The sequence below is a fragment of the Leadbetterella sp. DM7 genome, from assembly GCF_040829825.2.
Taxonomy (GTDB): Bacteria; Bacteroidota; Bacteroidia; order Cytophagales; family Spirosomataceae; genus Leadbetterella.
Genome location: NZ_JBFOLH020000010.1, coordinates 115,344 through 158,995, shown reverse-complemented (window position 1 = coordinate 158,995; position 43,652 = coordinate 115,344). Strand labels below are relative to the sequence as shown.

Here is a 43,652-nt window from a genome sequence, read left to right as displayed (position 1 = left end):
TGTAACGCTGAACAATGTAACAGTGACTGACCCACTACCAGGCTTAGGAACAATAACTCCAGCCTCAGTAGCGAGCCTTGAACCGGGAGCAGAGACAACGTTTACGGCAACCTATACGGTAACGCAGGCAGACGTGAACAACGGCAAAGTACACAATACGGCCACGGCTAAAGGTACACCGCCTACAGGAGACGATGTTAAGGATGACGACGAAGAAGATGTACCGTTTACACCGGCTCCCGGAATCAGGCTCATCAAGAGTGGTGCCTATGTGGATGCCGACGGAAACGGTAAGGTTAATCCGGGCGACGAGATTCACTATACCTTTACGGTAACCAATACGGGTAATGTGACCCTGACCGATGTCAAGATTGCTGACCCTAAGGTGACAGTGGTGGGCGGACCTATCGCAAGCTTAGCTCCGGGAGCGGTTGATAGCACAACGTTTACGGCAACGTATACAATAACGCAATCCGACATCAATGCGGGCCAGGTAGACAATACGGCAAAAGCAACAGGTAAAGATCCGAATGGAAACGAGGTACCTGGTGAGGATGAGGAAACGGTTACCCTTGGACAGATATTTGACCTGGCATTACGGAAAACAGTGAAACCGGGTCAGAAAACGGTCTTCAAACCGGGAGACAGCGTGACGTTTGACATCACCGTGTTCAACCAGGGCAATGTGGATGCTACAGATATAGACCTGGTAGACTATATTCCTACCGGACTGACGCTGAACGATGCAAACTGGACTTTGGATGGCAGCAAAGCGAGGTGGAATGGGGCGATAGCAAACCTGGCGACAGGAGCGCAGGCGACGGTATCCATCACTTTCAAACTCAATAACGATGCGGTGGGTCCGGTGATTACAAACATCGCGGAAATCAGCGGAGCGAAGAATCAGAAAGGACTGAAGGATATCGACTCTACGCCGGATGATAACAAGGACAATGACGGGATACCGAAGAACGATGAGATCAATGAGAATGGTAAGCAGGGAGGTGACGAAGACGATCACGACATCGAACCGATCACGGTGTGTCCGGACCAAAAATGTCTGAGCGCAAAAGTAAAAGTGAACAGAGCCAATAAATAAACAGTTCACTGCAAAATGGCCCCGGAATTCCGGGGCCATTTTTTTGCATGGTAGTGATCTCTTTACATTCCTAATAATTAACCGTTAATAATTCATCGTTAGCCATTGCCTCCCGGCTTTCCCCGAAATACTTCACTTGTGGCACGTAATTTGCCCTGAAACTTTATGCCCAAATCATTATCCAGATCCATTTAGAGGCTCATGCGGCTATCAAAAAGTAAAAATTGGAAAGTTGGGATTAGTTATATATTTATAAAAGAACAGGTTATTGTAAAAACGTACGCTATAATGCTTACCTTCCAGAAATCATTCCAATGGTTAAGTAAAGTTTTGTGCTTTATTTTCTTCCCGCTAGTCTTTGTTAACGCCCAGTTTAACCCTACCGATGCCGCCAAAGGGTTCAATGTAATCACCAGCGGTAATTTCAAGGCCAACCGGGATGTGGAAGGAGGGGTAGCCGTTGGAGGCAGGCTGACCATTTATGATAACCTCCAGGTAAACATGCACAGTTCGGGCACCGAAACATTTAAAGATGTGGTAAACGGTACCGAAGATGCACAATACGTAGGCCTCATAGTAGGTGACGGTGTGACTTACACCTCGGGAAAAGTGGATGTGCAGAATAGCCGGTATGTAAAAATCAAAGATCTTAAGGATTCGAAAAGATACCTGGAAAACAATGTTTACCAGGGAATTATAGTACATAAGGATGCTACCAGTAAAAACGTATACATCCAGGGAAACCAGAACCAGAGTGAGGCTTCGCTCAAAAGAGACGTCAGCGATGTATTTAATTTCACGGCTATTTTTAACGAATTCCAAACCTATTCTGATGCACTGAAAAATTCACCGGCCAATGCGGTGATAGAATCGTACGATAGCGGGAATAAGTACAGGTTTAAGCTGACCTCCAACCAGACGAATATTATTAACATCACCAAAACCCAACTGTATACCTATAGTTCCAAAGGAGAGCTGGGCTGGACCGTGGTTCCTTCGGCCAGTACTCCCGTAGTGATCAATGTAGATATGCAGGGAGGAGACTTTGACTGGAACAATAAGCCCAATATGATGATAAACGGTGTTTCTACCGGCCAGGGCGAATTCGTGTTGTGGAATTTTTATAACGGAACCGGGAAAACCCTTAAGCTGAACAATTCATCTTACCTCATCGGTTCGGTATATGCGTTAGGTATTTCCGTGGAAAAATACGAAGGGTATGTAGAGGGCCAGATCGTAGCCAAAGATTTTTACCAGAACGGGGGCGAAGTACACTACAAAAGATTTAAAACTACCGTGACCCCTCCGGGTCCTACCGTATGTACGGGTTGTACATCAGAAAACATGATTTATAACCCCGATTTTGAAATTAACCCTACAAGCCCTGACGGCTGGAATCCGGAAGTTGCATCGGGAGTTAACTGGGGCACCTTCTACCATAACGGTACTTTAAAATATGTAGGTTACCTGAACTGGAATGATGCACGTTCCAACAACTACATAAGACAGAATATAACCAATGGAGTGGTAGGAGGGAAAACCTTCACATATACCGCTACAGCATCAACACATAACCCTAACGGGTCCGGAGCTGTTGCCCAGCTATGGCTTGAATTTTATAATTCATCCGGTACAAAAATAAGCGAAACGGCAAAACAGAGTGTTACGGCCATATATTCCAACTTTCAAAATATCTCTATTACCGGAACCATACCCGCTAACACAGTCAAAATTGTTATTGTAGGGTATTCTTATGGCAGGGCTTTAAAATTTGACAATAACTTGCTGGTTATTGATTGCTACGATAAGATAGCCGTTACTACCACCAAAGCAGATGCTTCCTGTACGGCCAATGACGGTTCAATTATTATAAATACTACCGGTGGTAGCGGACAGTTTACCTATACGCTTAAAAACGGAAGCACTACAGTGGCTACTTCGCCTGCTTTAGCGGCAGGAGCAACCAATTATCAATACACATTTTCGGGATTGGCCTCAGGTACCTATACCGTTACGGTGACAGATAACAATACAAGCTCAGGTAATTGCAAGTGGACCTCCGGAAATATTGTAATTGCCAAAGACCCCGTGCCGACAACACCCACAGGCATCTCCGATAAATCCATTTGTGCAGGAGAAAGTGTGACTTTGCCCGGTAGCTGTACCACAGGAACGCTGAAATGGTATGACAGCAATAAAACCACGGTCATTACCGGAGCTTCTGTTACGCCGGGTAATACCACCACGTATTATGCCCGTTGCGAAAGTACATGTAACAGCGACTGGGCTTCCATGAAGGTGACTGTTAATGCAAAACCAACGGTCAATGTGAATTCAGGAACCGTATGTTCAGGAGAAAAGATGACCTTAACAGCTACTGTAACCAACTGTACAGGTACAATTACCTGGACGGCAGGCGGGTACTCGCAGGGAACCGGCACCAGTATAGAAGTGCAACCTGCTTCTACTACTGTCTACCGGGCTACCTGTAAGAATGCGACCAACTGCGAAGCCTATGGGGAAGGAACGGTGTCTGTTAAGCCGAAGCCAACGATAAGTGTAGCGGATGTAGCCATCTGTTTGGGGGAAACTGCCGTTCTCGAAGCAAAGAATTGTACAGGAACGGTAACGTGGAGTCCTGCTAACGGGGCATCAGGCAATAAGGTAACGATAACTCCTGCCGCAGCCGGGGAAATTACGTATACGGCAACATGTACGAATGACGGATGTACAGCGAGTGCTACAGCCAAAATAACCGTGAATGCCAGGCCGGTGATCACAAATGTAACGGGCGGTGAGCTGACCTGTGCTATCACCCGTGTAACGGTGCAGGCTACAGCATCACCCGGCACAGGTGTAACCTACACGTGGACGGTACCATCGGGCGTAGCCAACCCGGGTAACGTAGCCAGCTTCAGCGCTACGGTAGCCGGAACATATAAAGTAAAAGTAAAGAACAATACTACGGGCTGTGAATCGGATGAAGCGAGCACTACAGTGACCGAAGATAAAAACGTGGAAACCATCACAGCCACCGGCGGTACTTTAACCTGCTCAATCAACAGTGTAACGCTGAAAGCAAGCGGTAACGGCACGAAATACGAATGGAGCCTGGGCGGCACGAAAGTGGGCGAAGGCAAAGAGTTGGCGGTAACTACAAAAGGTACTTACACCGTAACGGTCACTTATACCAACGGCTGTACTACCACTGCACAAGCCGTAGTAGATGAAAACAAAGATGTGGAGACCATCACGGCCACCGGCGGTACTTTAACCTGTTCAATCAACAGTGTAACGCTGAAAGCAAGCGGTAACGGTACGAAATACGAATGGAGCCTGGGCGGTACGAAAGTGGGCGAAGGCAAAGAATTGGCAGTAACGGCAGCAGGTATGTACACCGTGACAGTAACTTATGCCAACGGTTGTACTACTACTGCTCAGGCAGAAGTAACTATTGATAATGATAAACCAACGGTAATCCTGGAAACAGGTAAGCTCACCTGTCTGGTAAACAAAGTAACTGTAGCTGCAGCAGCTACCGGAAACGGCATTACCTACAAATGGACTGTACCTGCGGGTGCAACGGATCCGGGTAACGTAGCAGGCTTTGAAACATCTGTACCGGGTGTATATAGTGTGGAAGTAACTTCGTCTAACGGCTGTATGGCTACTGACCAGGTAGAAGTGCAGCAGGATACCTCATTACCTACAGTAGTTGTAGAAGACAAGGTGATGTCATGCGGAGAGACGGAGGTGACATTAATGGCAACGGGGACAGCGGGGGTAACGTATAGCTGGACGGGTCCGGACGGTTTTACGGCCACTACGAAAGAGATCACGGTAAGCAAGACGGGTACCTATAAAGTAGTGGTGACGTCTCTCAACGGCTGTAGTGCAACAGATGAAGCAAAAGTAACGAAGAAAGATAAGCCGGAATCTCCTGTTTCGGGGCCTCACAAAGTATGTTACGGCGAGGAGATCACGCTGAGCGCGACGTGTTCAAGCGGGACGGTGAAATGGTACAGCGATGCTGCTTTGACGCAGGAGCTGAGCCAGCTGACCTTTTCGGCGCAGCAGAGCAAAACCTACTATGCGGTGTGTACAACGCCGGATTGTGTGAGTGCGGCAACGGAATCGGTAGTAACGGTAACACCAGACTTCCCGGCACCGGTATTGACGGCGACTCCGGAAGAAGTGGTCAAAGGCGGAAGCAGCACCTTAAGCGGAAGTTGTGAGACGGGTACGCTGGTATGGTACAAAGATGCGGGCCTGACCCAGGTTCTGGGCACAGGAGCTACACTGGAAGTAACACCGGATACGACAACGACCTACTATGCAGCCTGTGAGCTGGAGACTTGTAAGAAGCCGTCGGAAGTAACAGTGAAAGTGAAAGACCAGATCTTTGACCTGGCACTTCGGAAGACGATCAAAGGCGGTGGCAAGAACCCTGTAGTATACCCGGGAAGCAGTATTACGTTTGAGATAGAAGTATTTAACCAGGGAAATGTGACGGCCAGCAATATCCAGGTAACGGATTATATACCTGCGGGTTTGACGCTGAACGATGGGAACTGGACGGCGGGGGGCGGTAAAGCCACGCTGAATACGAAGATAGGCACGCTGGCTGCCGGAGCGAGCACGAAAGTGGAGATCACGTTTACGGTGAATGCAGACTTTAAAGGCAAAGCAGTGAATGCGGCCGAGATCAGCAGTGCAGACGGAGGAGACGACATAGACTCTACCCCTGACGATAACCCGGGTAATGACGGCACGCCGAAAGACAATGAGATCGGTGAAGACGGAAAGCACGGGGGGGATGAAGACGACCATGACATTGAAGAGATCACGGTAGTAGAGACGCCGGTGTTTGACCTGGCATTAAGGAAGACGCTGAAAGCAGGTCAGAAGTCGATTTTCAAACCGGGAGACAGTGTAACGTTTGAGATCACGGTGTTTAACCAGGGGAATGTAGATGCAACGGATATAGATCTGGTAGATTACATTCCGGAAGGCCTGATGTTGAATGACGGTAACTGGACGCTTGACGGCAGCAAGGCGAGGTGGGCGAAAGCGATTGCATCGTTACCGGCAGGCGGCGAGGCGACGGTATCGATCAGCTTCAAGCTGAAGAGCGATGTAACAGGTGGAGTGATCATCAACACGGCGGAGATCAGCGGGGCGAAGAACGATAAGGGTCTGGAAGACATAGACTCCACGCCGGATGATATCAAGGACAACGACGGTGTGGTGAAGAACGATGAGATTCATGAGAACGGGAAGCAGGGAGGAGATGAGGATGATCATGACATAGAGCCGATCACGGTTTGTCCGGATCAGAAATGTCTGACCGCAAAAACAAAAGTGAAAAAGTAAATTCATCTGATCATAGCTGAAAAAGCCGGCCGGGAAGTATCCGGGCCGGCTTTTTTCCTTATCAGGCCCCAACTTTTCACGGATAAATGCCTGCTATTCACTATTTACAGCTACCGGGGATAATTTTGATTTTCCCGTAAAAGCATTTTTATGGCACGTAATTTGCGCTAAAATTTTGTATCCAGACTATTACCCGTGCCAATTTATAAGCTCACGCAGCCACCCTGAACTGGAGATTGGAGACCTGGAATTAGTTAATTATCTATAAAAGAACTGGTTATTGATAAAAACGTATACTATAATGCTAAATTTCCCCAAATTATTAAAATGGTTAAGTAGAGTTATTTGCTTTATTTCTCTTCCGGCAATGTATGCCAACGCACAGACTTGCTCAGGCTGTGAATCCGGCAACCTCGTAACGTCGGGTAGCCAGTTGCAGGTAGCCAGTGATATTAATGCCTGGACAGCAGAACCGGTTAACTATTCGGGAGGGTCTTATTCCGGACAGGCGGCCTGGCGCCATTCCACTCAATCGCCTGTAAATGATAACGGGTCGATTAAGTACGGCGTTTTGAACTATAGAGACCATAATGCCGACTACTATGTGAAACAGGAAATTCCTATTGAGTCGGTTGTTCAGGGCAGACCCTATACGTTTACAGTTCAGATGACCTCGCATGCAACCGGGGGAACAGCCGAAATGTATATCCAGTTCTTAAACAGCTCAGGAGGGGTAATCAGCACTTCCAGTAAAGTTTCTACCAATAATAACTATCCGAATTTCCAGACCTACACCATTGGTGGAAGTGGTCAGACCATACCCAGCGGAACTACTAAAATCCGCATAGTAGGACACTCCAAAGGAAACGCCTTAAAATTTAAGGTGGTAAATCTTATCGTATGTTACAATACCATTAATTTAGCATTAACTCCTACCAACACTTCCTGTACAGGAAGTACAGGGACAGTAAAAGCAACAGTAACCGGAGGTAGCGGAGAATTCCAGTTCCGGATAAAGAAAGGAAGCGGTTCGTTTGGAAGCTGGGTAACGGCTGCCAGCCCGTATACTTTTACCGGTCTTTCCAATGACGGCTACACCGTGGAAGTAGAAGATAAAAATACTTCTTCATCAAGCTGTAAAGCATCAAAAACCGCAACGGTAGGGAAAGACGAATGCTATACATACTCCTGCTCCAACTGCGGATCCCAAAACCTGATCGGAAATGAAACGTTTGCTAACCTGAACGGGTGGACCGCTACGAAAGTAAATAGCTCAGGTAACAGGGTAGCTACATCGGGAACCGATGAATGGGGCCTGTTTAGCGGCTGGACCTGGGGCTCTTACGGTATATTGAACAATGGAGATGCACCCAGCAGCTCAAGCGGATCACCTAAGCAGTTCAGAGCAGAATATGCAATTGATAACAATGGATCGGGTGGATTTAAAGGAATTATTCCCGGCAGACCATTTCAATATACGGCCAATGCGGCTACCCATAGTACAAGCGACAGCTGGAGAGTAGCTCAGCTGTATCTTGAGTTTTATAACGGAAACACCTTGCTGGCTACTTCCAAAAAAGCTACTATTACCGCCATATTCAGCAACAGCGAGGCTGTGACCATTAACCAGTTGGAAGACGGGGGAACAACCATACCGGCCAATACCAACAAAATAGTGTTAGTGGCTTACGCACATGGACGTGCGCTGAAATTTGACAACAATAAGCTGGTGATATGCTATCCGAATGTAGGCCTGAGCTTAGCGAAACAAGAACCGGATTGCCAGAATCAAAATGGTAAGATAACGGTTACGGCTTCCGGCGGTAGCGGTTATTACGAATACAGCAAAGACAATACGAACTGGCAGTCCTCATCTGAATTTACAGGTCTTACTGCAGGCAATTATACCCTATATGTAAGAGATAAGTTTTACAGCAGTGATGCCAATTGTAAAAAGTCGGCATCCATAACGTTGACGAAAGAGGCTACACCAACGGTAACGGTAGCCAATAACGGCCAGATCACCTGTACAACAGGATCGGTAATTACAGCCACAGCTACGCCTTCATCCGGTATTACCTATACCTGGACCGTACCTTCCGGAGCAACGAACCCGGGCAGTGTGGCTTCATTTACAGCAACTGTGGCCGGTACCTACAAAGTGAAAGTAAAAAGTGCTGCCGGTTGTGAGTCGTCGGAGGCTAGCACCACGGTAACAGAAAATAAAACCAAGCCAACGGTAACTGTAACGGGCGGCGAGCTGACCTGTGCTACCACCAGTGTAACGGTGCAGGCTACAGCATCACCTAGCACAGGTGTAACCTACACGTGGACCGTACCATCGGGCGTAACGAATCCGGGTAACGTAGCGAGCTTCAGTGCTACGGTAGCCGGCACCTACAGCGTTAAAGTGAAAAACAATACTACGGGTTGTGAATCAGATTCGAAGAGTGCGACAGTCACTTCAAGCACGACTAAACCAACGGTAACGGTAACGGGCGGTGAGCTGACCTGTGCTACCACCAGTGTAACGGTGCAGGCTACAGCATCACCCGGCACAGGTGTAACCTACACGTGGACCGTACCATCGGGAGTAACGAATCCGGGTAACGTAGCCAGCTTCAGTGCTACGGTAGCCGGTACCTACAGTGTTAAAGTAAAAAACAACACTACAGGTTGTGAATCAGATTCGAAGAGTGCGACAGTCACTTCAAGCACTACTAAACCAACGGTAACGGTAACGGGTGGCGAGCTGACCTGTGCTACCACCAGTGTAACGGTGCAGGCTACAGCATCACCTAGCACAGGTGTAACCTACACGTGGACGGTGCCATCAGGCGTAACGAATCCGGGTAACGTAGCGAGCTTTAGTGCTTCGGTAGCCGGCACCTACAGCGTTAAAGTGAAAAACAACACTACGGGTTGTGAATCAGATTCGAAGAGCGCCACAGTCACTTCAAGCACTACTAAACCAACGGTAACGGTAACGGGCGGTGAGCTGACCTGTGCTACCACCAGTGTAACGGTGCAGGCTACAGCATCACCCGGCACAGGTGTAACCTACACGTGGACGGTACCATCGGGCGTAACGAATCCGGGTAACGTAGCGAGCTTCAGTGCTACGGTAGCCGGCACCTACAGCGTTAAAGTGAAAAACAACACTACGGGTTGTGAATCAGATTCGAAGAGCGCGACAGTGACTTCAAATACGAGCATACCGACCGTTACCGTAAATAACGGCCAGCTGACCTGTACAACTACTACCGTTAAGCTGACAGCAAATGGCTCTCCGGCAGGTGTAACCTACAGCTGGACCGGCCCTGGCGGATTTACAGCTACTACTAAAGAAATAAACGTAACTGTAGCAGGTAGCTACGAAGTAACCGTAACTGCACCAAACGGCTGTAAAGAGAAAGCAACCGCTACCGTGACTTCAGATGTACAGAAACCAACAGTAACTGTAAATAACGGCCAGCTGACCTGTGCTACCACCAGTGTAACGGTGCAGGCTACAGCATCACCTAGCACAGGTGTAACCTACACGTGGACGGTGCCATCAGGCGTAACGAATCCGGGTAACGTAGCGAGCTTTAGTGCTTCGGTAGCCGGCACCTACAGCGTTAAAGTGAAAAACAACACTACGGGTTGTGAATCAGATTCGAAGAGCGCCACAGTCACTTCAAGCACTACTAAACCAACGGTAACGGTAACGGGCGGTGAGCTGACCTGTGCTACCACCAGTGTAACGGTGCAGGCTACAGCATCACCCGGCACAGGTGTAACCTACACGTGGACGGTACCATCGGGCGTAACGAATCCGGGTAACGTAGCGAGCTTCAGTGCTACGGTAGCCGGTACCTACAGTGTTAAAGTGAAAAACAACACTACGGGTTGTGAATCAGATTCGAAGAGCGCGACAGTGACTTCAAATACGAGCATACCGACCGTTACCGTAAATAACGGCCAGCTGACCTGTACAACTACTACCGTTAAGCTGACAGCAAATGGCTCTCCGGCAGGTGTAACCTACAGCTGGACCGGCCCTGGCGGATTTACAGCTACTACTAAAGAAATAAACGTAACTGTAGCAGGTAGCTACGAAGTAACCGTAACTGCACCAAACGGCTGTAAAGAGAAAGCAACCGCTACCGTGACTTCAGATGTACAGAAACCAACAGTAACTGTAAATAACGGCCAGCTGACCTGTACAACTACTACCGTTAAGCTGACAGCGAACGGATCGCCAGCAGGCGTAACCTATAGCTGGACCGGCCCTGGCGGATTTACAGCTACTACTAAAGAAATAAACGTAACTGTAGCAGGTAGCTACGAAGTAACCGTGACTGCGCCAAATGGTTGTACCGAAAAAGCTACCGCTACCGTGACTTCAGATGTACAGAAACCAACAGTAACTGTAAATAATGGGCAATTAACCTGTACCACTACTACCGTTAAGCTGACAGCGAACGGATCGCCAGCAGGCGTAACCTACAGCTGGACCGGCCCTGGCGGATTTACAGCTACTACTAAAGAAATAAACGTAACTGTAGCAGGTAGCTACGAAGTAACCGTAACTGCACCAAACGGCTGTAAAGAGAAAGCAACCGCTACCGTGACTTCAGATGTACAGAAACCAACAGTAACTGTAAATAACGGCCAGCTGACCTGTACAACTACTACCGTTAAGCTGACAGCGAACGGATCGCCAGCAGGCGTAACTTACAGCTGGACCGGCCCAGGCGGTTTCACAGCTACTACAAAAGAAGTGAACGTAACCACAGCGGGCAGTTACGAGGTAACGGTAACGGCACCTAACGGCTGTACCGAGAAGGCCACGGCCACAGTAACATCAGATATTCAGAAACCAACGGTAACGGTAAATAACGCGGCGCTGAGCTGTACCACTACTTCGGTTAAGCTGACCGCCAACGGTTCAGCAGGAGTAACGTATAAATGGACAGGCCCGGGAAGTTTCACAGCTACCACCCAGGAAATTACAGTAACCACAGCGGGCAGCTACGAGGTAACCGTAACGGCAGCCAACGGTTGTACCGAGAAAGCCACTGCCACAGTGACCTCGGATACCAATATGCCGACCGTAAGTGTGAACAACGGTACGCTGACCTGTACCACTACTTCGGTTAAGCTGATGGCCAACGGTTCGGCAGGGGTGACTTACAGCTGGACAGGCCCGGGCAGCTTCACGGCTACCACCCAGGAAATCACGGTAACCACGGCGGGCAGCTACGAAGTAACGGTAACAGCACCTAACGGCTGTACTGCAAAGGCTACGGCCACGGTGACTAGCAATACCCAGAAACCAACAGTAACGGTAAATAACGGCAAGCTGACTTGTACTGAAACAAGTGTTAAGCTTACCGCCAACGGTTCGTCAGGAGTAACGTATAAATGGACAGGCCCAGGCAGCTTCACAGCTACCACCCAGGAAATCACGGTGAGCACAGCGGGCAGTTACGAGGTAACGGTAACGGCACCTAACGGTTGTACCGAGAAAGCCACGGCCACGGTAACATCAGATATTCAGAAACCAACAGTAACGGTAAATAACGCGGCGCTGAGCTGTACCACTACTTCGGTTAAGCTGACGGCCAACGGTTCAGCAGGCGTAACGTATAAATGGACAGGCCCGGGAAGTTTCACAGCTACCACCCAGGAAATTACGGTAACCACAGCGGGCAGTTACGAGGTAACCGTAACGGCAGCCAACGGTTGTACCGAGAAAGCCACTGCCACAGTGACCTCGGATACCAATATGCCGACCGTAAGTGTGAACAACGGTACTTTGACCTGTACTACCACCTCGGTTAAGCTGACGGCCAACGGTTCAGCAGGAGTGACTTACAGCTGGACAGGCCCGGGCGGCTTTACAGCTACCACCCAGGAGATCACGGTAAGCACGGCGGGCAGCTACGAAGTAACGGTAACAGCACCTAATGGCTGTACTGCAAAAGCTACCGCAACAGTTAGCCAGGATACCTCATTACCTACAGTAGTTGTAGAAGACAAGGTAATGTCATGCGGAGAGACGGAGGTGACATTAACGGCAACGGGGACCGCCGGGGTAACGTATAGTTGGACGGGTCCGGACGGTTTTACGGCCACTACGAAAGAGATCACGGTAAGCAATCCGGGCACCTATAAGGTAGTGGTAACGTCTCCCAACGGCTGTAGTGCAACAGATGAAGCAAAAGTAACGAAGAAAGATAAGCCGGAATCTCCTGTTTCGGGGCCTCACAAAGTATGTTACGGCGAGGAGATCACGCTGAGCGCGACGTGTTCAAGCGGGACGGTGAAATGGTACAGCGATGCTGCTTTGACGCAGGAGCTGAGCCAGCTGACCTTTTCGGCGCAGCAGAGCAAAACCTACTATGCGGTGTGTACAACGCCGGATTGTGTGAGTGCGGCAACGGAATCGGTAGTAACGGTAACACCAGACTTCCCGGCACCGGTATTGACGGCGACTCCGGAAGAGGTGATCAAAGGCGGAAGCAGCACCTTAAGCGGAAGTTGTGAGACGGGTACGCTGGTATGGTACAAAGATGCGGGCCTGACCCAGGTTCTGGGCACAGGAGCTACGCTGGAAGTAACACCGGATACGACAACGACCTACTATGCAGCCTGTGAGCTGGAGACTTGTAAGAAGCCGTCGGAAGTAACAGTGAAAGTGAAAGACCAGATCTTTGACCTGGCACTTCGGAAGACGATCAAAGGCGGCGGCAAGAACCCTGTAGTATACCCGGGAAGCAGCATTACGTTTGAGATAGAAGTATTTAACCAGGGAAATGTGACGGCCAGCAATATCCAGGTAACGGATTATATACCTGCGGGTTTGACGCTGAACGATGGGAACTGGACGGCGGGGGGCGGTAAAGCCACGCTGAATACGAAGATAGGCACGCTGGCTGCCGGAGCGAGCACGAAAGTGGAGATCACGTTTACGGTGAATGCAGACTTTAAAGGCAAAGCAGTGAATGCGGCCGAGATCAGCAGTGCAGACGGAGGAGACGACATAGACTCTACCCCTGACGATAACCCGGGTAATGACGGCACGCCGAAAGACGATGAGATCGGTGAAGACGGAAAGCACGGGGGGGATGAAGACGACCATGACATTGAAGAGATCACGGTAGTAGAGACGCCGGTGTTTGACCTGGCATTAAGGAAGACGCTGAAAGCAGGTCAGAAGTCGATTTTCAAACCGGGAGACAGTGTAACGTTTGAGATCACGGTGTTTAACCAGGGGAATGTAGATGCAACGGATATAGATCTGGTAGATTACATTCCGGAAGGCCTGATGTTGAATGACGGTAACTGGACGCTTGACGGCAGCAAGGCGAGGTGGGCGAAAGCGATCGCATCGTTACCGGCAGGCGGCGAGACGACGGTATCGATCAGCTTCAAGCTGAAGAGCGATGTAAAGGGTGGAGTGATTATCAACACGGCGGAGATCAGCGGGGCGAAGAACGATAAGGGCCTGGAAGACATAGACTCTACGCCGGATGATATCAAGGACAACGACGGTGTGGTGAAGAACGATGAGATTCATGAGAACGGGAAGCAGGGAGGAGATGAGGATGATCATGACATAGAGCCGATCACGGTTTGTCCGGATCAGAAATGTCTGACCGCAAAAATAAAAGTGAAAAAGTAATTCCTATCTTTCAAAAATATATGTACTAACGCAGGAAACGCCGGAGATAAAATCTCCGGCGTTTTTTTTCATAGCAGGTTTTCTTTTTTCATAGCAGGTTCTTCGGCATTTCCCGGTTTGAAGCAGAAAACGGGCGGTTTGTCCCATCAATCCTGCGGACATTAAAAACTATCCAAATGGAGTATTGACTCTGGAATACAGGAGTAGGAACTTTGGTATACAATTAAGCTGGAGATGACTATGAAAAAAAACCTGTACTTTTCACTGCTGGTATTCTTTAGCTTGTTTTACAGCCTCAGGGCAGAGGGCCAGTGTTCTGTAGGCAATGTTTACCTGACCACCCAGGCGCAGGTAGATTCATTTCACCTGGCCCATCCCCAATGCAGTGTACTGCCCTATAGTTTAGAAATACACGGAGATAATATTACTAACCTCGACAGCCTCGCTTTTTTAACCGCGATCGGGGAGGATTTGCTGATAGACGCTTCAAAACTCCGGAATATTGATGGCCTGTCGGGTCTTCAGTCGGTGGGCCGGCGGTTAACGATTTACGATACTGAACTTCATGACCTGAACGGACTCTCGGGGCTCAAAGAGATAAAAAGCCACCTGACGCTGTCTTATATGAATTATTTACAGAATGTAGACGGACTTGCCAACCTGAAAAGCGTAGGCTTTCGCGAGCCGAGCTGGTTTGATGAGCCGCCTTCGGGTTATCTCCTGATTTACGACATGTCCGTGTTGCAAAACCTCAATGGCCTGGCCGGCGTGGAAAAAATAGACGGGGCTCTCCAAATATTCAATAACCCGCAGTTAACCTCTATAGAAGGGCTAAAGAATATTAACCAGGGTACGATCACAAATGGTTTACGGATTGAAAATAACGGTGCCTTGTCTGTCTGTAACCTGTCCAATATCTGTACCTACCTGTCACAGGGCAAGCCCAGAACCATCTCCGGTAACCTGGGAGCATGTGCTTCGGCATTGGCTGTGTCCCAGGCCTGTTCCGGTACGGGGTGTCCCGCCACGGTCAACTTCTTCAGCCAGGCCGAAGTAGATGCCTTTGGCGCTACCTATGCCCACTGTACTACCATTTCCGGTAGTGTGGGTGTGTTTGGCGCCGATATTGTTAACCTGAACGGGCTGGCCGGGATACAGTACATCGGTGGAGGCCTTCAGATTGGTGCCGATGGCTACCCTAATCCGCTTCTTCAGAACATCAGCGGGCTGTCTAATGTAAAAACCGTGGGAGGGGGACTATTGGTTTACGATAACGCACTTTTGGAAAACATAGATGCCCTGAGCGGCATCCAGAATGCTGCCATGGTGACCGTCATCAAAAACCCTAAATTAAAAAATATAAACGGCTTGTCCGGCCTGTCCGGAACTTTACCCGGGGGAGTCAGCCTGCGCCTGAACCCCGTATTGGAAAACATAAACGGTTTATCCGGCTTGCAGCGCATAGCCAGTATAGAAATTGATTCTAACGTAGTGCTGCAAAATCTAGACGGGTTATCCCACCTGCACACCTTAGACAATAACCTGTATATCCGTAAAAATAATGCGCTGCAGAACCTCAACGGCCTATCTGCCCTTCGATCCATAGCCAGCCACCTGGAAATATCGCATAACCCGCAGCTGCAAAACCTTTCGGGCCTGAGCTCCCTGAACAGTATAGGGGGAGACCTGCTGATCGAGAAAAACCCTTTGATTCAAAACCTCGATGGCCTTTCGGCTTTACAGAGCCTTGGCGGATACCTGAATGTTTCTTCCAATGATCAGCTGCAAAACCTGAACGGCCTGCAGGGGCTTCCGGCCATTGGGGGGTACCTGTATATTGCAGATAACCCGCTTTTAAACTCCATACAGGGCCTGGAGAATATTAACCCGGCCAGCATTACCTCTTCTTCTTTCAAATCAGGTCTGTATATTCAGAATAACGGCACTCTTTCCCTTTGTAACCTTTCGAATATCTGTACCTACCTTTCCGGTACCGGGCCGCGCGCTATCAGCGGAAATACCGGTGACTGTATCAATGCCCAGGTAGTTTCGGCGATCTGCTTTCCGGGTTGCCCTCCCAATGTGACCCTCAATAGCCAGCAGGAAGTAATTGATTTTGCCGCCGCCTATCCGGGCTGTGGTACCGTTTCCGGGAACCTGAGAATTTCAGGTGCTACCGACCTGAGTGCCCTCTCTTTTTTACAGCATATAGGCGGTGATCTGTATATTTCCGTGAATAACCCCGGCTTGTTGAACCTGGACGGTCTGAGCGGAATCCTGGATGTGGGCCGGGACCTGACCGTATCCGGCACCGGCGGGGTGAGCGCTTTGACCAATATTAACGGCCTGTCGGGTGTAAAGAGCGTAGGTGGTAAGCTTTACATCGGCGGAAACCCGTCACTGCAGAGCCTGGGCGGTCTCTCTGCCCTGCAAACAGTGGGAGGGAGCCTCACCGTTCAGGCCAACGGATTCAATGATCTCACCGGCTTATCGGCTTTACAAAGCGTGGGCGAAGATCTTGTTGTTTCTTTTGAACGCCTGGAACGCCTGAACGGCTTACCGGCGCTGAAGAGTGTGGGGAGAAACCTGAGTATCAATTATAACAATAACCTGAAAAACCTCGATGGTCTGTTGGCCATAGAGCATGTAGGCGGTCAGCTGCTTATCTACAATAACACCACTTTGCAGGACATCAGCGGAATCAGCAATGTGGACCTGTCTGCCATTTCCCTCCTGGCCATCAAAGATAACGCCAGCCTATCTTCCTGCTCAGTAGCGCATATCTGTGACTACCTGGTTTCAGATAAGCCGAGAAGCATAGAGGGGAATAACGGCGACTGTACCGATGAACCGGCGGCATTGAACGATTGCTCGGGCACCTGCCCCAAAGGGCCCATGCTCACCATTACCTCACAGGCACAAATCAATAGTTTCAAAAGTAATTACCCGGGATGCTCAACTCTGCCGGGCAGCCTGATGATCAGCGGGCCGGATATTACTAACCTGGCCGGACTCTCAGACCTGAAAACGGTCAATGGTGCGCTGGTAATCTCTTCTAACCCACTGCTGGAAGGCCTGGAGGGCCTGGCCGGAATTGAGAAAATAAAAGGCCAGCTGGGGGTAGCAGATAATGCCCGGCTGACCTCCATAGACGGCCTCAAAAATATAGACCCCTTAACCATAGCTTTCCTGAAAGTTACAGGTAACGGTACCCTTTCGGTATGTGGCCTGGCCAACCTGTGCGCCTACCTGGCCGCAGGGCGTCAGCGGGACATTTCCGGTAACCTGGCGGGCTGCAGCACGGCTGCTGATTTTGGATGCTCCTATGAATCATGCCCTACCGGTGATATCACTTTCAATACGCAGAGCCAGATTGCAAGCTTTGAACAGAAATACTCGCATTGTTCCATCCTGCAGGGAAGCGTTTATATCCAGGGGTCAGGTATAACTGACCTCAGCCTTCTTTCATTTGTTCAGAAAATTGAAGGTAACCTGGTCATAGGTGGTCCCGGGTCACTGGCTACCAGTAACATGACCAGTTTGCAGGGGCTGCATAACGTCCGCGATATTGGGGGCTTAGTAAGCATTCACCTGAATGTAAAGCTGCAGAGCCTGGACGGCCTGAATGGCCTGAGGCATGTGGGAGGGTCTTTCTCCGTCAGCAATAATGACGCTTTGCAAAGTCTCAATTCCCTCCCGGCACTGGAAACCGTAGGAGGTAGCTTTAATGTTTCTAATAATAAGGGGTTGCTTCATATCAACGGCCTGGGCGGCCTGCAGGAAATAGGAGGGAACCTTATGATTGGCAGTAATGCATTGCTGCAGGACATCAGCGGATTTTCCTCCCTGAAAAAAACAGGTGCACAGGATTCCTACGGGCTGGGAATAAGCAATAACCCCGAACTCGTACATATCAATGGGTTATCCAGCGTGGAGGTTATCGGGAACAATACGGACAGCTACGGAGCCAATGTGTTGATAAGTAATAATCCTAAGCTTCAAAACCTCGATGGCCTGTCTTCTTTACATACTATTAACGACGGAGCCTTGTCTGTCATCAGTAATCCGCTGCTGCAAAATCTTGACGGATTGTCTAATCTCCGGGGGACGGTTCGGAGGAGCCATTACGGTGACGCGCTGTTTATTAACGGTAATGCCGGCTTAAAAAACATAGATGCACTGAAACAGGCAAAATTTGCAGGAGGCATATATATCACAAATAACGCCTCACTGGAAAACGTTGACGGGTTGGCGTCTGTGGAAAACATTGCAGGAGATCTTAACGGAGGCCTGAGTATCGTGGGTAATGCTTCTTTGAAGAACCTGGACGGCCTGTCGGGCCTGCGTGGCGTACAGTTAAGCTTAATACTACAGGATAATACGGCCCTTCAGAACCTGAACGGTCTTGGCTCCTTACAAAGCGTGGGCGGCCGGTTCGACATCAGGAACAGCCCCTTGCTGCAAAACCTGAACGGCCTCTCTTCCCTGGGCAGGATAGGGCAGGGTTTAACGATCAGTGACAATACAGGCCTGCAAAACCTGGATGGTTTAGCCGGTCTCAGTGACTTCTCCGGGGCACTTTCCATAGAGAGGAACCCCTCATTAAGCTCCATCCAGGGTATTGCCAATATCCCTCCCGAATCTATCACCTATACGTATTATCTTGATTTTGACGCATCCGAGAATTTTGTCTTTTTCTTCGGTTTAAGTCTTAAAGATAACGGTGTTTTATCTATCTGTAACCTGCCCAACATCTGCGCCTACCTGGCACTGCCGGGAGCCACTTACCCGCGCAGTATCTCGGGCAACCTGGGCGCGTGCGCTACCGAATCGGCGGTAGTTGCTGCCTGTACCACGGCCCAGGTAACGCTTACGCCGGGTACGGGGATAAATCCTACGGTATGCAGGGGCAAAGACGGCAGCATTGGCTTTAGCTCTACTTTACCGGCCGGCATCTATACGCTGAGCTTCAGAATAGACAGCAAAGACACTACGGCAACGGTAAACATTAATGCCAACGGGGCCTTTAGCCTTACGGGTCTCAGGAAAGGAATATACAGTAATTTTTCTATAGCTACCGAAGAGGGTACGGTGAGCGCTATAGGCAGCCGCACGCTGACCGACCCGGTTTCAGATGCCTTTACGGTAGGCACGAAAACAGACCCCACCGGTTGTGCGGGCCATGACGGCAGCATTGCATTCACAACGACCCTTGCAGCCGACAGCTACCTGATAAGCTTTAAGAAAGGCAGGAAAGATACAACAGCAACTATAACGGTAAGCACCGGCGCTTTTGCCCTCACCGGCCTTTCCGCATCTGTATACTCGGGTTTCAGTATAACCAGCGGCGGGTGTGATCACACGCTTTCTACGGTTGTAACGCTTCAGGGCCCGGTGACGGCCGGTGGAGCCATCCTGGCCGACGGCCCCACGGAGTTCTGTTCAGGAAGCGGGGTGAAGCTGACGGCACCCGAAGGCATGGCCTACGAGTGGAGTACCGAAGCCCAAACGCGGAGCATCCAGGCCACAGAAGGCGGCATCTACAAAGTAAAGGTGACCTCCTCGCAGGGGTGCGTGAGCGAGTCACAGATAACGCTCACCCAAAAAGACTGTAACGTGCCCCCGATGGCCGTGTGCAAGCCTGTGGTAGTGCTGGTGGTCAAAGACGACTGCTATGCAATACTAAGGACGGAAGACCTGGATGCAGGCTCGTACGATAATGACGGCGACTGGTTTAACCGGAGCATAGACATTAACCCGGCATTGCGGGTGGGAAGCTATACGGCCCGGATGACGGTGGTAGACACCCACGGGGCCTCAACTACCTGTGCCAGCCAGGTGTACGTGGTAGACCACAGCGCGCCCGTGGTACGTGCCAGGGGCCTGACGCTGGAGCTGGATGAACAGGGACGGGCCAACATCACTGTAGCCGACGTAGACGCCGGCTCCTACGACAACTGCGGCCCGCTGCAGCTGAGCCTGAACCGGACCGAATTCGACTGCCGCGATTTGGGCCACCTGCAGGTGATCCTGACGGGTACTGACGGCTCAGGGAATGTTTCAACGGCGCTGGCCGACATCCACGTGGTCGATAACCGCCCGCCGGTAGTGATCACAAAAACGTTAGAGATCGTGCTGGATGAAAACGGGAAGGCCGTGCTCAAAGCCGAAGACCTGGCCCAGCGTATACAGGACAACTGCGGAATCTGGAGCATCCGGGCCTCAAAAACGGAATTCAGCTGTGCAGAACTGGGAGAAAATAAGGTTATACTCACCGTAGAAGACGTACAGGGCGGGATTACGGAAGCAGAAGCAACGGTGATCGTAAAAGACACCATTGCCCCCTTGCTGAAAGCAGCTCCCGTAACGCTGCAGCTGGACAACAGCGGAAAAGCGGTACTGAATGCCGGAGATGTGGATGCCGGAAGCACAGACAACTGCGGTCTGCCGGTACTGAGCCTGAGCCGCAGCGAATTCAGCTGCCGGGACCTCGGCGTGCAGGAGATCAGGCTGAAAGGGACCGATGGCAGTGGCAACGAAAGTGAAATAACAGTACAGGTAACCGTAAAAGATACTGTGGCCCCGGTGGTGCAGGTCATTGACGGCATCATAGAACTGGATGGAGAAGGCAAAGCCACCCTAGAGGCATCAGTGATCAATGACGGCAGCTACGACAACTGCGGGATAACGGAGCTCAGCCTGTCTGAAAGCAGCTTCACGTGTGCAGACCTGGGCAAACGCCTGGTTACACTCACGGCCCGCGACGGGAGCGGCAACGAGGGCAGCGCACGCGCAGAAGTGCTGATCCGGGATCCGGAAGGTGTATGCCCGTGCTCGTACGGGGTGCTGGCCGAAGAGAAGATCGTGCTGAGGCACAATGAAATATATGCAGGGGGGATCGGGGCAAGCGGGAAGAAAGGAATGGTGAAGCTGAGAAACACGGTAGTCAACCGGGAGGGGACGTTTGTGAAGTCGGAGCAGACCCGTTTTGACAACGAGAGCGAGTCGTCGGTATACATGCGGGGCAAAGCACCTCAGCCGGAGGGCTTCCGGCGCAATGAACGCAAGGATAAGAAAGCCGAAAAAATAAAGAAAGGAGAAAGCAGGACATTTGCGGCCGGTAACTACGGCAGGATCAAAGGGAAGAAAGACGCGAAGCTCGTCTTCAGCGGGGGCGATGTGAAGATCAGGAGCCTGAAAGTGAAGAAGGGCGGGCAGGTGAATTTCACGGCGGCTACGGTGCTGCTGGTCAGGAACGGGGTGAAGCTAAAGAAAGGCGTGGAGTTCAATAGAGAGAAGGAGAATGTGAGACTTTACGCCGGAGACGGGGTGAAGATAGGCGGAGGAACCGGGATAAAAGCCTATGTGCACAGCCGGGGGCAGCTGAAAACCACTGGCCGCAAAGAGAAAGTGCTGGAGGGCTTCTTTGCAGCACAAAAGATCAAAGGCGGCCGGAATACGGAGTGGTCGGGTGGCGGACTGCTGTGCACAGCCGGAGATGACCGGGCGCTCCTGGCCACCGAAAAAAGCAGGAAAACCCAAGCGGCTTCAGCAGAGGCCGTGCCCGATACCGTGGTAGCACAGGGCGGGAAGCTGAGGGTGAAGCTCTGGCCTAACCCGGTGAGCACGCGTTTGCATGCAGAAATAGGAGGGGAGACATCAGGCGGCCGGGTAGTGCTGGTAGACCTGCGGGGGAATGTGCTTTGGCAGGCAAGCTACAAAGGCAGGGAGCAGGCAGTGGAGCTGGAAACAGAGCAGCTGCAACCGGGGCTGTATGTGCTGCGGGTAGAATCGGGCAGTGAGGCGGTCACCCTGAGAGTAGTGAAGAAGAAACCGTAGAGGGTTTTATACCAGCCCTTTGGCATAGGCAATCTTAACCGCCTGGGTGCGGTTGCTTACGTGCAGCTTCTGGTAAATGCTGATGCAATGCTTCTTGACGGTATTGGGGCTGATAAACAGCTTGTCTGCAATCTCCTTGTATTCAAAGCCCCCGGCCAGCAGCTCCAGGATCTCCTTTTCCCGCTGGCTGAGCCGGAAAATATCGGGTTGCTCCGTTTTTTGGGCCGGGTCCTTGGTCTGGAGCATCTGCAATATCTTGTAGGCAATGCTGGGAGAAATGGGCCCCGCACCGCTCTCCCACAGGCTGAGCAGCATTTCTGCCAGTACCTCACCGCTTTCTTCCTTCAGAAGATAGCCGCTGGCTCCTGCCTTGATGGCCTGGAAGATTTTCTCTTCGTCATCAAAAACAGTAAGCACCACAAACCGGATGCCCGGGTACAGCGATGACGCCGTAGCAATGGCCGCCACGCCGTTGATATGGGGCATTTCAAGGTCCATGAGCACAATATGCGGCAGGTCGTCCGGGTGAATGGCCTGTATTTTGTCGAGGAAAGCGCTCCCGTCTTCCGCTTCGAGAACAACCGAGAAAAAAGGATTTACCGCCAGTTTCTCCATAACCATCCGCCGGTTTCTCAGTTTGTCGTCTACAATTGCTATACGTATCATGGCTTTGGGTTTTCAATACTAAAATTGACGTATTCCAACAGGTTTGTCAATACTCCTTTTGGATAATTTTTGAACTCATTCCAGCGGGATTTCCACCATTACCTGCGTACCTTCTCCGCTAATCAGGCCAAAACGGAACCCCGAGGTCTCCGACCGCTGCCGCATATGGGTCAGCCCGTAGCTTTCTCCTTCCATCTGTTCCGGTGAAAATCCCGTTCCGTTGTCGGTCACGTACAGGCGCCAGCACGAAACGTCCGGCTCCGATACAATCCTGATAACGGTTCCCCGGCTATGCCGTGCGGCATTGTTCACGGCTTCCTGCACGATCATCAGGATATTCAGGGCTTTGGCAGAAGGCAGGAGCAGCCCGGTCGGGGGAGTTCCGCTGATTTCAAACCGGATGTCGGTATACGTTCTTTTCATCCGGGTAATAAAATTCAGGATCCTCAGCCAGACATTCTCGGCCGAAACATCCGCAGACTTCAGTGCCCATAACGTTTCCCTCAAAAAGAAGAGCATATCTTTGGCCGAATCGTTCAGGTGGCTGATCAGCCCGGCATCGGCATCAGCCCGGAGCTGCTCGGCCGTATGGAGGATCACGTTGGCCTGCACACCCAGGTGGTCGTGCAGGTCGGCGGCCAGGCGTTTCCTTTCGTTTTCTTCTGCCTCTTTCACGGCCAGCTCGGCCTTCCGCTTTTCTTCTTCCTGCACGTAACGCAGCTCCAGCTTCCGGTTTTTCTTATAACCGTTGAACCAGATTCCCGCTGATATGGCCAGGAAGGCCGCCGTAATCAGTATGCTGTAAAACTGGAAGTTCTTCTTATGCAGCGAAGCCTCTTTCCGGGCCAGCTCGATCTCCTGCTTCTGCAGGTTGTATACGGCATCCAGCTTTTCAATTTCCCCGTCGAGGTTTTGCAGGTAAAGCGAGTCTTTCACTTTCAGCAGCTGCCTGAGCGTGGCGGCCAGTGCCTGCTGGTCACCGGCCGCCTCATAATTCTGGCAGAGCGCCTTGTAGGCCAGCGTGGAAACCGAAAATCCCAGCTTTCGCTCCCGGCATACCGCCAGGGCTTCCCGGCAAACCTCAATGCCTTTGCCGGGCTGGCCGGTAGTGGCATAAAAGGTGCCCAGAACGGTCAGGTCAGACACAATGAAAATGGGCTCATTGCTGATTTTCCTTATCTCCACTCCCTTTTTCAGATAATACTCCGCTTTTTCGGGGTCGTTCAGGTAGCTGTAATAATACCCCATAAGAATGAGCGACTGGCAGTAAAACAGGAGGATATCGTTCTCACGGGCCATGTCCAGCGCCCGGGTGGCACACTGTATGCAGGAGTCGGCATAGGCTTTGTCGTGTGCCCGTTCATACAGGTGAATATACGCAATAGCCTTATTCGACAGCGACCTGACGTAGGCGCTTTTCTCTTCTATGCTTTGCGGGTTCCGGTTCAGGGCCAGTGAGCGGTCGGCCCATTCGATCTCCTTTTCAAAATGCTCCATGCCCCCGTAAGCTACCGCAATCTCGTTCAGGATATCCATTCTTGAAGAAGCATCTTTCACCTCCTGGAGCAGTTCATACATGCTTTTCAGGCTGAGATTGGGCCGGGTTTTCTTATACAGGTTATTGGCATACGTGATTCTCAATCGGATATACTGGGGGCGGTACCGGCTGTTTTCCTTCAGGAGGTCAAGGAAAGGCTGGATAAACTTCTCGCAGCTGTCGAGCTGCCCGCGAGCCATCAGGCCCCATGCATAAAAATTGCAGGCCTCATAGTAAGCCGGACGGTTGTTGATTTTCCCGGCCAGTTCCATGGCTTGAGCAGAATAAGTGCAGAGGGTATCACCGCTGAGCGAATACTTTTCCCGGCATAGCCCCAGTAAAGCTTCCAGGCGTTCTTTCTGCGAAGCAGGCGGCAAAGCATGCAGGCGTGCTTTGTAACGATCTATCCGTGCCGTCTGTGAAAACAGCGGCCCACAGGCAGAAAGAAGCAGGAGCAGAAAAGCAGCTCTGGCCATGGCAGGTTTCTTAATACACCTGCTAAGATAAACATATACCCCGTATAAATGAGGGGTTTAGCTGTAAATTAATATCCCTTGTCCCTCAAAACTATCCATATGGAGTATTGCCCGCGATTTCAATAAACATGACTTTTGAAGGCAAATAAGAAGAATCAGCTTTTAAACCGGTATAGTCATGCATAAACAAGTACTCCTGTTTTTTTTCTGTTTACTGTCAGGCATTACAGGCCATGCGCAGGAGCTCCACCCCGATTGGATCCGGCAGTTCGGCAGCAGCGGTACCAGCCAGTCGCGCCAGCAGATCGTGGTCAGCGGAAACTACCTGTACTCGGTAGTTTTGTTTTACAATACCGTAGACTTTGGCGGGCAAAGCTTTACCAGCAACGGCAAAGCCGATATGGCCATCTCCAAATTTGACCTTTCCGGAAACCCGGTCTGGACAAAGACCATCGGCGGGGAAGAAGAAGATTACGTGGAAGGTATAACGGTTGATGCCTCGGGCAATGTATATGTGACCGGGTCTTTCCGGAGAACGGTAGATTTTGATCCCGGACCCGCCGTCAATAACCTCACGGCAACAGGTGCGCTCAGCTACCCCCAGAGTACAGATGAAGATATCTTTGTGCTGAAGCTCTCGCCTGACGGCGATTTCCGCTGGGTAAAGTCAATGGGCTCCGTTCTGGCCGATAACGGGTACTTTATTAAGGCGCAGGGAAATTTTGTATATGTGACCGGGTCTTTCCGCGGAGAAGTAAATTTTGGTACAGGGAGCCCGGACGGCATCCTGACCGCTGATGGCGGCACACCCCCCAATACTTCCTCCGATATTTTTGTGGCTAAATTTGACCTGGCGGGCAATTGCATCTGGGCCCGGCGCATGGGCGGCCCCGGCAGTGATCAGCCCTACTCGCTGGATGTGGATGAGCAGGGAAACACATACACCACAGGCACCTTCACCCAAACGGCCAGCTTTGGCAGCGATCAGCTGACCAGCCTGGCCAGCACCGATATCTTTATTACCCGGCTGGATGCAACCGGAAATTTTGTCTGGACCCGGGGTATACACGGCAGCTCGTTCAATGACTTCGGCACATCTGTGGTGCTTGACGGCGCCGGTAACCTGGTCGTGACCGGTTATTTTGAAGGAGATGTAGATTTTGATCCTTCACCGGGAGGTGTTTTTATGATCGAAGGGAAAGGATATTGGGATGTATTTGTACTAAAATTAACCACAGACGGTAGCTTTGTCTGGGCCCGGTCAATGGCCGGGACAGGCAATACCGACGAAGAAGCCACCTGCGCTGCAATTGACGGCTCAGGCAACATCTATATTACCGGGCGGTTTGAAAATGCCATTGACCTCGATCCCGGTCCGGCACAAGCCCTGTTTACCACCCGTGGCGGCAGAGATATCTTTATGGTAAAGCTAAGCCCGGATGGCGACTACCAATGGGGGAAAACCATAGGCGGCCCGGGCAGTGATTATGCTTCCTCTATAGCGGTTAATAACGATAAAGTATACCTCACCGGTGGTTTTACCCAAACAGCTGACTTTGACCCCGAGGCTACCGAGCTGAGCCGCCAGGCTACAGGTACGGTCGATACTTACATTGTAGCCTATTCCCAGCAGGGTACCCCCCAACCGACGCAATGCCCCGCAGATGTTACTTTTAACAATCCGGGAGAGGTGGCGGCATTTGTAAGCACCTACAGCCACTGTACCGGCATCACCGGGAATGTGACCGTTCAGGGAACGGTGGAAAACCTTAGCGGCCTCACCTTCCTGGAAAGCATTGGCGGAGACCTCCGGTTCAACAATGCAGCCGGCTTGCAGGATATCAGCGGTTTGTCAGGGCTGAAAACAATAGGAAAAGAGCTTTATATAGGAAACAATCCCTTATTGCAGAATCTTGACGCGCTTTCAGCGGTAACCAGTATAGGAGAAGAAATTAATATGGTGAATAATACGGGTCTGACCTCGATAGAAGGCCTTAAAAATGCCGATCTGAGCGGGGTAAGCTACCTGTACATCCAGGATAACGGAGCGCTGTCTGTCTGTAATCTTGCCAATATATGCGCCTACCTGGCTACGAACAGGCAACGCAGCATCTCCGGCAACCTGGGCAACTGTGCTACAGAAGCAGCAGTGCAGGCAGCATGCAACCCCGGCGGCTTTACCCTCACGCTGGCTGAAGCGACCGGGCCTCAGACCTGTGACGGGACCACCGGGGCGATCACCTTTATAACGACCCTGCCCGACCAAAATTATACACTTAGCTTTAAAAGGAACTCCACCGATACCTCTGCTACCGTTACGGCGTCAAACGGTACGTTTATCCTGGGAGGATTGAGAACCGGCACCTACAGCAATTTTTCCATAACCTATGCCAATACGGCTATAGTGGCTGCCGGCCAGCGGGTACTGACCGGCCCTGTTACTCCGGGTAATCCTGTTGTGGCCGACGGTCCGCTGGAATTCTGCGAAGGGGAATCCGTGAAGCTCACAGCGCCCGAAGGCGAAAGCTATGACTGGAGCACCGGTGCGCAGACACGCAGCATCCAGGCTACCGCAGGCGGGATATACAACGTAAAAGTACGCTCTGCGCAGGGCTGTGTGAGCGAATCACAGATCACGCTGACTACCAAAGAATGCAACGTGCCACCCATGGCGGTATGTAAGCCCGTGGTGGTGCTGGTAGCCAAAGACGACTGCTATGCCATTTTAAGAACAGAAGACCTGGATGCGGGCTCCTACGATACCAATAACGACTGGTTTAACCGCAGCATCGACATCAACCCGGCCCTGCGGGTAGGTACCTACACGGCCATCATGACGGTAGTGGATACCCACGGGGCCTCTGCCTCCTGCACCAGCCAGGTACACGTGGTAGACCACAGCATACCGGTAGTGAAAGCCAGGGGGCTCACCCTGGAGCTCAATGAGCAGGGGCGGGCCGTCATCGCGGTGGCCGACGTAGACGCGGGCTCCTACGACAACTGCGGCCCGCTACAGCTGAGCCTCAACCGTACGGAATTTGACTGCCGTGACCTGGGCCACCTGCAGGTGATCCTGACCGGAACAGACGCCTCGGGGAATACCTCTACAGCACTGGCAGACATCCACGTAGTTGACAACCGTCCGCCGGCCATAACTACCGGCCTGGTACAGCTGGTGCTCGACGGGCAGGGAAAAGCCGTGCTGAAAACCGGGGACCTGGTGCAGGACAACTGCGGTATCTGGGACATTACCGCTTCAAAGACCGGATTTGACTGCGGCGATATCGGTGAAAACACGATAAAAGTGCGCGTGGAAGACGTTCAGGGAGCCGTTACAGAAGCAGAAGTGCGGGTGATCGTGGCCGATACCACCGCCCCTGTATTAAAAGCCGCACCGTTTACCGTATACCTTGATAAAAACGGTCGCGCAACGGCCAAAGCCGCAGAAGCCGGTGCGGGCAGCAGCGATAACTGCGGCCTGGATAGCCTGACCCTGAGCCGTTCAGAATTCGGTTGTGACGATACGGGAGAGCAGGAGGTTATCCTGAAAGGCCGGGACAAGAGTGGCAACGAAACCGAAAAAATCATCATCATTACCGTGGCCGATACTACCGCACCGGTAATAGAAACCGCTGCCATAACCATCTACCTGACCGCAGAGGGGAAGGCCACGCTCAAGGAAGAAGCGCTGGGCGGCAGCGACAACTGCGGCATAGCCGGCAGCGAGTTGGAGCGTAGCCAATTCAGCTGTACGGAAACAGGAGAGCATACGGTACGCTATACCCTCCGGGATAAAGCGGGGAACACTACCACGCGGGCGATCCGGGTGACCGTCAAAGATACCATAGCCCCGGTGATCCGGGCACAGGACCTGATCGTGGAGCTGGACGGCAGCGGCAAAGCCAGCCTTGAGGCCGATAGGGTCAACGACGGCAGCACAGACAACTGCGGGATAACCGGACTGAGCCTGTCGCAGACCACTTTCAGCTGCAGCGATCTGGGCAGGCGACTGGTCACGCTGACAGCCAGAGACGGCAGCGGGAATACAGGCACGGCAAGGGCAGAAATACTGGTCCATGACCCGGAAGGCGTGTGTCCGTGCTCGTACGGGGTGCTGGCCGAAGAAAAGGTGGTGCTGCGGCACAATGAAGTGAATGCAGGAGGAGTTGGCGTGAGCGGCAGGAAAGGAATGGTGAGGCTTAGAAAAACGGTGGTGGAATCGTTTGTAAAATCAGAAAGAACGCGCTTTGACAACGGGAGCGAATCGGCCGCTTACATGCGGGGGAAGGCTCCCCAGGCCGAAGGCTTCAGGAGTAACGACCGCAAGGACAGGAAAAAAGAAAAAATAAAAAAAGGGGAAACGCGCAGGTTCGCAGCCGGCAGCTACGGCAGGATCAGGGGCGGAAAAGATGCAAAGCTGGTATTTAGCGGGGGTGATGTATATATACGAAGCATCAGGCTTAAGAAAGGGGCCGAAGTGAGCTTTGAAGCACCCGCAGCACTGATGATCCGGGATAAGGTGAAGCTGGGCGGAACGTTCAACCGGGAGAAAGAGACCGTAAGGCTCTACAGCCGGGGCAATATACGGATCAGGGGAGAAGAAGTGAAAGGATACATGCACAGCAGGGGAACCCTGAGAACCACTGGAGGCAAGGAGAAATACATGGAAGGTTTCTTTGCCGCCGAAAGTATTCGCGGAGGCCGGCATACGTACTGGTCGGGCGGAGGGCTGCTGTGCCGGGATAGCGAAAACCGTGAGTTGCTGGCAAAAGAGAAGAGTGAACGTAAAAAAACAGCCAATGAAGAAGCCGGAGCAGAAGAGATGAAAGCCGACACGCTGGTGCAGGCAGGGGCGCTGCAGGTGCGGCTCTGGCCCAACCCGGCCACGGCATGGCTGCAGGTGGAAATAAGCAGTGAGGCCGATGGCGGGGAAGTGACACTGGTAGATTTGCCGGGAAATGTGCTCCGGCAGGCCGGCTTCAGCGGCAGCCGGGAAACCGTGAAGCTGCAGACAGGCGAGCTGGCTCCCGGTTTGTATATTCTCCGGGTGAAATCCGGGAACGGGGTAGTGACCCTGAGGGTGGTGAAGGAGAACTAACCATTTTTTCACTAACTTGTGCCCTGTTTACAACAGCAATAATGAAGAAAATTATTCTATGGATAACGGGCATGTGCCTTGCAATAAGCGGTGTTGCCCAGAAGGATTACTCGGGAAACCCCGTTTTTGAAGGCTGGTACGCCGACCCGGAGGGTGTCATTTTTAACCGGCAATACTGGATTTACCCCACCTATTCTGCTCCTTATGAGCAGCAGGTATATTTTGATGCGTTTTCGTCGGAAGACCTGACCCGTTGGACCCGCCACTCCCGCATACTGGATACCGCTGCCGTTCGCTGGGCGAAAAAAGCGCTGTGGGCTCCCGCCATCGTTGAGAAAGGTGGTAAATACTACCTGTTTTTCGGGGCAAATGATATCCAGAGCGACCAGGAAACCGGCGGGATCGGTGTGGCCGTAGCCGACAGCCCCCAGGGACCGTTCCGGGACCACATCGGCAAACCGTTGGTGGACCGCTTTTATAACGGTGCTCAGCCCATTGATCAGTTTGTATACAAAGACGGCAACGAATATTACCTCATTTACGGGGGATGGCGGCACTGCAATATAGCCCGCCTGAACGATGACTTTACCGGGTTTATCCCCTTTGCCGACGGTACCGTGTTTAAAGAGATCACCCCTGAGAAATACGTGGAAGGCCCGTTCATGTTTAAAAAAGACGGGAAATATTATTTTATGTGGTCAGAAGGGGGGTGGACCGGGCCCAATTACTCCGTGGCCTATGCTGTAGCTGACAGCCCGCTGGGGCCATTTGAAAGAAAAGGAACTATCCTGCAGCCGGATCCGGCCATTGCCTACGGTGCCGGGCACCACTCCGTGATCCATAACGCCGGGAAAGACGAGTGGTATATTATTTATCACCGCCGCCCGCTGGGAGAAACCGACCGGAACGCCCGCGTAACCTGTATAGACCGCATGTATTTTGATAAAGCAGGAAATATCCTGCCGGTGAAAATGACATTCCGGGGAGTGAAACGCTCAAAAGTGAAGCCTTAATGCAAAAGTGAGGCTTTACTCAATAGTGGTACCGGCATTGAAGAACAATCAGTGTATTTTCTTCTACCCGGTAAACCAGCCGCTGCTCCAGGTTGATCCTTCTTGACCACCAGTCCGTTAACTGGTATTTTAAAGGTTCCGGCTTACCGCTGCCTTCATACGGAATTCTTTCAATCTCCCTGAGCAGCGCATTTATTTTCTTCAGTGTGGATTTATCGGTGGCCTGCCAGTAGAGATAATCCTCCCAGGCGCCCACCAGAAAAAGTTTTTTCATTCGTCAATAAGCTCTTTTTCTATGAACCTGCCTTGTTTATAATCTTCTATGCCTTTGAGGAGCCGGGTTGCATTGGCCGGACTTTTCATTAAATAATACGTTTCCTCCAGGCTGTCATAATCAGACTTTGACATGACGACCACATCCTCGCCCTTGGAACGGGTAACAATCATAGGGCTATGACTTAGACTTACCTTATCCAGGAAAGTTTTTAATTCCTGGCGGAAAACCGAATAATTGACAGTCAGCATTTTTCTCTTCTATCTTTTGTGCAAAGATAAAATGTAAATCTTAAATATACAAGATATTGTACAATATCACCTCCGGCTCTTATTCATGAACCGGAGGTGGTCAACTTCTCCGGGTTATTTTGCTATATATCTTTGGAAGAACTCATGAATCCGCAGGATACGGTCGATCCGCTGCCGCACGTTACCGGTTCGCGAAAGCTCATGCGTGGCTCCCTGGTAACGTACATATTCCACTTCACGGTTCAGGTATTTCAGGCTTTTGTACATCATTTCCGACTGAACCACGCCCGTACGAAGGTCGTTATCGCCGTGCTTGATCAGGAACGGCGTGGTGATTTTATCTACATACGTGTAGGGAGAATTTTCGCGGATCTTCGTAACCGCCTCGTCCTCCCAGGGCAATCCGAAATAATTGGGCGTCAGCCGCCAGGCATTTCCTTCACCCATAAAAGTGGTCAGGTCATACACCCCGCGCTGGGCAAATGCAGCCTTGAAACGGTGATCATGCCCGATGATCCAGGCGGTCAGGTAACCGGCGTATGAGCCCCCGGTAATGACCAGGCGGGAGGTATCTACCCAGCTTTCTTTCGAAACCATATCTACAGCGCCCAGGGCATCTTCCTGCGGGCCTTTGCCCCAGTCGCGGTAATTGGAAAACTGGAAATCTTTCCCGTATCCTCCCGAACCGCGCTGGTTAGGATATACCACCCCATAACCCTGAGCCGTAAAATACTGGAACTCATGCCACATAGAGGCTTCGCCCGGTCCCCACATGGCCGTGGGGCCGCCGTGAAGCTGCAGAACCAGCGGGTATTTTTTCCCGGCTTCCATATTCACAGGCTTCATCACCCAGAACTCAATATCCTGCCCGGCAGAGTTCCTGTAGATTTTTTTCTCAGGATAGCTCAGCTTCTTGTTTTTGACCCAGGAAGCATTCAGGTCGGTGATACGGGTATTTTTGCTGAAATCAGCGTTCGAGATATACAATTCATTCGGGTTGCTCACTTCGGTTTTGGCATACACCCATTCACCGTTGCCCAGCAGGTTCAGTTGCGTTATTCCCGATTCAAAATCGGTGATTCGGGTGACCTTTCCGCTGGCTATATCCAGCTTGTATACCGGGCTGCCGCCGTTTGATTGCGCAACAAACCAGAGGGTTTTCTCATCCGGGCTCCAGTTAAAATTAGAAGGTACCCGGTCAAAATCAATCAGCTTCAGCCCCGTGCCGTCACTGTTGAGCAGGGCGGCCTGTCCGTAGCTAAGTCCTCCGGTAGTCGTCACCACGGTAATTGCCTTTTTCCCGGAGGGCGAGACGCTGAATCCCCGGAAGGCCGTTCCGGCCTGCTCCAGGAGGGTCTTTTGCGAAAGATCGGCCCGCCGGATCTGCACGATCCGGTTTTCATTCTCGCGGTCAGGATGCTCGTCGCTGTCTTTGGCTGTGCTGGCGTAAATGCTTTGGCCGTCAGGGGCGTAGCTTGCCCCGTTGTATGAAGCAAACCCCGATGTCAGGGCACGTGCTACCGCATTTTCCCGCACTTCGATCTCGTACAGGTGATTAAAGGAAATATCCCCGTTCAGGTTGGCCTCACCCTGGAAATTCAGGCGCGTAAATACCCGCGTCTTTTTATCTTCGGCACTTTTGTTCAGGTAAGCCCTGATCTCTTCCAGGCTCCCGTCAGGATTGGGCTTTACCTGCTTGTTTTTCAGCAGGTAATCATCCGAAGCAAAACCGGGCTTCTCCATGGAAAAAGGCGGTAAGGCCTTTGCCGGGTTCAGCAGGGAATCATTGACCAGCTCATCCAGTTTGATGTTGACATTGTACAGGAGGCGGCTGCCGTCAGGACTGAACCGGGGCGAAGAAGCGCCGTACTTTGAATTCGTCAGCTGCCAGGGTTCTCCACCGTTCAGCGGAAGAATAAAGATCTGCGACTTCTCTTTTACACGCCTCACAAACGCCACCTGCTTTCCGTCGGGCGAAAGCTCGGCCTGCGAGACCCCTTCGCGGCCGCGGGTAAGCGCCGTAACGCTTTTCCGGTCATCGGATACCAGGAACAAATTATTCACATAATCGTATTCCAGGGGTCTGTCTTCGTTTTTTTCAATAGAATTGACCGTAAAAACAATCTTGTTTTTGGCGGTTGAAATCTCGGAGACCTGTTTGATCCGCGTTAAATCAGTAACCTGTATCTGCTCAGACTGGGCAAATACAAAAACGGGTAAAACAGCAAAAAGAAAAAAAATGCGTTTCATATCAATAGACAAAAATTACAGGTATTATGCAGTTTCCAGTTCCCCTTCCCATTTGGCTACAATGGCCGTGGCTACGGCGTTTCCGGCCACAGAAGTAGCCGAGCGACCCATATCCAGGAGCCAGTCTACGGCAAAAAGGAGGATCAGCCCTTCGGCCGGCAGGTCAAACATGGCCATGGTTCCGGCAATAACCACCAGTGAGGCCCGCGGCACACCGGCAATGCCCTTGCTGGTGATCAGCAAAGTCAGCAGCATGGTGATCTGTTCTCCCAGGCTGAGATCTATACCGTAAGCCTGGGCAATAAACCCGGTGGCAAAGGTCATATACATCATTGAGCCGTCAAGGTTAAAAGAATATCCCAACGGCAGAACAAAGCTTACAATTCTTTCAGGCACACCGTATTCTTTCAGTTTTTCAATCTGCATAGGCATGGAAGCCTCTGAGCTGGCGGTTCCGAATGAAAGGAAAATAGCACTCTTCACATACGAAAGGAGCTTCCAGTACGGTACTTTGGCAAAAAGACAAATGGCCGGCAGCACGGCGAATATAAAAAAGAGCAGGGTTGCGAAGAAACAGATGATCAGGTACAGGTAATCTCCCAAAATGCCGAGTCCTTTTTGAGCCACTACGCGGGCTACTGCGCCGAAAACCGCATACGGGGCAAATTCCATCACGTAACCTACCACCTTGAACATCACCTCCGCCACTGAATCCAGGCCTTTGATGATCACTTTTCCCTTGTCGCCTATAGCCGCGGTAGCAATGCCGAAGAAAATGGCAAACACCACGATCTGCAGGATCTCATTGGTGGCCAGGGCATCGAAAATACTTTCCGGGATCAGGTGCTCAAAGAAATTATCAAGGCTCATTTTCTTCGTCTCCACACCGGTAGCCGCTCCGGCTGCCGGGAGTTTCCCCTGCATGCCCGAACCCGGCTTCAGAACATTCACGGCAATTAAGCCGGTGATCAGCGAAAGTATGGTGGCAAAATAGAAATAGCCCAGGGTTTTCAGGCCGATACGCCCCACCAGCTTAAAGTCGCCCAGCTTGGCAATACCCACGGTCAGGATGGAAAAGACCAGCGGACCAATGATCATTTTGATCATCCGGAGGAATATGACACTCAGGAGGTTAAGATAATCGCTCCATTTCTCAATAGGTTCTGGTGAAAGAGTTTTGTTGAGGATATACCCTACGATAATACCCAGGGCCATTCCGATAAAAATCTTGGCAGTAACGTTTAATTTCATAATCAGTTTTAAGGTGTAACAAAATAGACAGACCCAACCCGTTTCTTCTCCAACCCGGTCTGTGATCTGGTCCGCTTTCTGAAGTAAATCGGGTAAAAGTAAGAAAAAAATGGATTGATCCGGTAAAGTTCCTGAAAAACACCCCCTAAATTTATCGGTAAAAAATACCGTTTATCGGTAATTCTGAAAGGCTCATCGAAAACTCCTTCAGTGAAAAGTCTCCTGCGGGTAATTTTGAAGCAGAAAGTGGGTCAGGCTGTTTTTCGTAAAGTCGTTTTTTCGCCGGAAGGATAACCCGGCCCGCCGGAAAAACAAAAAAGCAGCCTCCCGGCCAATCTCCATCAAAAAATGAAAAAGCTATTACTACTATTACTATTCCCTTTCCTGACCCAGGCCCAGATAAAAATCAGGGGAAAAATAACGGATACCAAAGGCGAGGCCCTGGCCTTTGCCAATGTATCTCTCCTGGACACCTATGACGGCGCCACCTCCGCTGAAGACGGCACCTTTAGTTTTGAAACCACTGAAAAAGGAAGCTTTAAGCTGCAGGCCTCTATCATCGGCTACCATACCCTGGTTAAAGCAATAGAGCTGGGTGCCAGCGACATTGCCGTTGATTTTGCCCTGAAAGAAACCATCAACCAGCTGAACGCTGTGGTGGTGTCTGCCGGGGTTTTTGAAGCTTCTGACAGCAAACGGATGGTTATGCTGAAACCGCTGGACATTGTCACCACGGCCGGAGGCAATGCCGATATCACCTCGGTCATGCAGCTTTTACCCGGTTCAAGCCGGGTGGGCGAGCAGGAGGGGCTCTTTGTTCGCGGCGGTTCAGCCCAGGAGACCAAGACGGTCATTGACGGCATGATTGTTCAGAACCCGTTTTTCAGCAGCACGCCCGATGTTCCCCAGCGCGGGCGCTTTGAACCCTTTATGTTTAAAGGTACGGCCTTCAGCACCGGCGGCTATTCGGCCCAGTACGGGCAGGCGCTGTCTTCGGTGCTGCTGCTCTCCACGCAGGATCAGCTGGGCACCAATACCTCTACCACCGCCAGCCTGAACCTGGCAGGCGCCGGGGTTTCGCATACCCACAAAGGCTGGATCACCGGTTCGGTATATTACACCAATATTGCCCCCCTGCTGGCATTGGTCAAAAACCGTTTCGACTTTGAAACCGTGCCGCAGGGCATTGGCACCAGCCTGACCATCAATAAAAACCTGCAGCGAAACAGCACGTTTAAGTTGTACGGCACCTGGTCAGACAATACCTCGGCCATGAACCTGCCCTCATACGACCCGCAGGAAGGAACTTACCGCTTTGCCAATCGCAACAAGAACCTGTTTACCAATGCATCGTATAAATATGTTTTTAAAGACGAGACCTGGGTCATGAACAGCGGCCTCTCTTATTCAAACAACCGCGATAACCTGGACATCCGTGATTACAACGCCGACCGTACCGATGAACGTACCCAGGCCCGGGTGGTGTTTACCAAATTGTTCGGCGATTCCAATGCCAATTCGTTTAACTTCGGCGGGGAAAGCCACTATATTTCCGTTGGAAACCGGTATAACGAATACAATTTCGGTTTTAACGACAGCTATTCGGCGCTGTTTGCAGAAACAGAAATGTATTTCACGCCGAAGCTGGCCGTACGGCCCGGCCTGCGGTACGAATATACCTCTGTGCTGGGAGAAAGCAACCTGGCACCAAGGCTGTCGCTGGCCTATAAGGCAGGGCAATTCTCCCAGTTCTCTTTTGCGGGGGGGCGGTTTTACCAGAACCCTGAAAAAGAATACCTTTATACCAATCGTAACCTCACGTTTGAGCAGGCCGATCACCTCATCCTGAATTACCAGGTGATCAAAAATAAAAGAACTTTCCGTACCGAAGCGTTTTATAAGAAATACGACCGGCTGGTAAAAGAAGAAACCGGCTCGTTCGATCCCGATCCGTACCGTTTTCCTACCGGGAAAACCTCCAATACCGGAAACGGCTACGCCCGCGGATTTGATGTGTTTTTCCGGGATGAAAAAGCCATTAAGAACGGCGATCTGTGGATTACGTACTCTTTCCTGGATACCCGCAGGGACTTCAAAAATTACCCGAAGCAGCTCATGCCTTCTTTTGCGGCCCGCCACAACATGAGCTTGGTCACCAAGAAATTTTTTACGGAGATCGGCACCAACGTGGGAGTGACCTATTCTTTTGCCTCGGGCAGACCCGTATACGCTCCGGCAGACGATTTCAGTACCCGCGAAATGACCAAACCCTATCAAACGGTAAGCATAATGGCCAGCAAGATCAAGCAGACCCGGAACAGCTTCCTGGTTTTCTACTTCCTGGTTGACAACCTGTTGGGCAGGGACAATATCTTCGGTTACCGCTATTCACCTGACGGCAGTGAGCGGTATGCGGTGAAATCACCGATGAAAACTTCCGTCTTTTTTGGGATGTCCTGGACGTTCGGTAAGCTGAACGGCCGGTCAAAAGAAGCAGATCTTAACTTTTAATAATTTAAACAAACACGAAAATGAAAAAGATGATTTTGATGGTGCTCCTGGCGGGCTGTTCGCTGGCGGCCAGCGCGCAGAAAGAAAAGTACGAAGCCACCATGACCGAATTGACCGGGCAGCTTCAGAACGAATACCAGAAATCGGTTATGCCCCTGATCAATAAAATGGAGCGGGTGGCCAATGCCGAAACCCGGGAATGGCTGCCGCAATACTGGGTGGCTTACGGGCTGATCAAAGAATCGTATACCGCCACCGGAACGGCAGAAAAAGATGTGATGCTGGATAAAGCGGAACAGTATTTAAACAAAGCTGACGCCCTGTCGCCTAAAAATGCCGAAATAGAAGTGCTGAAAGCCAACCTGAGCTCGGCCCGTCTGACGGTAGACCCCATGGCCCGCTGGCAGAAATACGGCGCCCTGTTTGAGCAACACCTGACTGAAGCCGCCAGGCTTGATCCGCAGAACCCGAGGATCGATTACCTGAAGGCCTCCAATATTTTCTTTACACCCGAGAACTTCGGTGGGGGAAAAGAGAAGGCAAAGCCTTACTTTGAAAGTGCGTTGAAAAAATTTGAAGTCTTTAAATCGCCGAACAGCTATTCGCCTGCCTGGGGGAAAATGGAATCGGAGTATTTCCTGGGTCAGTAAGAAATGCGCTTTCGTGAAGTTGTTGTTTTGTAAAGTTGTTTTTCTGACGGGCCGGATCATGCTTCACAAAACAACAACTTCACAAAAACCACTCCCCGGGCAGAATCCCTGTCACTTGCAGTGCTTCTCATACAGCGGCTCGGCTTTCTTTTGCTCCAGCAGCAGCAGGTACGACAGGCTCTCGCAGCCCTCGTCCTTTCTTCTCAGCGCAAAAGATACTTCCGCATGTTTGAAGTAGGCCTCCACGTTCAGGGGGTTAAAATCAATGGCCTTTTTGAGATAGGTAGCGGCATTCCTGTAGGCGCCGGTAGAGATAAACTGTAAGCCGTAATCAAGATACATCTTGCTGTATGACACAGAATCTACCTCCGAGGTAAGATTGCGGTCGTTGTACCCCAGGTTGTAATCGTACTCTACTTCCGTAGCTACTTTTTCCCCTTTAAATTCGGCCGGCTTCCACATGCCTTTGGTTTTAAGTACGGCATTCACCAGCTTGTCGTTGAAGCGGTCGTTAGACGAGGCCACTACCCGTATTCCGGTAAGCTCTCCTTTGGCGGTCACCACAAAACGCACCACAAACCCGCCCTTCCGGTACTCGGGAAAGCCAAACTGTTCGAAAATATAATCTACAGGACTCATGGTCTTATGCACAAACTGGGGCTCCAGTTTTCCGTGGATAGCCGTGAATACCACCTCTCCGTTTTTGGCCCGGTAGGCTTCCGGGGTATAGGTCAGATCAAAAAGAGGCTTGGGGGTATAGGTCATTTTAAAATCAAACCCTTCACTTTCCAGCGATTCTACCACCAGCCTGATGTCGGAAATCTCCCTGATCTTCAGCCGTAAGCCCGAAAGCACCAGCAGGCTGTCGGCGGTAAGGCGGTAGCGTAAAGGCGTCAGGCGGCTGTTGTTGAAGAGGTAAACAGAGTCAGACGAGAAGAAATTGAGGTCGAAGTCCAGGTTGGCCGTTTCGTCATCGTAATAAGGACTGCCGTCAATAGCGGAAATATCTGTTTTCTTCCAGTTTTTGATCAGCTGTTGCCTGAGATTGCCCTGACCAAAGCTTGAAAAAGTTATCAGGAAAGGAAATATCGCAAAAAGAACAGTACGCATTTCTTAAGGTTTATGTAATCATTACAAATGTAATAACGGCCGGCCGTTATAAAAGGTTTTAATTTAGATGATTTTCAAAGGCAAAGGTTGGGGCTGTACTCAAAAAAATGTTTTAGTTTTGTGTACTATTACTTAAAAATATGAATACAAAATTTAACGCCATTATTGTGGGTTTAGTACTTTCAGCGCCTGGATATGCGCAAATTCATTATCCGGAAACCCGGAAATCGGATCATAAAGACATATATCACGGGGTTACCGTAGCCGATCCGTACCGCTGGCTCGAAGATGACCGTTCAGAAGAAACAGGGCAATGGGTAAAGCAGCAGAACGAGGTAACCAACGCCTACCTGGCGCAGATTCCGTACCGTGAGCAGCTGCAGAACAGGCTGGAGCAGGTGTACAACTACCCCAAGTACTCGGCCCCTTTCGAGAACGGAGGCTGGTATTATTTCTATAAAAACAACGGCCTTCAGAACCAGTCGGTGCTGTACCGCCAGAAACAGATTAACGGTGAAGCCGAAGTGGTGCTGGATCCTAACGGGCTTTCTGCCGACGGAACCACCGGTCTCAAACAATTCAGCTTGTCGAAAGACGGGAAATTTGGTGCGTACGCCCTTTCCAAAGGAGGATCTGACTGGATGGACATTTTTGTGATGGACATGAACACCAAAAAAACACTCAGCGACAAGCTGGAGTGGGTGAAAGTGTCGGGTATAGCCTGGCAGGGCGATGGATTTTATTACAGCCGCTACCCGAAACCGGAAGGAAGCGCGCTGGCTGCCGTGAATGAAAACCACCAGGTCTGGTATCATAAGGTGGGCACGCCCCAGTCAGAAGACCGCCTGGTGTACGAAGACAGGGCCCATCCGCAGCGCTTCAATACGGTATATACGCTGGAAGATGAAGAATATGTATTCCTGACCATCAGCGACAGGGGAAAAGGACTGGACGGCAACGCCGTTTACTACCAGAAAAGAGGAGAAACGCAGTTCATACCCGTAGTGGCGGAGATCAGCAACTCTTCTTACAGCATATTTCATAACGAAGGAAATAAATTTTATGTCCGTACCAACGATCAGGCGCCGAACGATAAGGTAGTCACCTATGATGCGGCTTCAAAGAAATGGGCGGAGCTGCTTCCCGGGAAGCCCGAACCCCTCCAGAATGTAAGCGCTGCCGGGGGAAAGCTGTTTGTCAGCTACCTGAAAGACGTCAGCACCCGGGTGTACATATATGACCTTGCCGGAAAGCCGGAGGGTGAGGTGAAGCTGCCCGGTGTGGGAACAGCCATGGGTTTTGACGGTAAAGCCAAAGACCGGTCGGTCTTCTATTCTTTTACCTCCTTTACGTTTCCTTCCACCATTTACCGCTACGATATTGCTTCGGGGCAATCGGCCCTGTTCCGTAAGCCGGAGGTAGATTTTAACCCGGAAGACTTTGAAACCCGGCAGGTTTTTTATACTTCGAAAGACGGCACCCGCGTACCTATGTTCATCACGTATAAAAAGGGCATAAAGCTGAATTCGGCTAATCCTACCCTTCTTTACGGTTACGGCGGGTTCAATGTAAGTCTCTACCCGGGCTTCAGCCCTCTGCTGATCCCTTTCCTGGAGCAGGGCGGTGTGTACGCTCAGGCCAACCTGCGTGGCGGGTCAGAATACGGTGAAGCCTGGCACGAGCAGGGTATGAAGCTGAAAAAACAGAATGTATTTGATGACTTTATTGCGGCCGGCGAATACCTCATCGCCCATAAATACTGTGATTCGGAGCACCTGGCGCTGCGGGGCGGCTCAAACGGCGGGCTCCTGGTAGGGGCGGTGATCAATCAGCGCCCTGACCTGGCCAAAGTGGCCATTCCGCAGGTAGGGGTGATGGACATGCTGCGTTTCCAGAAATTCACCATCGGCTGGAACTGGATCGCCGACTACGGCTCATCTGACAATGCGGAAGAATTTAAAGCGCTGTATGCCTACTCACCGCTCCATAATATAGAACCGGGAGTGAGCTACCCGGCCACGCTGATCACTACAGCAGATCACGACGACCGCGTGGTTCCGGCACACTCGTTTAAATATGCCGCCGAGTTGCAGGCAAAAGCAGGAGGCAGCTCGGCCAATCCGCTGCTGATCCGGATCGATACCAATTCGGGTCACGGGGCCAGCAATACGAAGAAAAATATCGAACAAACGGCGGATATCTACGGGTTTATCCTGTGGAATATGGGCGTGAAAAAATTAAAATAATCCGGTGTTAACCGGATTATTTTACACGCTATCCGATGATTCTTTTCATGAAGATTAGCTCCTTCATATAAGATTATTTTACCCTTTTCCTTCCTCTTTCCTGATGTAAGTACTACCTTGCCGGCAGATTCACATTAAAACGTATGCCGCGCAATATCACTGACATCCACGATAAGTTTATCAAGCAGATTCTTTCCAGGAAAGAATTAGCCGCAGCGTTCTTACAACAGTATCTTCCGGAAGAATTGGTTAGCATTCTGGACTTTGAAACGCTTAAGCAACGAGACACTTCTTATATTACCGGTAGTCTGAAAACCTCTTATTCTGATGGATATGTACTTTACGACTTATCCTGGTTTTTTGAAAAAATATCTCCCTGTATTTTCTGCAGAATTTATTAACCTTCGAGAGGTTTCACCACAACAGATTTATGTACTAAAAAACGGGTTGTTAGGTAGCGCCATTATGCTGCAGAAGTACTGTTTCAACCCGGAAGAACTTGCTGATCATATGGATAGGATTATTAAAAACCTAAACCCGTATTTGGAGTCGAACGTTACAGAGACTATATTTGTTTATATGATAGAAGGCATCCGCCTTGAAAGAAAATATTTGACAGAAGCTGTAAAAAAACTATCGGAGGATATGAACACTAAAGTGATGACCATATACGATCAGTTGATAATGGAGGGAAAAGAACTGGGGCTTAAAGAGGGGAAGGAGAAAGGAATTACGGAAACCGTACAAAAAACCGTCTTGAATGCTTATGATGCCGGCATTGATGTGGCCACTATCCGTATCATTACCCGTGAAAGTGTGGAAAAAATAAACCTTATTTTGCAACAGAATAAGCGGTTGAGCTAACGGAACTCAGCAGTGACAAGCTACCCACCTTTGAACTTTTTCATTTATTTCTAATGCCTCTTCCTTATCGGTAAAAAATGACCAGTATCATTTTTTGCCGTTATTTTTTCAAGTACTTTTGTGCCCTAACATTTCAAAACTAAAACAGGATTATGGAAGATATACTGAGCTACACGATTGGTGATAAAAAATACGAAGTGTCTGTAAAAGATTGCCCGCCGTTTGACTACGGAAAAGACGTAAGGCTTTCAAGAGCAGATACCGATATTGTATATACACAGCCCTGGTACGACGAAGGCCATACCTCGGCCGGATTTCTGAGTGAAGAAGAATTTGCTTCCCTGAAGCAGGGCCTGACCCAGAGCGTGGCCGGAATTATACGGAATGAGCTGGGACTGGACGTGCCTGCTGATTTCAGCCTGGAGCGCTACCACGATGTGGTAACCAGCCGGGAAGACCACTTTAAAGTGGTGGGCAAGACCCGCGACCTCTTTGCGGAAGATTTCAATTTCCCGGTGAAAGAGGTATTGCCCAAGTTTGAAAAAATACTGGGCTTCAGCCTGACCGACATCAACCCCGAAGACGGTAAAGAGCTGCACATTATTGTACGGATCAACCGCCCGGGTTCCAGCGATTACAACCCGCCGCACAAAGACGTGTACGAAAGGGTAGACGAGGCCGGCTACATCCCGCCGTTTGTGAATCTCTGGATTCCTATTGCAGGGGTTACTGAGAACTCGTCGCTTCCTATAGCGCCCGGCAGCCATAAGCTGACCGAAGACAAGGTGCTCAGAACCCATAACGGTGCGGTAGTGGAGGGCAACAAATACCGGGTACGCATGATCAGAGAATGGGGCGGAAGCAGCCACCTGGAGCGGGCAAAGGTAGACTACGGCGAAGTGCTTTTCTTCTCCGGTCACCTGATCCACGGCCTGGCCGTGAATGCCGAGCCGGATACCACCCGTGTGGCCCTGGAGTTCCGCTTGTTTAAAAAAGATTGATTATCCGGAGTTATTCCGCGCATATTATTGTTTTTATAAAAGAAGGCATGATTTGCCTTCTTTTTTCCTTTTAAAACTGATTATGTTAATACTTTCCAGAAGACCAAGACGCAATCGCATATCTGCCGGCCTCCGCGACATGGTGGCTGAGAACACCCTCTCCGTAAATGATTTCATCTTCCCGATGTTTGTGCAGGAAGGAAGCGGTGCGAAGGTAGAGATCCGTTCCATGCCGGGCATTTTCCGGTATTCGTTGGATACCCTGCTGACCGAGATCGAAGACGTAGTGGCGCACGGCATCCGGTCCGTGTGCCTTTTCCCCAATTACCCGGAAAGCAAAAAGGATTCCGTGGGCTCGGAAAGCATCAGAGAAGGTACCCTGTACCTCCGTGCCCTTTCCGAAATCAAAAACAAATTCCCGGAACTGGTAGTGATGACAGATGTGGCGCTGGATCCTTACAGCTCTGACGG

The 43,652-nt window shown here is 50.8% G+C and carries 20 protein-coding genes (1 of these 20 only partly in view); 13 read left to right on the top strand and 7 right to left on the bottom strand.

Annotation, left to right across the window (positions count from 1 at the left end):
* The 4 genes from AB2U10_RS12680 to AB2U10_RS12665 all read left to right on the top strand — a co-directional run.
* Positions 1-1,099: CLIPPER-2 domain-containing protein (locus AB2U10_RS12680; RefSeq protein WP_493820567.1), on the top strand; the 1,099-nt coding region annotated here is incomplete at its 5' end.
* 288 nt (positions 1,100-1,387) lie between these two features.
* Positions 1,388-6,472 carry a collagen-binding domain-containing protein gene (locus AB2U10_RS12675; protein ID WP_367916634.1) on the top strand — a complete coding sequence of 1,695 codons (5,085 nt, stop codon included), beginning with the start codon at positions 1,388-1,390 and terminating at the stop codon, positions 6,470-6,472.
* A gap of 367 nt (positions 6,473-6,839) precedes the next feature.
* Entirely contained in the window at positions 6,840-14,144 is a 7,305-nt protein-coding gene (locus AB2U10_RS12670; protein WP_493820566.1) for an Ig-like domain-containing protein, read from the top strand.
* Between the two features lie 240 nt (positions 14,145-14,384).
* Positions 14,385-21,983 (top strand): T9SS type A sorting domain-containing protein, encoded by a 7,599-nt coding sequence (locus AB2U10_RS12665; RefSeq protein ID WP_367915226.1) that lies wholly within the window; start codon positions 14,385-14,387, stop codon positions 21,981-21,983.
* A gap of 6 nt (positions 21,984-21,989) precedes the next feature.
* On the opposite strand, the gene AB2U10_RS12660 is transcribed toward AB2U10_RS12665, so the two are convergent.
* Both AB2U10_RS12660 and AB2U10_RS12655 read right to left on the bottom strand, forming a co-directional pair.
* Positions 21,990-22,649, bottom strand: coding sequence for a LuxR C-terminal-related transcriptional regulator (locus AB2U10_RS12660; RefSeq protein WP_367915227.1), 660 nt, complete (start codon positions 22,647-22,649; stop codon positions 21,990-21,992).
* Between the two features lie 75 nt (positions 22,650-22,724).
* A complete protein-coding gene (locus AB2U10_RS12655; protein ID WP_367915228.1) occupies positions 22,725-24,662 on the bottom strand; it encodes a tetratricopeptide repeat-containing sensor histidine kinase in 1,938 nt (645 codons plus the stop codon).
* Between the two features lie 178 nt (positions 24,663-24,840).
* Here AB2U10_RS12655 and AB2U10_RS12650 point away from each other — a divergent pair, with 178 nt between their 5' ends.
* Together AB2U10_RS12650 and AB2U10_RS12645 are read left to right on the top strand one after the other, a co-directional pair.
* Positions 24,841-29,760, top strand: coding sequence for an SBBP repeat-containing protein (locus AB2U10_RS12650; protein ID WP_367915229.1), 4,920 nt, complete (start codon positions 24,841-24,843; stop codon positions 29,758-29,760).
* A gap of 41 nt (positions 29,761-29,801) precedes the next feature.
* On the top strand, positions 29,802-30,773 hold the full coding sequence (locus tag AB2U10_RS12645; RefSeq protein WP_493820563.1) for a glycoside hydrolase family 43 protein: 972 nt from the start codon (positions 29,802-29,804) through the stop codon (positions 30,771-30,773).
* 19 nt (positions 30,774-30,792) lie between these two features.
* On the opposite strand, the gene AB2U10_RS12640 is transcribed toward AB2U10_RS12645, so the two are convergent.
* The 4 genes from AB2U10_RS12640 to AB2U10_RS12625 form a co-directional block, all read right to left on the bottom strand.
* Positions 30,793-31,047: a Txe/YoeB family addiction module toxin gene (locus AB2U10_RS12640; protein ID WP_367915230.1), complete on the bottom strand. Its 255-nt coding sequence runs from the start codon at positions 31,045-31,047 to the stop codon at positions 30,793-30,795.
* The gene (locus tag AB2U10_RS12635) at positions 31,044-31,298 is read right to left on the bottom strand and encodes a type II toxin-antitoxin system Phd/YefM family antitoxin (protein ID WP_367915231.1); all 255 of its coding nucleotides are present in this window, start codon (positions 31,296-31,298) and stop codon (positions 31,044-31,046) included. The genes AB2U10_RS12640 and AB2U10_RS12635 overlap by 4 nt, the downstream gene beginning before the upstream one ends.
* A 114-nt stretch (positions 31,299-31,412) precedes the next feature.
* Complete coding sequence (locus AB2U10_RS12630; protein WP_367915232.1) at positions 31,413-33,548, bottom strand: S9 family peptidase; 2,136 nt, start codon at positions 33,546-33,548, stop codon at positions 31,413-31,415.
* 24 nt (positions 33,549-33,572) lie between these two features.
* Positions 33,573-34,799, bottom strand: a complete 1,227-nt coding sequence (locus AB2U10_RS12625) for a dicarboxylate/amino acid:cation symporter (protein ID WP_367915233.1) — start codon at positions 34,797-34,799, stop codon at positions 33,573-33,575.
* Between the two features lie 348 nt (positions 34,800-35,147).
* Between AB2U10_RS12625 and AB2U10_RS12620 the strand changes: the two genes are divergently transcribed.
* Together AB2U10_RS12620 and AB2U10_RS12615 are read left to right on the top strand one after the other, a co-directional pair.
* Entirely contained in the window at positions 35,148-37,310 is a 2,163-nt protein-coding gene (locus tag AB2U10_RS12620; RefSeq protein ID WP_367915234.1) for a TonB-dependent receptor, read from the top strand.
* A gap of 20 nt (positions 37,311-37,330) precedes the next feature.
* Positions 37,331-37,960, top strand: a complete 630-nt coding sequence (locus tag AB2U10_RS12615; RefSeq protein WP_367915235.1) for a hypothetical protein — start codon at positions 37,331-37,333, stop codon at positions 37,958-37,960.
* A 111-nt stretch (positions 37,961-38,071) separates the two neighbouring features.
* On the opposite strand, the gene AB2U10_RS12610 is transcribed toward AB2U10_RS12615, so the two are convergent.
* On the bottom strand, positions 38,072-39,070 hold the full coding sequence (locus AB2U10_RS12610) for an energy transducer TonB (protein WP_367915236.1): 999 nt from the start codon (positions 39,068-39,070) through the stop codon (positions 38,072-38,074).
* Between the two features lie 140 nt (positions 39,071-39,210).
* Here AB2U10_RS12610 and AB2U10_RS12605 point away from each other — a divergent pair, with 140 nt between their 5' ends.
* From AB2U10_RS12605 to hemB, 5 genes are all read left to right on the top strand, one after another.
* Positions 39,211-41,316, top strand: a complete 2,106-nt coding sequence (locus AB2U10_RS12605) for a prolyl oligopeptidase family serine peptidase (RefSeq protein ID WP_367915237.1) — start codon at positions 39,211-39,213, stop codon at positions 41,314-41,316.
* A 143-nt stretch (positions 41,317-41,459) separates the two neighbouring features.
* Entirely contained in the window at positions 41,460-41,717 is a 258-nt protein-coding gene (locus tag AB2U10_RS12600; RefSeq protein ID WP_367915238.1) for an Rpn family recombination-promoting nuclease/putative transposase, read from the top strand.
* A complete protein-coding gene (locus tag AB2U10_RS12595; RefSeq protein WP_367915330.1) occupies positions 41,644-42,180 on the top strand; it encodes an RpnC/YadD family protein in 537 nt (178 codons plus the stop codon). Before AB2U10_RS12600 ends, AB2U10_RS12595 begins: the two co-directional genes overlap by 74 nt.
* Positions 42,181-42,332: 152 nt before the next feature.
* Entirely contained in the window at positions 42,333-43,181 is an 849-nt protein-coding gene (locus AB2U10_RS12590) for a phytanoyl-CoA dioxygenase family protein (RefSeq protein WP_367915239.1), read from the top strand.
* 82 nt (positions 43,182-43,263) lie between these two features.
* A protein-coding gene (gene hemB / locus AB2U10_RS12585) for a porphobilinogen synthase (protein ID WP_367915240.1) crosses the window boundary here: on the top strand, positions 43,264-43,652 show its 5' portion. It continues 595 nt past the right edge of the window; the window shows 389 of its 984 coding nt (coding positions 1-389); it begins with the start codon at positions 43,264-43,266; its stop codon lies beyond the right edge, outside the window.

Coding starts and splice junctions, on each gene's coding strand:
- AB2U10_RS12675 (WP_367916634.1), top strand. CDS start 1,388: ATGCTTACCTTCCAGAAATCATTCCAATGGTTAAGTAAAGTTTTGTGC.
- AB2U10_RS12670 (WP_493820566.1), top strand. CDS start 6,840: ATGTATGCCAACGCACAGACTTGCTCAGGCTGTGAATCCGGCAACCTC.
- AB2U10_RS12665 (WP_367915226.1), top strand. CDS start 14,385: ATGAAAAAAAACCTGTACTTTTCACTGCTGGTATTCTTTAGCTTGTTT.
- AB2U10_RS12660 (WP_367915227.1), bottom strand. CDS start 22,649: ATGATACGTATAGCAATTGTAGACGACAAACTGAGAAACCGGCGGATG.
- AB2U10_RS12655 (WP_367915228.1), bottom strand. CDS start 24,662: ATGGCCAGAGCTGCTTTTCTGCTCCTGCTTCTTTCTGCCTGTGGGCCG.
- AB2U10_RS12650 (WP_367915229.1), top strand. CDS start 24,841: ATGCATAAACAAGTACTCCTGTTTTTTTTCTGTTTACTGTCAGGCATT.
- AB2U10_RS12645 (WP_493820563.1), top strand. CDS start 29,802: ATGAAGAAAATTATTCTATGGATAACGGGCATGTGCCTTGCAATAAGC.
- AB2U10_RS12640 (WP_367915230.1), bottom strand. CDS start 31,047: ATGAAAAAACTTTTTCTGGTGGGCGCCTGGGAGGATTATCTCTACTGG.
- AB2U10_RS12635 (WP_367915231.1), bottom strand. CDS start 31,298: ATGCTGACTGTCAATTATTCGGTTTTCCGCCAGGAATTAAAAACTTTC.
- AB2U10_RS12630 (WP_367915232.1), bottom strand. CDS start 33,548: ATGAAACGCATTTTTTTTCTTTTTGCTGTTTTACCCGTTTTTGTATTT.
- AB2U10_RS12625 (WP_367915233.1), bottom strand. CDS start 34,799: ATGAAATTAAACGTTACTGCCAAGATTTTTATCGGAATGGCCCTGGGT.
- AB2U10_RS12620 (WP_367915234.1), top strand. CDS start 35,148: ATGAAAAAGCTATTACTACTATTACTATTCCCTTTCCTGACCCAGGCC.
- AB2U10_RS12615 (WP_367915235.1), top strand. CDS start 37,331: ATGAAAAAGATGATTTTGATGGTGCTCCTGGCGGGCTGTTCGCTGGCG.
- AB2U10_RS12610 (WP_367915236.1), bottom strand. CDS start 39,070: ATGCGTACTGTTCTTTTTGCGATATTTCCTTTCCTGATAACTTTTTCA.
- AB2U10_RS12605 (WP_367915237.1), top strand. CDS start 39,211: ATGAATACAAAATTTAACGCCATTATTGTGGGTTTAGTACTTTCAGCG.
- AB2U10_RS12600 (WP_367915238.1), top strand. CDS start 41,460: ATGCCGCGCAATATCACTGACATCCACGATAAGTTTATCAAGCAGATT.
- AB2U10_RS12595 (WP_367915330.1), top strand. CDS start 41,644: ATGGATATGTACTTTACGACTTATCCTGGTTTTTTGAAAAAATATCTC.
- AB2U10_RS12590 (WP_367915239.1), top strand. CDS start 42,333: ATGGAAGATATACTGAGCTACACGATTGGTGATAAAAAATACGAAGTG.